At 72.5% G+C, this 56519-nt stretch carries 49 protein-coding genes and 1 tRNA gene (1 of these 50 running past the window's edge); 32 read left to right on the plus strand and 18 right to left on the minus strand.

Annotated elements, in window-relative coordinates; translation table 11 throughout:
* Positions 1-400: 400 nt before the first annotated feature.
* Entirely contained in the window at positions 401-712 is a 312-nt protein-coding gene (locus tag EST92_RS07985) for a hypothetical protein (RefSeq protein WP_129280234.1), read from the plus strand.
* A 63-nt stretch (positions 713-775) separates the two neighbouring features.
* Here the strand turns inward: EST92_RS07985 and EST92_RS07990 are convergent, their stop codons facing one another.
* Positions 776-1393 (minus strand): TetR/AcrR family transcriptional regulator, encoded by a 618-nt coding sequence (locus tag EST92_RS07990; RefSeq protein ID WP_129280235.1) that lies wholly within the window; start codon positions 1391-1393, stop codon positions 776-778.
* 42 nt (positions 1394-1435) lie between these two features.
* The gene (locus EST92_RS07995; protein ID WP_129280236.1) at positions 1436-1627 is read right to left on the minus strand and encodes a hypothetical protein; all 192 of its coding nucleotides are present in this window, start codon (positions 1625-1627) and stop codon (positions 1436-1438) included.
* A gap of 194 nt (positions 1628-1821) precedes the next feature.
* Between EST92_RS07995 and EST92_RS08000 the strand changes: the two genes are divergently transcribed.
* On the plus strand, positions 1822-2235 hold the full coding sequence (locus EST92_RS08000; protein ID WP_129280237.1) for an SsgA family sporulation/cell division regulator: 414 nt from the start codon (positions 1822-1824) through the stop codon (positions 2233-2235).
* Between the two features lie 199 nt (positions 2236-2434).
* Here EST92_RS08000 and EST92_RS08005 read toward each other — a convergent pair whose 3' ends face one another.
* Entirely contained in the window at positions 2435-3259 is an 825-nt protein-coding gene (locus tag EST92_RS08005) for a TetR/AcrR family transcriptional regulator (RefSeq protein ID WP_129280238.1), read from the minus strand.
* A 143-nt stretch (positions 3260-3402) separates the two neighbouring features.
* Here EST92_RS08005 and EST92_RS08010 point away from each other — a divergent pair, with 143 nt between their 5' ends.
* From EST92_RS08010 to EST92_RS08020, 3 genes are all read left to right on the plus strand, one after another.
* Positions 3403-3921, plus strand: coding sequence for a PH domain-containing protein (locus tag EST92_RS08010; protein ID WP_129280281.1), 519 nt, complete (start codon positions 3403-3405; stop codon positions 3919-3921).
* Positions 3918-5615, plus strand: a complete 1698-nt coding sequence (locus EST92_RS08015) for a PH domain-containing protein (RefSeq protein WP_129280239.1) — start codon at positions 3918-3920, stop codon at positions 5613-5615. The genes EST92_RS08010 and EST92_RS08015 overlap by 4 nt, the downstream gene beginning before the upstream one ends.
* Positions 5616-5913: 298 nt before the next feature.
* On the plus strand, positions 5914-6327 hold the full coding sequence (locus tag EST92_RS08020; protein WP_129280240.1) for an SsgA family sporulation/cell division regulator: 414 nt from the start codon (positions 5914-5916) through the stop codon (positions 6325-6327).
* Between the two features lie 387 nt (positions 6328-6714).
* On the opposite strand, the gene EST92_RS08025 is transcribed toward EST92_RS08020, so the two are convergent.
* Positions 6715-7488 carry a polysaccharide deacetylase family protein gene (locus EST92_RS08025; RefSeq protein ID WP_129280241.1) on the minus strand — a complete coding sequence of 258 codons (774 nt, stop codon included), beginning with the start codon at positions 7486-7488 and terminating at the stop codon, positions 6715-6717.
* A gap of 148 nt (positions 7489-7636) precedes the next feature.
* Here EST92_RS08025 and EST92_RS08030 point away from each other — a divergent pair, with 148 nt between their 5' ends.
* The 4 genes from EST92_RS08030 to EST92_RS08045 all read left to right on the plus strand — a co-directional run bounded on the left by EST92_RS08030 (position 7637) and on the right by EST92_RS08045 (position 11166).
* Positions 7637-8344 carry a response regulator transcription factor gene (locus tag EST92_RS08030; RefSeq protein ID WP_129280242.1) on the plus strand — a complete coding sequence of 236 codons (708 nt, stop codon included), beginning with the start codon at positions 7637-7639 and terminating at the stop codon, positions 8342-8344.
* On the plus strand, positions 8341-9918 hold the full coding sequence (locus EST92_RS08035; RefSeq protein WP_129280243.1) for a HAMP domain-containing sensor histidine kinase: 1578 nt from the start codon (positions 8341-8343) through the stop codon (positions 9916-9918). The genes EST92_RS08030 and EST92_RS08035 overlap by 4 nt, the downstream gene beginning before the upstream one ends.
* Positions 9915-10607, plus strand: coding sequence for a hypothetical protein (locus EST92_RS08040; protein WP_129280244.1), 693 nt, complete (start codon positions 9915-9917; stop codon positions 10605-10607). The genes EST92_RS08035 and EST92_RS08040 overlap by 4 nt, the downstream gene beginning before the upstream one ends.
* Positions 10608-10764: 157 nt before the next feature.
* Positions 10765-11166 carry a DUF1992 domain-containing protein gene (locus EST92_RS08045; RefSeq protein ID WP_129280245.1) on the plus strand — a complete coding sequence of 134 codons (402 nt, stop codon included), beginning with the start codon at positions 10765-10767 and terminating at the stop codon, positions 11164-11166.
* 97 nt (positions 11167-11263) lie between these two features.
* Here EST92_RS08045 and EST92_RS08050 read toward each other — a convergent pair whose 3' ends face one another.
* Positions 11264-11518 carry a hypothetical protein gene (locus EST92_RS08050; protein ID WP_129280246.1) on the minus strand — a complete coding sequence of 85 codons (255 nt, stop codon included), beginning with the start codon at positions 11516-11518 and terminating at the stop codon, positions 11264-11266.
* 240 nt (positions 11519-11758) lie between these two features.
* Between EST92_RS08050 and EST92_RS08055 the strand changes: the two genes are divergently transcribed.
* Genes EST92_RS08055 through meaB form a run of 3 tightly spaced genes read left to right on the plus strand, consistent with a single transcriptional unit; the run spans position 11759 to position 16888 of the window.
* Positions 11759-13642 carry a methylmalonyl-CoA mutase subunit beta gene (locus EST92_RS08055; protein ID WP_129280247.1) on the plus strand — a complete coding sequence of 628 codons (1884 nt, stop codon included), beginning with the start codon at positions 11759-11761 and terminating at the stop codon, positions 13640-13642.
* Positions 13642-15873 carry a methylmalonyl-CoA mutase gene (scpA, locus tag EST92_RS08060; protein ID WP_129280248.1) on the plus strand — a complete coding sequence of 744 codons (2232 nt, stop codon included), beginning with the start codon at positions 13642-13644 and terminating at the stop codon, positions 15871-15873. The genes EST92_RS08055 and scpA overlap by 1 nt, the downstream gene beginning before the upstream one ends.
* Positions 15874-15883: 10 nt before the next feature.
* Positions 15884-16888, plus strand: a complete 1005-nt coding sequence (meaB, locus tag EST92_RS08065) for a methylmalonyl Co-A mutase-associated GTPase MeaB (RefSeq protein ID WP_129280249.1) — start codon at positions 15884-15886, stop codon at positions 16886-16888.
* 77 nt (positions 16889-16965) lie between these two features.
* On the opposite strand, the gene EST92_RS08070 is transcribed toward meaB, so the two are convergent.
* A complete protein-coding gene (locus EST92_RS08070; RefSeq protein ID WP_129280250.1) occupies positions 16966-17472 on the minus strand; it encodes an ATP-binding protein in 507 nt (168 codons plus the stop codon).
* A gap of 196 nt (positions 17473-17668) precedes the next feature.
* On the opposite strand from EST92_RS08070, the gene EST92_RS08075 reads away from it, so the two are divergent.
* Positions 17669-17911 (plus strand): DUF397 domain-containing protein, encoded by a 243-nt coding sequence (locus tag EST92_RS08075; RefSeq protein ID WP_129280251.1) that lies wholly within the window; start codon positions 17669-17671, stop codon positions 17909-17911.
* Positions 17912-18037: 126 nt separating this feature from the next.
* On the plus strand, positions 18038-18943 hold the full coding sequence (locus EST92_RS08080; protein WP_129280252.1) for a helix-turn-helix transcriptional regulator: 906 nt from the start codon (positions 18038-18040) through the stop codon (positions 18941-18943).
* Between the two features lie 69 nt (positions 18944-19012).
* Here the strand turns inward: EST92_RS08080 and EST92_RS08085 are convergent, their stop codons facing one another.
* Positions 19013-19828, minus strand: coding sequence for an SAM-dependent methyltransferase (locus EST92_RS08085; protein ID WP_129280253.1), 816 nt, complete (start codon positions 19826-19828; stop codon positions 19013-19015).
* 164 nt (positions 19829-19992) lie between these two features.
* The gene (locus tag EST92_RS08090; protein ID WP_129280254.1) at positions 19993-21198 is read right to left on the minus strand and encodes an RNA-guided endonuclease TnpB family protein; all 1206 of its coding nucleotides are present in this window, start codon (positions 21196-21198) and stop codon (positions 19993-19995) included.
* A 384-nt stretch (positions 21199-21582) separates the two neighbouring features.
* On the opposite strand from EST92_RS08090, the gene EST92_RS08095 reads away from it, so the two are divergent.
* Positions 21583-22230, plus strand: coding sequence for a TetR/AcrR family transcriptional regulator (locus tag EST92_RS08095; RefSeq protein WP_129280255.1), 648 nt, complete (start codon positions 21583-21585; stop codon positions 22228-22230).
* A 91-nt stretch (positions 22231-22321) separates the two neighbouring features.
* Positions 22322-23194, plus strand: a complete 873-nt coding sequence (locus tag EST92_RS08100; protein ID WP_129280256.1) for a class I SAM-dependent methyltransferase — start codon at positions 22322-22324, stop codon at positions 23192-23194.
* A gap of 24 nt (positions 23195-23218) precedes the next feature.
* On the opposite strand, the gene EST92_RS08105 is transcribed toward EST92_RS08100, so the two are convergent.
* Positions 23219-24541 (minus strand): helix-turn-helix domain-containing protein, encoded by a 1323-nt coding sequence (locus EST92_RS08105; RefSeq protein WP_254068620.1) that lies wholly within the window; start codon positions 24539-24541, stop codon positions 23219-23221.
* Between the two features lie 192 nt (positions 24542-24733).
* On the opposite strand from EST92_RS08105, the gene EST92_RS08110 reads away from it, so the two are divergent.
* Positions 24734-26263: a hypothetical protein gene (locus EST92_RS08110; protein ID WP_129280257.1), complete on the plus strand. Its 1530-nt coding sequence runs from the start codon at positions 24734-24736 to the stop codon at positions 26261-26263.
* A gap of 93 nt (positions 26264-26356) precedes the next feature.
* On the opposite strand, the gene EST92_RS08115 is transcribed toward EST92_RS08110, so the two are convergent.
* Entirely contained in the window at positions 26357-26938 is a 582-nt protein-coding gene (locus tag EST92_RS08115; protein ID WP_343283780.1) for a DUF6314 family protein, read from the minus strand.
* Positions 26939-27169: 231 nt separating this feature from the next.
* On the opposite strand from EST92_RS08115, the gene EST92_RS08125 reads away from it, so the two are divergent.
* The 3 genes from EST92_RS08125 to EST92_RS08135 are packed head-to-tail and all read left to right on the plus strand — an operon-like array spanning position 27170 to position 31787.
* Complete coding sequence (locus EST92_RS08125) at positions 27170-28639, plus strand: aldehyde dehydrogenase family protein (protein ID WP_129280258.1); 1470 nt, start codon at positions 27170-27172, stop codon at positions 28637-28639.
* Positions 28636-30210: an amino acid permease gene (locus tag EST92_RS08130; protein ID WP_129280259.1), complete on the plus strand. Its 1575-nt coding sequence runs from the start codon at positions 28636-28638 to the stop codon at positions 30208-30210. The genes EST92_RS08125 and EST92_RS08130 overlap by 4 nt, the downstream gene beginning before the upstream one ends.
* 14 nt (positions 30211-30224) lie before the next feature.
* Positions 30225-31787, plus strand: coding sequence for a GMC oxidoreductase (locus tag EST92_RS08135; protein WP_129280260.1), 1563 nt, complete (start codon positions 30225-30227; stop codon positions 31785-31787).
* A gap of 317 nt (positions 31788-32104) precedes the next feature.
* Here the strand turns inward: EST92_RS08135 and EST92_RS08140 are convergent.
* The 3 genes from EST92_RS08140 to EST92_RS08150 all read right to left on the minus strand — a co-directional run bounded on the left by EST92_RS08140 (position 32105) and on the right by EST92_RS08150 (position 34739).
* Positions 32105-32189 (minus strand) — tRNA-Leu (locus tag EST92_RS08140).
* 304 nt (positions 32190-32493) lie between these two features.
* Positions 32494-34089 carry an aldehyde dehydrogenase family protein gene (locus tag EST92_RS08145; RefSeq protein ID WP_129280261.1) on the minus strand — a complete coding sequence of 532 codons (1596 nt, stop codon included), beginning with the start codon at positions 34087-34089 and terminating at the stop codon, positions 32494-32496.
* A 272-nt stretch (positions 34090-34361) separates the two neighbouring features.
* On the minus strand, positions 34362-34739 hold the full coding sequence (locus EST92_RS08150; RefSeq protein ID WP_129280262.1) for a chorismate mutase: 378 nt from the start codon (positions 34737-34739) through the stop codon (positions 34362-34364).
* 614 nt (positions 34740-35353) lie between these two features.
* On the opposite strand from EST92_RS08150, the gene EST92_RS08155 reads away from it, so the two are divergent.
* Together EST92_RS08155 and fdhD are read left to right on the plus strand one after the other, a co-directional pair.
* On the plus strand, positions 35354-36709 hold the full coding sequence (locus EST92_RS08155) for an FAD-dependent monooxygenase (protein WP_129280263.1): 1356 nt from the start codon (positions 35354-35356) through the stop codon (positions 36707-36709).
* A gap of 187 nt (positions 36710-36896) precedes the next feature.
* The gene (gene fdhD, locus EST92_RS08160; RefSeq protein WP_129280264.1) at positions 36897-37763 is read left to right on the plus strand and encodes a formate dehydrogenase accessory sulfurtransferase FdhD; all 867 of its coding nucleotides are present in this window, start codon (positions 36897-36899) and stop codon (positions 37761-37763) included.
* Between the two features lie 27 nt (positions 37764-37790).
* Here fdhD and EST92_RS08165 read toward each other — a convergent pair whose 3' ends face one another.
* Positions 37791-38237, minus strand: coding sequence for a MarR family winged helix-turn-helix transcriptional regulator (locus EST92_RS08165; RefSeq protein WP_129280265.1), 447 nt, complete (start codon positions 38235-38237; stop codon positions 37791-37793).
* A gap of 145 nt (positions 38238-38382) precedes the next feature.
* Between EST92_RS08165 and EST92_RS08170 the strand changes: the two genes are divergently transcribed.
* Positions 38383-39324, plus strand: coding sequence for a zinc-binding dehydrogenase (locus EST92_RS08170; protein WP_129280266.1), 942 nt, complete (start codon positions 38383-38385; stop codon positions 39322-39324).
* A 242-nt stretch (positions 39325-39566) separates the two neighbouring features.
* Positions 39567-41540 carry a sialidase family protein gene (locus EST92_RS08175; RefSeq protein ID WP_174243959.1) on the plus strand — a complete coding sequence of 658 codons (1974 nt, stop codon included), beginning with the start codon at positions 39567-39569 and terminating at the stop codon, positions 41538-41540.
* Positions 41541-41578: 38 nt separating this feature from the next.
* Here the strand turns inward: EST92_RS08175 and EST92_RS08180 are convergent, their stop codons facing one another.
* On the minus strand, positions 41579-42667 hold the full coding sequence (locus EST92_RS08180; protein ID WP_129280267.1) for a bile acid:sodium symporter family protein: 1089 nt from the start codon (positions 42665-42667) through the stop codon (positions 41579-41581).
* A 170-nt stretch (positions 42668-42837) separates the two neighbouring features.
* On the opposite strand from EST92_RS08180, the gene EST92_RS08185 reads away from it, so the two are divergent.
* From EST92_RS08185 to EST92_RS08200, 4 genes are all read left to right on the plus strand, one after another.
* Positions 42838-43701 (plus strand): LysR substrate-binding domain-containing protein, encoded by an 864-nt coding sequence (locus EST92_RS08185; RefSeq protein WP_129280268.1) that lies wholly within the window; start codon positions 42838-42840, stop codon positions 43699-43701.
* A gap of 311 nt (positions 43702-44012) precedes the next feature.
* The gene (locus EST92_RS08190) at positions 44013-45839 is read left to right on the plus strand and encodes an AMP-dependent synthetase/ligase (protein ID WP_129280269.1); all 1827 of its coding nucleotides are present in this window, start codon (positions 44013-44015) and stop codon (positions 45837-45839) included.
* Positions 45840-45989: 150 nt separating this feature from the next.
* Positions 45990-46823, plus strand: coding sequence for an aldo/keto reductase (locus EST92_RS08195; RefSeq protein WP_129280270.1), 834 nt, complete (start codon positions 45990-45992; stop codon positions 46821-46823).
* 204 nt (positions 46824-47027) lie between these two features.
* Positions 47028-47819, plus strand: coding sequence for a VOC family protein (locus EST92_RS08200; RefSeq protein ID WP_129280271.1), 792 nt, complete (start codon positions 47028-47030; stop codon positions 47817-47819).
* A gap of 78 nt (positions 47820-47897) precedes the next feature.
* Here EST92_RS08200 and EST92_RS08205 read toward each other — a convergent pair whose 3' ends face one another.
* The 3 genes from EST92_RS08205 to EST92_RS08215 all read right to left on the minus strand — a co-directional run bounded on the left by EST92_RS08205 (position 47898) and on the right by EST92_RS08215 (position 52886).
* On the minus strand, positions 47898-49598 hold the full coding sequence (locus tag EST92_RS08205) for a hypothetical protein (RefSeq protein WP_129280272.1): 1701 nt from the start codon (positions 49596-49598) through the stop codon (positions 47898-47900).
* A gap of 110 nt (positions 49599-49708) precedes the next feature.
* Positions 49709-51802, minus strand: a complete 2094-nt coding sequence (locus tag EST92_RS08210) for a hypothetical protein (protein ID WP_254068628.1) — start codon at positions 51800-51802, stop codon at positions 49709-49711.
* A gap of 169 nt (positions 51803-51971) precedes the next feature.
* Positions 51972-52886, minus strand: coding sequence for a class I SAM-dependent methyltransferase (locus tag EST92_RS08215; protein WP_174243960.1), 915 nt, complete (start codon positions 52884-52886; stop codon positions 51972-51974).
* Between the two features lie 100 nt (positions 52887-52986).
* Between EST92_RS08215 and EST92_RS08220 the strand changes: the two genes are divergently transcribed.
* The 4 genes from EST92_RS08220 to EST92_RS08235 all read left to right on the plus strand — a co-directional run.
* The gene (locus EST92_RS08220) at positions 52987-53886 is read left to right on the plus strand and encodes a hypothetical protein (RefSeq protein ID WP_254068630.1); all 900 of its coding nucleotides are present in this window, start codon (positions 52987-52989) and stop codon (positions 53884-53886) included.
* On the plus strand, positions 53883-54230 hold the full coding sequence (locus EST92_RS08225; protein WP_254068631.1) for a DUF1266 domain-containing protein: 348 nt from the start codon (positions 53883-53885) through the stop codon (positions 54228-54230). The genes EST92_RS08220 and EST92_RS08225 overlap by 4 nt, the downstream gene beginning before the upstream one ends.
* Positions 54231-54307: 77 nt before the next feature.
* On the plus strand, positions 54308-55687 hold the full coding sequence (locus tag EST92_RS08230; protein ID WP_129280274.1) for a deoxyribodipyrimidine photo-lyase: 1380 nt from the start codon (positions 54308-54310) through the stop codon (positions 55685-55687).
* 86 nt (positions 55688-55773) lie between these two features.
* Positions 55774-56519, plus strand: partial view of a YihY/virulence factor BrkB family protein gene (locus EST92_RS08235; protein ID WP_129245108.1) — the 5' portion only. Its footprint extends 199 nt past the window's final position; the window shows 746 of its 945 coding nt (coding positions 1-746); the start codon lies at positions 55774-55776; its stop codon lies off the right edge, out of view.

Raw genomic sequence — 56519 nt, forward strand, 5'->3', positions numbered from 1 at the left:
GGGGCGGGAGGGGAAGGGAAGGAGCAGACAAGGCATACCGGAGAATGTGACCAACCTGGCCCGTCGCGCATTGAACTATCTCCCCCACGGTGAGCGGCAGACCCGGTTGCGCATCGGAGGTCGGCGCCGGCTGCGCGGCGACAACAGGACCCTGACCTGCTCCGTAACAGTCCATGAGCCGCCGGGCGAGACCCCCGGACGTCCCTCGGGCGCCGGGTTGCGGAGCCGTACTCCAACGACCCGGCACGGTTCCGAAAGGGTCGCGCTCATGTCGCGCTTGTGTCCCTGTGTGGCCCCCGGGGCTGATTTTCCCTGAGTGAGTGTGGACAATGGGGAATGAACGTGCGAAGCGTCTACGGGCTTCGCGGGGGAATACCGAGTTGTCCAGCGGGGGGACCACATGAGGAAATTCTTGGCCATAGTGGTGGCAATAGTGGCGTGCAGCGCCTCCGTCACGCTGACCACCGCTTCAAGTGCGGCAGCCGCCGACCGGGCGCCGCAGTGCGTCAAGGTCCGGAAGTACTTCAACAAGGGCGGCCATCGCTATGTCCGCCTGACGAATCTGTGCACCAAGCGGACCTCGTGCTTCACCATCGTCGTCCCGCATCACCGCGACCCTCACGGCAGCCTCCCCAAGGGAGCGACGAAGGACGTCCGCTACGGCACGACCCAGGAGCCACGAGCGCTGTACGTGAAGAACACCCCCTGCTGACCGACCGCCGGTAGCGGTTGGACCTCGGCGGGCGCGGAGAGCGCCGCCGCCTGCCGGGGTGAGTCACCCTCGTACGGCGATGCCGTCCAGCACCATCGAGAGGTACTGCCGGGCGATCTCCTCGGGGCTGTGCTGTCCGCCCGGCCGGTACCAGCTCGCCGCGACCCAGACGGTGTCGCGGACGAAGCGGTAAGTGAGCCGGATGTCGAGGTCGGCACGGAAGACTCCGCCGGCCACGCCTCGCTCCAGGGTGCCGAGCCAGGCCTTTTCGAACTTCCGCTGGGAGTCGGTGAGATAGCCGAAGCGGGGCTGGGCGGCGAGGTGCCTGGATTCCTTCTGGTAGATGGCGACGGCGGCACGGTGCCGGTCGATTTCCCGGAAGGACTCGGTGACCAGGGCTTCGATGGTCTCCCGAGGGCCGAGCCCGGCGGCGAGTACGGCGTCATAGCCGTCCCACAACTCGGTCAGGAAGCTGGACAGGATTTCGTCCAGCATCGATTCCTTTGAATCGAAGTGGTAATAGAGACTGCCGGCGAGCATCCCGGCCTCGTCCGCGATACGGCGGACGGTGGTGGCGTTGTAGCCGTGCGCGGCGAAGACCTCCGCCGCGGTGTTGAGCAGTTCGCGGCGACGCTCCGGGGACGCGTTCGCGCTCGTCGTCTTCTTCTTGGCGGCTGACACCAGGCCATTGTCGCTTCCTTGACGTCACTGTCTCGTCCCTCGTCACCCTTCTTCCTCTCCGTTCTCCTCGCGCTCTTCGTTCTTCCTGTGCTCCTCGCGCTCTTCGTTCTTTTCGTGCTCCTCGTGCTCTTCGTTCTTTTCGTGCTCCTCGTTCTTCTCGGCCGCGCAGGATGCGGCGGTGGCCTGCCCGCTCGGCGCGGAAGCCTGGATCGTCGCCCCGACAGCCACCGCCACCGGCACGTGATGTGACGTCAGGCCGAGCCCCCGGCGGCCGATTGGGCGTCCGGACGCCCAGCAAAGAGGGCAAATACGTACATTCGAAGGCCCGTGACGCATGTCACGCAGGAATCGAATGCACTACCGCGATATCCCGTGCGTCCTAGTGACCAAAGCCGCAAGTGTCCGCAACGAATGCAAGGGAGCCGGCGATGTCCAGCGTCATCGACCAAGCCGTTCAGGCCCGTCTCATCGCGACTGCTCCCCGGTCGCAGGTGATTCCGGCAAACCTGCGATACGACCGTGCCGACCCGTTCGCGGTGCGCTTGGTCTTTCCGCCCTCGGCGTCGCTGGACGGGGCCGAAGTGGCCTGGACGTTCGGGCGGGACCTGCTGGAGGAGGGCCTGTGCGCGCCGGCCGGGGCGGGCGATGTGCAGATCTGGCCGTACGACTCCGATGCGGTGGTCGTGGAGTTCCATGCCGTCGGCGGCATGGCCGTGGTGCAGTTCGAGGCGCAGGAACTGCGGACCTTTCTGACCCGGTCGTACGTGATCGTCGCAAAGGGTGACGAGGCAGGCCATCTGGACGTCGAGGCCGATCTCGCTGCGCTGCTGCGCGAAGCGTAGGCCGCCACGCGGCCGGAGGCGAAAGCCGCCACCGCGGCCGGAAGCGTCGACCACCACCGCGTCCGGCCGGCGACGCAGAACGTCCCGGCGCGGCCGCCGGACACCGCCGCCACCGCAGCACCGCAGCACCGCAGCACCGCAGCAGCACATCGCCGCAGCGCAACGTCACCACCTCGCCGACCGGCCCGGTCAGGCCCGGTCACGCCCGGCCCGCCGCCTTCGCCGCATCCTCCCCCGGGCGCGACGGCGGCGCCGGTCTCTCGTCGGAAGTGGCCGCCGCGTCCGACCCAGCCCCGGGCCCGGCCTCGGTCCCGGACTCGACCTCAGCCCCCGACCTGGCTCCGGACCTGGCCCCAGCCCCCGACCTGGCCGAAGCCCCAGCCTCAGCCTCGGCCCCCGACGACGCCGCCGCGTCCTCACCCCCCTCGGTCCCGAAGAGATGCGCCAGATGCAGGTCCAGCAGCCGCAGCGCGGTGCGGGGGCCGTACACATCGAGCAGGACATAGGTGGACAGCCCGTCGACCAGGCTGATCAGCAGCATCGCCTCGTCCTCGGTGGCGCGTTCCGGGGGGAGTTCACCGCGCTCCGCGGCCCGCCGCAGTTGGTGGGCGAACAAGGCGCGGAGCTGGGGGATGCCGTCCTTGGCCTCGGCGCGCAGGGGCTCGTCATACACGGCACGGGCGAAGTAGGCGGCGCCGACCAGCACCCCGACCCGGCTCTTCTCGTCCAGCGGCAGCATGCCCGACAAGCAGGCGCGCAGCACCTCGCGGGGCGTCGGCTCCTCGGGCAGCGCCTCGATGCGTGCGCGGATCCGCTCCCCCGCGAGCCGGTTGATGTGCTGGAGGGCGAAGAGCAGCATCTCGTCCTTGGAACGGAAGTAGTGCTGCAGCCGGCCGAGCGAGATGCCGGCCTCCGCGGCGACGTCGCGCAGGCTCGTGCCGTCCAGTCCGCGGGTGCTCGCGAGCCGCCACAGCGCCTCGGAGATCTCCTGGCGCCTGGCTTCGTGGTCCACCTTCTTGGGCACGGCTGACCTCCCTCGTCCGGCATTTCGCTGCGCGCCCCGTGAGCAGGGCGTCAGCTCGGGGAGCCCGGTCCTTTTTACAAGTCGCTTGTACCGTTATAACGTACCGCCACTCAATACGCTTGACTTGGAAACCGGTGACCTTCATGCCCGAGCACGCCACCGCGCTGCTGCGTCCACCCCGCCACCGCGTCGATCCCCGGGCCCGCCGCTGGTGGACGCTGCAGGCACTGCTCACCCTCAGCGGCCCGATGCTGCTCCTCGCGCTCACCATGACGGTGTTGTCCCTCCTGCTCTTCCCCGGCGCGCTGCCGTGGCTGGGGCCGTTGCTGCTGGTCGTGCTCGTGGTGCCGGCCGTGAGCTATCTCGTCGTCATGCCGCGGTGGCGGTACGCCGTGCACGCATGGGAGCTGGGCGAGCGGGCGGTCTACGCGGCGGGCGGCTGGTTCTGGCAGAAGCGGCGGATCGCGCCGCTGAGCCGGGTACAGACGGTGGACACCGTGCGCGGCCCCCTTCAGCGGCGGTACGACCTGGCAACGGTGACCGTCACCACCGCCTCGACCGCGGGTGACATCAAGATCTCGGGGCTGTCCGACGCGGACGCCGAGGAGCTGTCCCGGCGGATCGGCGAGGCCGCGCAGGACGTGCCGGGTGATGCGGCATGAGCGCCCCGCTGGACCCCGAGGCACCCGGAACGCAGGCCGGCCAAGCACCCGGAAAGCAGGGCGGCGCCGGCCATGCACCCCAAGGCGCCGGCGCGCCCGCCGGCGGGGCGGCGGAGTGGCGGCGGCTGGATCCGCGCACTCTTCTGGTGCACTGCGGCTGGCTGGTCGCCCCGCTGGGTTCGCTGGCACTGACGGCGCTGGCCACCGGAGGCCGGATCACCGCCAAGGCCTGGTTCACCCTCGCCGCGCTCGCCGCGTCGTTCGCCGTGGTGACCACGATCGGCCTGATCCGCTGGGCCCGTACGGAGTTCCGGATCGCCGCATCCGGGAGCGGTGGCGACGGGTGGGAGGGCGGAGCCGCCGGCAGCGGCGGCGGGAGCGCCGCTCTCACCTTCGATGTCCGCAGCGGGCTGTTGACCCGGCGGCTGCGCAGTGTGCCGCTGCACCGGATCCGTACCGTCGATCTGACGGCCTCGCCGCTGCACCGGCTGTTGGGGGTCACCGTGCTGCGGGCCGGCACGGCGGGCTCGGGGGACGGCAGCAAGGAACTGTCGCTGGAGGCGCTCGCGGTCCCCGAAGCAGAACGGCTGCGCGCGGAGCTGCTGGCGTACGCGGATGCCGAGGCGGCCACGAACGACCCGGTGGTGGCGCGCATCAACTGGCGCTGGCTGCGGTACGCGCCGCTCACCTTCTGGGTCATCGGCGGGGTGTTCGTGGTGGCCGGATCGGCCTACCGGGTGCTGGACGGCATCGGCATCGAGCCCTGGAAGCTCGGCTTCGTCCAGCAGGCGTTCACCGAACTCGGCGCCGGCGCCCTCTGGCTGACGGTCCCGGCGGTGCTGCTGGCCGTCCTCGCCCTCGGTTCGGTCGGCGCCGTGGTGCTGTACGTCGAGAACTGGTGGAACTACTGCCTGGAGTGGACCGACGCCCGCACGCTGCGGGTGCGCCGCGGGCTGTTCACCACGCGCGCCGTCACCCTCGAACGGGCCCGGCTGCGCGGGGTGCTGCTACGCGAACCGCTGCTGCTGCGGGCCGGTGGCGGCGCGATGGTGCGGGCGGTGGCCGGCGGTCTGGGCAACCGGGAGGAGAACCGCAAGCGCAGCGGTCTGCTGCCGCCGGCGCCCCGCACGGAGGCGCTCCGGGTGGCGGGCGGCACCCTGCGGGCGCCGTTCCCCGGCAGCGGTGCACCGGTCGCGCTGGCGCCGCACCCCCGCGTTGCCCTGCGTCGGCGCCGGGTGCGTGGTCTGCTGTTCGCGGTGCTGCCCGGCACCGCCGTCCTCGCCGGTGCCGGTGCGGCGTTCACGCCCGTCCTGCTGCACTGCGCCTGGATCTACGCGGTGCTCACCACGGCCCTGGTGTGGTGGCTGGCCCGGGACGCGTACCGCAACCTGGGGCACGGCGTGGACGGCCCGTATCTGGTCACCCGCTCGGGCACCTTCAGCCGTGACACCCTCGCCCTCCAGCGCGAGGCCATCGCCGCCTGGACGTTCACGACCTCGCCCTTCACCCGCCGGGCCGGCCTCGTCGCCCTCACCGCGGCGGTCGCGGCCGGCGAGGACGGGTATCGCATCCCGGACCTCGCGGCCGCCGAGGCCGCCGGTTTCGCCGCGGCGGCGGCCCCGGGGATCCTGGAGGAGTTCTTGGTGCACCCCGGGGAGCCGGGGTACCACCTTCCGGGACAGCGATCGTCCTGAGGAGGGTCCGGTGGGCGCCCCTCAGGACGGGGCGTCCGGTGGGCCAGGGCTGGACGGGCCCGGGTCCTGGCCGCCCTGGCCCACCGGGACAGTTCATCCACACAGGCGGCGGCCCGCTCACCGGACGGCGCCCCGGCGCCCCGGCGCCCCGCCCCCAGCCCCCGAAACCGGACCGCGGTCAATTGGCCACCCGTATGAGATACCTCACACACCTGTCGCGTGCACTACGGGAGCGGGCACACCGTCCTACTGGATGAGCCTTTGCCCGTGAATCCGACAGCCGTGAGGGAGCAGCGCGATGCACCGCGTCATCGACCAAGCCGTCCAGGTCCGCCTCATCGCCACCGCTCTCTCCACCCACGCCGCGCCCGCAGTGTTGCACTACCACGCCGCGGACCCGCTGGCGGTGCGGATGTTGTTCCCGCCGGAGATCTCGCTGGAGGGCACCGGGGTGGACTGGGCGTTCGCCCGTGAGCTGCTGGACGAGGGGCTGCGGAGGCCTGCGGGCCGGGGCGATGTGCGGGTACGGCCGTCCGGTCCGGACCGGACGGTGATGGAGTTCCATTCGGACGAGGGCATCGCCATGGTCCAGTTGCAGACCGCGGACGTCCGACGGTTTCTGGCCCGCTCCTACCGGGCCGTGCCCGCGGGCAGCGAGCCGGCGTTCCTCGGCATGGAGCGCGACCTCGCGGAGCTGTTCGGCGCGGCGTGAGGCAGCGGCGCCACGGGACGTGAGAGGCGGTGCCCCGGAAGGAGCCGGGTGGGCCGCGAGGGCCAGGAGGCGGGCTCACGGGAGCGTACGACCTGCGGTCACGTGAGTTCCGCCCAGGGACCGTCCAACGCCCGGGTCCAACGGCCCTGCCCAAAGGCCTTGTCGAGCGCCCCTGCCCAACGGCCGTGTCCAACGGCCGTGTCCAACGCCCCCATGCATCGGCCGCATCCGTCGACTCCGCCCAGTCCCTCCACCGCAACCGGCGGCCCCCTCGGCACCAAAGACGGACCGGAGCCGGCACCCTGAGGTGTCCGGCCCCGATCCGTCGTCGGTGCTGCCGCGCCTGCCTGTCTGCCCGCCTGCCTGACTCTGCCGTCTGTCTGCCTCTCAGCGCTTGGGAAAGCCGAAGCCGTAGCCCTGGCTCTGCATCCACGGCAGCAGCCGGTTCAGGGAGTCGACGGTCCGGGAGCGGTTGCCGCCGCCGTCGTGGAACAGGACCGTCGGGCCCGTCCGGTTGGGGAGTTCACCGCGCACGGTCGACTCGATCCTCTCGACCGTGCCGCCCTCGAAGTCCTTGCTGTCGACGTTCCAGCCCAGCGGGCGCATGCCGTGGTCCGCGGCCAGCTTGCGGCTGTAGGGGGTGAAGGCACCGCCGGGGGCGCGGTAGTACTCGACCTGCGTACCGCCCGCCGCCTTTTCGATCATCTTCTGGGCGTCGAGTATCTGCTGCGACTGGTAGCTCTCCGGCTTCTTGTCCATACCGGTGTTGTGACTGACGGTGTGGTCGCAGAGCTTGTGCCCCGCGGCCACCACCTTCTTGACCAGGTCCGGGTGCGCCTCGGCCTGCGGGCCGATCATGCAGAAGACCGCTTTGACGTTGTACCGCTTCAGCACGTCGAGCACCTTCGGGGTCCACACCGGGTCCGGGCCGTCGTCGATGGTGATGTTCAGGCTGCGGCCGGGGCGGTCCGAGGCGTGCGCTATGGAGGAGTCGACCGGGGCCGCCGCCCGCTTCGCCTTCTGCTGGCCGACGCCCTCCGCCTCCGCCTTGGAGGGGCCTCCGACATTGGAGAAGGCAAGTGCCCCCGCGACCACGACTGATACCACCGCCGCCGCGGTCACTCCGATGATGCCGGTCTCAACTCCGAAGCGCCTCGCCATGTCCGATCCCGTTCTCTCACTCACCGTGCGCGTGTCCGTAGCGGCGGCGGATGCTGTGCACGCCGCCTCGCACTACGTCAGATGCGCCGGGGGCCGGGGAGGCTGCTCCTGTTACGGATCCATCATGAAACTTATTGATACTGGACTCATGCCACGTGTACTTCTCATCGAGGACGACTCCGCCGTACGGGACGGGGTGTCCCTCGCGCTACGGCGGCGGGGCCACGAAGTGGCGGCCGCGGCCAGCGGCGAGGAAGGCCTCGACGTGCTGCCGGTCTTCCGTCCGGACATCGTGCTGCTGGACCTGATGCTCCCCGGCAAGGACGGCTTCCAGGTCTGCCGGCTGATCCGGGCCGAGCGGCAGCTGCCGATCATCATGCTCACCGCGCGGGGCGACGATCTGGACGTGGTGCTCGGACTGGAGGCAGGGGCCGACGACTACATCGTCAAGCCGGCCCGCGGTGAGGTCCTCGAAGCACGCATCCGTGCGGTGCTGCGCCGTACCGCACTTCCCGCCGACGACGCGCCGGCCGCCGCCGATCCGGGCCCCGCCCCGGTCGAGACCTATGGCGAGCTGGCCATAGACCGGGCCGGTCTGGTCGTGGGCAAGGCCGGCAAGGATCTGCCGCTGGCCCCCTCGGAGATGAAGCTGCTGCTGTTCCTGTCCGCCACCCCGGGCCAGGTCTTCAGTCGCCAGCAGTTGCTGGAGCAGGTGTGGGAGCACAGCTACCACGGCGACGCGCGGCTGGTGGACGCCTGTGTCATGCGGCTGCGGACGAAAATAGAGGACACCCCGCGCAGCCCGCGTTACGTCCAGACCGTGCGCGGCTTCGGTTACCGCTTCGGTCCGCTGTGAAGCGCACGGGCAGCCGGGTACCGACCGGCACGCTGCTGCGGGGTCTGCGGGCCCGCCTCGTCGTCGGCTTTCTGGTGGTGGCCGTCCTCAGTGCGCTGACCACCGCGCTGCTGACCTACCAGGAGGCCCGTAACGCCATCCTCCAGCGCTCCCAGGACACAGCCGTCAACGATCTGCGGGCGCAGGTCAATTCGCTCGCCCCCGAGCTGCCGGTCCCGCCGTCCGCGGCCGACCTGGACTACTTCCGGCTCCAGCTGGAGCGCTCGGGCACGTCACGGGACTGGGACATCTCGGTGCACTACCGCGGCGTGCGCGACACCGAAGCCAGTCTGCAGGGCGGCTTCACGGTACCGACCGGTCTCAAGGAGTCCGTGGAGAAGCGGCATGTGCCGGCCTTCCAGCGGGTGAGCCGCCGCGGGGCTCCCCGGCTGCTGATCGGGATGCCGGTACGGCAGTCCGACGGCCGGGCGTCCGCGCTGTCCGTCTACGCCCAACTGCCGCTGAGCGCTGAGGAGTCCAACGTCGAGGCGCTGGTGAGCGCCGCGCAGCGGGGCGTGGTGCCGGTGCTGGTACTGACCGTGGTCCTGGCGCTGCTCGCCGCGCGCGGGGTGCTGCGGCCGGTCCGCGGCCTGCGGCAGGCCGCCGGGCGGATCGCCGAGGGCAAGCTGGACACCCGCCTGGAGGTCAAGGGCGCCGACGAACTCGCCGAGCTGTCCCGGACGTTCAACGACATGGCGGCCCGGCTGGAGGAGAGCATGGCCGAGCTGCGCCGTCTGGAGTCCAACTCCCGGCGGTTCGCGGCCGATGTCTCGCACGAGCTGCGGACACCGCTGGCGGCGATGACCGCCGTGACCGATGTCCTCGACGAGGACGCCGAGTCCCTCGACCCCGACACCGCCTCCGCGGTCCGGCTGATCAGCCAGGAGACCGGGAAGCTGGCACGGATGGTGGAGGACCTGATGGAGGTGTCACGGTTCGACGCGGGGGCCGCGGCACTCCATCTGGACGAGGTGGACGTGGCCGAGGCGATCCGCAAGACGCTGCAGGCCAGGGCCTGGCAGCAGCGGGTGACCGCGGAGCTGCCGGCGGACGTACGGGCCCGGCTCGATCCTCGGCGGCTCGATGTGGTGGTCGCCAATCTGGTCGGCAACGCCCTGCGGCACGGCGGTGAGCCGGTCCGGGTGCTGCTGCACGCCCCGCAGCCGGGCGCAGACCGGCTGCGGATCGAGATATCCGACAGCGGCCCCGGCATCGACCCCGAGGTGCTGCCGCATGTCTTCGACCGCTTCTACAAGGCGGACTCCGCCCGCGCCCGCTCGGAGGGCAGCGGCCTGGGGCTGGCCATCGCCCAGGAGAACATCCGGCTGCACGGCGGCACCCTGCACGCCGCCAACTCCCCCGAGGGTGGTGCGGTGTTCACCGTAGAGCTGCCGCTGCGCCAGGAGGAGGCGGGCGGGACGGCCGACGAGGAAGGGTCCGGTCCGCCGGACGAGGAATGGGCGGCCGCGGAGCCGGCCGTGGACGACGACCGGGACGGCGCACGTCCCGCGGCCGGGAAGGTGCACCACGTATGAACACCCCGTCCGTCCGGAACGTCCTGCGTGCGCTGCGTGCCCGGTGGTACCTGCCGGGGGTCGCGCTCGCCGGTGTCCTGGGCAGTGCGCTGGCCGGCTGCGGTATCGCGCCCACCGATGTCATCGACGCCGGCGAGCCCGCCTCCGGCGTGAAGTCGCCGGGCCAGCCCGAGGCCGATGTCCTGCTGTTCTTCTACGGCCCCAACGGGCTGCGCTCCGCGACCCGGCCGGCGAAGTCACCGGCCGATCCGCAGCAGGCCATCGATCTGCTGCGGATGGGGCCGAATCACGCCGAGCGGATGCGCGGTCTGTCCAGCATGCTGAAGTTCCCCGGGCGGCTGACCGCCGACGCCCACGACGGCAGCGTGGTGATCAACCTGCCGATGGACGTCAAGCTGCTGGACTCCGCCTCGCTCAACCAGCTGGTGTGCACCGCGGCCAATGCCCGGGTGCCCGGGAACAAGCCGCCCGACCGGGTGCCGGTGACCCTCGCCAGCACGTCCGTCCACGTCGGCCCCCTGGTCTGCGGCGGCAACAACGCCTCCCCGGTCGTCGAGCCGAGCCCGTCCGGCACCCAGGACACGGGCCCGTCCGGCACTCAAGAGCCGAGCCCGTCCGGCACCCAGCAGTCCGGCCCCGACGCGAGCGGCACCGGCCCGGCGGGCGGGACCTCGGGCCCGGCGGGCTGAACCGCCGCGCACCGCCCGCCGGACCCGTCCGGCACGCAAGAGCCGTGCCCGCCCGTACGGCGGTGGCACCGCGTTACGGTGAAGACAGGCATCCGCCTTCCCCGCACGCCGGACGGAGCGGACCGGCCGGCGCCGGAATCCTCGGGAGACGCAGACCATGACCGAGCGCAAACCCCCTGGTGTCAGCTTCGAGACCTGGGTCGACCGGCAGATCCGCGAGGCGGCAGAGCGCGGCGCCTTCGACGGGCTCACGGGGGCCGGCAAGCCCCTGCCCCACCTCGACCGGCCGTACGACGAGATGTGGTGGATCAAGGAGAAGATGAGCCGCGAGCACCTCTCCTGTCTGCCGCCGAGCCTGGTGCTGCGCAAGGAGGCCGAGGACGCCCGGAAGGCCGCGGCCGCGGCGCCCAGCGAGGCGGCACTGCGCCGCATCCTGTCCGAGATCAACGAGCGGATCCGCGCGGCGCTCCGGGCGCCCCTCGACGGCCCGCCGCTGAACCTCGTCCCGTTCGACATCGACGAGGCCGCCCTCATCTGGCGCCGGGAACACGGGAGGTGAGGCCCCGGCAGCCGAGGGCTCCGGCGGCCGGCGCACGCCGAGCCGGGCCGTCGTCACGACGCATCCGGGCCGACGTCACGGCGCGACCGGGCCGACGTCACGGCGCGTCCGGGCCGTCGTCACGGCGCGTCCGGCCCGCCGGTCCAGGGTCGTCCAGCCGACTGCTGTCATTTCCGTAACGGGCGAAATCTGCGGTATGCCGGACATCGGGGGGCCAGGAGGCGAGCCGGCGTCCGGTGCAGTGCGGGCGGGGGCCCAGGGCGGCGTCCCGCGCCGGCAGCCACGCGAGCCCGGCGGTGAGCAGTAGCGCTCCGGCGACGGTTGCGGTGCGGATCGGCGGCGCCTGGAACATCGCGCTCCTCGGGAGGAGCCCCTGCTCCTCAGGGGGTGCCGCGCCCACGGTAGTGAACCGGGCGCATGCGCCGGGGCAGGCGCGTCCGGTACCGGAAAGCACGACGGGGCACGATACGGGCGACCCGTCCCACCTGCCCGTTCTCGCGCAAAAACAGGGTGAACGACTAATGGTCAACGAGGGCAACGTCACAGCCGGAGACCCTGCTCCAGCTAACGGTCGTTCGCCTAGCCTGCTGCCATGACCGCCGAGTCCCCCGAACTCCCCCTGGCCGCCGCCTTCCCGGATGCCGACCGAGAGCAGTGGCAGCGCCTCGTCGAAGGTGTGCTGCGCAAATCGGGCGTCACCGAGGCGTCCGGCGCCGCCGCCGAGGATGCGCTCGCCACCGACCTCCAGGACGGCATCCGCATCCGCCCGCTCTACACCGCCGAGGACGGTGCGGCCGCCCCGGGCCACCCGGGCTTCCCGCCGTTCGTACGGGCCGGCCGGCCCGAGGGCAGCACCGTGGCCGGGTGGGACGTACGCCAGCGCCATGTCCACACCGATCCGCGGCAGGCCAATGCGTCGGTCCTGGCCGACCTGGAGAACGGTGTCACCTCGGTCTGGCTGACCGTCGGGGACGGCGGGGTGCCGGTGTCCGGCCTGGAGCAGGCGCTGCAGGGCGTCTATCTGGACCTGGCCGCGGTGGTGCTGGACGCGGGTGCCGATTTCGCGGCGGCCGCCGAGGAGTTGCTGCGGCTGTACACCGCGTCCGGCGCACCGCTCGGCGAGGCTGCCGGCTGCCTGGGCGCCGACCCGCTCGGACTGCTGGCCCGCACCGGTGACGACGCCAAGCTGCGCCTCCAGCTGGAGTCCGCCGCCCGGCTGGCCGGGCGCTGCGCAGCTGAGGCTCCGGGCCTGCGGGCGCTGGCCGTCGACGCGCTGCCGTACCACGAGGCGGGTGGCTCGGCCGCCGAGGAACTGGGCACCTCACTGGCCACCGGCGTCGGCTATCTGCGGCAGTTGACGGGAGCCGGGCTCGGCATCGACGACGCCTGCCGGCAGCTGGAGTTCCGCTATGCCGCCACCGCGGACCAGTTCCTGACCATCGCCAAGCTGCGCGCGGCCCGCCGGCTGTGGGCGCGGGTCGCCGAGGTGTGCGGGGCCTCGCCCGCCGCGGCCGCGCAGCGCCAGCACGCCGTCACCTCCACGGTGATGATGACCCGTCGTGACCCCTGGGTGAACATGCTGCGCACCACGGTCGCCGGGCTGTCCGCCGGGGTGGGCGGCGCGGAGGCGGTGACGGTGCTGCCGTTCGACGCCGCGCTGGGCCTGCCCGACGCGTTCGCCCGGCGGATCGCCCGGAACACCCAGTCCGTGCTGCTGGAGGAGTCGCACCTGTCGAAGGTCATCGACCCGGCGGGCGGCTCCTGGTACGTGGAGAGCCTCACCGACGAGCTGGCCCGCGCCGCCTGGGCGTGGTTCCAGGAGATCGAGGGCGCGGGCGGCCAGGCGGCGGCGCTGCGCTCCGGGATGATCGCCGGCAGGCTGGCCGAGACCTGGCAGCGCCGCACAGACGACCTCGCCCGCCGGCGTGAACCGATCACCGGCGTCAGCGAGTTCCCCCATCTCGCCGAGCCCCCGGTGCACCGCGAGCCGGCGCCCGCGCCGATCGGCGGCGGGCTGCCGCGGGTGCGCCGGGACGACGCGTACGAGCGGCTGCGGTCGCGTTCCGACGCCCACCTCGCGGCGAGCGGCGCCCGCCCGAAGGTCTTTCTGGCCGCGCTGGGCCCGGTGGCGGCACACACCGCGCGGCTGTCCTTCGCAGCCAATCTGTTCCAGGCGGGCGGCATCGAGACGGTACAGGAAGACGGGCCGGTGGATGCGGAGTCGGTGGCCGAGGCGTTCGCCCGCAGCGGCGCGCGGACCGCCTGTCTGTGTGCGAGCGACGCGGTGTACGGCGAGCAGGCGACGGCCGTGGCGGCCGCGCTGAAGTCGGCGGGTGCGGTGCGCGTGCATCTGGCCGGCAAGCCGGGCGAGCGCCGCGAAGAATTCACCGCGGCCGGTGTGGACTCCTTCGTCTTCGCCGGCTGCGACGCGGTCGAGGTGCTGTCCTCGGCCCTTGATGTCATGGAGGTGGCGTGATGACAGAGACGACGCAACAGGCCGGCGCCATCCCCGACTTCAGCACGGTCGAGCTGGGCGAACCGGACGCGGCGCACGGCGCGGGCGACGGCGCGCGGTGGACCGAGGCCGTCGAGCAGGCCACCGGCAAGGGCGTGGCGGACCTGACGTGGGAGACGCCGGAGGGCATCGACGTCAAGCCGCTCTACACGGAGGCGGACCTCGACGGACTGGACTTCCTGGGGACGTATCCGGGGATCACGCCGTATCTGCGCGGCCCGTACCCGACGATGTACGTCAACCAGCCCTGGACCATCCGGCAGTACGCCGGCTTCTCCACCGCCGAGGAGTCCAACGCCTTCTACCGCCGCAACCTCGCGGCCGGCCAGAAGGGCCTGTCGGTCGCCTTCGACCTGCCGACGCACCGCGGTTACGACAGCGATCACCCGCGGGTCACCGGTGACGTCGGGATGGCGGGCGTCGCGATCGACTCGATCTACGACATGCGGCAGCTCTTCGAGGGCATCCCGCTGGACAAGATGACCGTGTCGATGACGATGAACGGCGCGGTGCTGCCCGTGCTGGCGCTGTACATCGTGGCGGCCGAGGAACAGGGCGTACCGCCCGAGAAGCTGGCCGGGACCATTCAGAACGACATCCTCAAGGAGTTCATGGTCCGCAACACCTACATCTATCCGCCGCAGCCCTCGATGCGGATCATCTCCGACATCTTCGCGTACACCTCGCAGAAGATGCCGCGCTACAACTCCATCTCGATCTCCGGCTATCACATCCAGGAGGCGGGTGCGACGGCCGACCTGGAGCTGGCGTACACGCTGGCCGACGGTGTCGAGTACCTGCGCGCGGGCCTGGCGGCCGGGATGGACGTGGACTCCTTCGCCCCGCGCCTCTCCTTCTTCTGGGCGATCGGCATGAACTTCTTCATGGAGATCGCCAAGCTCCGCGCGGCCCGGCTGCTGTGGGCGCGCCTGGTACAGCGCTTCGACCCGAAGAACCCCAAGTCCCTCTCCCTGCGCACCCATTCGCAGACCTCGGGCTGGTCGCTGACCGCGCAGGACGTGTTCAACAACGTCACCCGCACCTGCGTGGAGGCGATGGCCGCCACCCAGGGCCACACCCAGTCCCTGCACACCAATGCCCTGGACGAGGCGCTGGCACTGCCCACCGACTTCTCCGCCCGGATCGCCCGCAACACCCAGCTGTTCCTTCAGCAGGAGTCGGGCACCTGCCGGGTCATCGACCCGTGGGGCGGCAGCGCCTACGTCGAGAAGCTCACCCACGATCTGGCCCGGCGCGCCTGGCAGCACATCGAGGAGGTCGAGGAAGCCGGCGGGATGGCCAAGGCCATCGACGCGGGCATCCCGAAGCTGCGGGTGGAAGAGGCCGCGGCCCGGACCCAGGCGCGGATCGACTCCGGGCGGCAGGCGCTGATCGGCGTCAACAAGTACCGGGTGGAGACCGACGAGGAGATCGAGGTCCTCAAGGTCGACAACTCCTCGGTGCGGGCCCAGCAGATCGAGAAGCTCAAGCGGCTGCGTGCCGAGCGCGACGAGCAGGCCTGCCAGAAGGCGCTGCGGGCGCTCACCGCGGCGGCGAAGTCCGGTCCCGGCGAGGGGCTGGAGGGCAATCTCCTGGCGCTGGCGGTGGACGCGGCCCGCGCCATGGCGACCGTCGGTGAGATCTCGGACGCACTGGAGTCGGTCTACGGGCGGCACTCCGGCCAGATCCGTACGATCTCCGGTGTGTACCGAGACGAAGCGGGCCCCTCCTCCGGTGTCGAGCGCACCCGGTCGCTGGTGGCCGAATTCGAGCGCGCCGAGGGCCGCCGGCCGCGCATCCTGGTGGCCAAGATGGGCCAGGACGGCCATGACCGCGGCCAGAAGGTGATCGCCACGGCCTTTGCCGACCTGGGCTTCGACGTCGATGTCGGTCCCCTCTTCCAGACCCCGGCCGAGGTGGCCCGCCAGGCCGTGGAGGCGGACGTCCATATCGTCGGCGTCTCCTCCCTGGCGGCCGGCCATCTCACGCTGGTGCCCGCGCTGCGCGAGGCACTGGCCGCGGAGGACCGGGAGGACATCACCATCGTGGTGGGCGGCGTGATCCCGCCGCAGGACGTGCAGCCGCTGCGCGACATGGGCGCCGCCGCGGTCTTCCTGCCCGGCACGGTGATTCCGGAGGCCGCCCACGATCTGGTGCGGGACCTGGCAGCGGTCCTCGGCCACGAGCTGTGAGCGGGGGGACATGCCGGCGAGGATCGATGTCGAACGGTACGCCGAGGGGGTCCGCGCGGGGTCCAGGGCCTGGATCGCCCGCGCCGTCACCCTGGTCGAGTCCACCCGCCCCGACCACCGGGCGGCCGCCCAGCGGCTGCTGATCGAGCTGCTGCCGTACTCCGGTGCGGCCCGCAGAGTGGGCATCAGCGGAGTGCCGGGCGTCGGCAAGTCGACCTTCATCGACGCCCTCGGCACCCTGCTGACGGGGATGGGCCACCGGGTGGCGGTGCTGGCCGTGGACCCGTCCTCCAGCCGTACCGGCGGCTCCATCCTGGGCGACAAGACCCGGATGGAGCGGCTGGCGACCGACCCGGCGGCGTTCGTCCGGCCCTCCCCCACGTCCGGCACACTGGGCGGAGTGGCCCGGGCCACCCGCGAGTCCATCGTGGTGATGGAGGCGGCGGGCTACGACGTCGTCCTGGTGGAGACGGTCGGCGTCGGCCAGTCCGAGACCACCGTCGCGAACATGGTCGACACCTTCCTGCTGCTGACCCTGGCGCGCACCGGCGACCAGCTCCAGGGCATCAAGAAGGGCGTACTGGAGCTGGCCGATCTGGTCTCCGTCAACAAGGCCGACGGGCCGCACGAGCGGGACGCCCGGTCCGCGGCCCGTGAACTGGCCGGTGCGCTACGGCTGTTGCAGCCCGCGGAAGCCGCCTGGACACCGCCCGTCCTGACCTGCAGCGCCCGCGAGGGCACCGGCCTGAAGGCGCTCTGGGAGCGGGTCGAGCAGCATCGCGTCCTGCTGGATTCGACCGGGGCGCTGGCCGAACGGCGCCGCACCCAGCAGGTCGACTGGACGTGGTCGATGGTCCGGGAGCGGATGATCGACCGGCTCCAGGAGCACCCGGAGGTGCGCCGGCTGGGCCCCGAGGTCGAACGCGCGGTGCGCGACGGCGAGCTCACCGCGACGCTGGCGGCCGAGCGGCTACTGACGGCGTTCGGCCTCGGGGACGCTCCGCCGCCGACTTGAGCGACCGCCCGCACCACACCCGCGCGGCCCCGCCTCGATCACGGGGCGGGGCCGCGTCGTAGCGGTGGGAGGCTGCCTCAGCCGCGCTCCGACACCGTCGCCCAGACCGTCTTCCCGGACCGGTCCGGTGGCGTCCAGCCCCAGGCGTCGCTGAGCTGGTCGACGATCTGCAGACCGCGCCCTGACTCGGCAAGGGTGTCGTGGGGCCGGACGACGGGCGCACCGGCGCCCGCGTCCGAGACCGCACACAACACCGTGGCACCCTGCCGAGTCAGGGCGAGCCAGGCCTGGCACAAAGGTGCCAAGGCCTCACGGCGCCCGGACTCCCCCGCGGCCCGGGCGCCGTAGCGCAGCGCATTGCTGACGAGTTCGGACACGACCAGCGCCGCGTCCTCGGCGACGCCGGCACACAGTTCCCAGCCTTCGAGCGTCACCCGGGTGAACCGGCGGGCCTCCGCCACGGTGCGGGCGGAGCCGCCCAGGGCGCACGCGGCGAAGTCGTCCGGGGCGGGCATCCACCAGGCGTCGTCACACGCTTCGTCCCGGAGGGCGTGGTGCACGGTCTCTGCCGGATGAGTGGTCATCAACATCTCCGCGAGGGGGATTTCGGGACTGGGCCGGACTTCCTCCGAGGGCTAATATCCTCGTCAGCCGTCCATCGATGCAAGTGCATCTGCAATTACATCGGTAAGTACGGCCGCACAGGGACGCGTTCACGCCAAGGTGAGCGCAGGCCCGGAATCGGTAGGAGGAGCGTCCTCCAGCAAGGGAGCATCTGTGATGGAGCCGGTGACCAACGGCATACGGGCGACCAGCATCGAGGGGGCCGTCTGGCGCAAGAGCCGGCGCAGCAACCCCAGCGGCAACTGCGTTGAAGTGGCGGTTCTTTCCGACGGCGGCATCGCGGTGCGCAACTCCCGCTTCGCCTCGGGCCCGGCGCTGATCTACACCCGCGACGAGATGACGGCCTTCGTCCAGGGCGCCAAGGACGGCGACTTCGACGATCTCATCGGCCGCGACTGACGCATATGTCGGCCGAATACCCGCCCCCGCTGTACGAGGGCTGGGGGCGATGGGACACTGGGCGTTCGCCCGACCACCCAGGGGAGTCAGCATGAGCGAGCGCCGCGAGCGAAGCGAGGTTTCGGCATGACTGCCGCGCAGCCGAGCGGCGATCCGTCTCTGCGCCGCTACCTCGAACACCCGCGGGGCGGCCCGACCGTCCTGCGCATCGTGCTGGGCACACAGCTTCGTCGGCTGCGTGAAGGGGCCGGCATCACCCGCGAGGCCGCCGGGGACGCCATCCGCGGCTCGCACGCAAAGATCAGCCGCCTGGAACTGGGGCGGGTGAGCTGCAAGGAGCGGGATGTCGCCGATCTGCTGACGCTCTACGACGTCACCGACGAATCGATCCGCTCGGACTTCCTCAAACTGGCCCGCCGGACCAGCACTCCCGGCTGGTGGCATCAGTACGGCGATGTGCTGCCGGGCTGGTTCGAGACGCACATCGGCCTCGAAGAGGCCGCCTCGGTGATCCGCACCTACGAAGTCCAGTTCGTGCCGGGCCTGTTGCAGACCGCGGACTACGCCCGTGCGGTGACCCGGCTCGGCCATCCGCGAGCCTCGGCCGAGGAGATCGAGCGACGGGTGCAGCTGCGCGTCCAGCGTCAGGAGCTGCTGACCGTCCCGGATGCGCCGCGCGTGTGGGCCGTGATCGACGAGGCCTCGCTGCGCCGCCCGCTCGGCGGGCCCGAGGTGATGGCGGGCCAGCTCAGACATCTGCTGAAGATGGCCGAGCTGCCGAACGTCACGGTGCAGATCGCGCCGTTCAGCCTCGGTGGCCTGGCGGCGGCCGGTGGTCCGATCACGATCCTGCGGTTCCAGGAGCCGGATCTGCCGGACATCGTCTATCTGGAGCAGCTGACCAGCGCGCTCTATCTGGACAAGCGCGATGACGTCGACCACTACCTCGCGGTGATGGACCGGCTCAGCGCCCAGTCCGAGTCGCCGCGGGAATCCCTGGCGATGCTGGAACGGCTCCTCAAGGAGAGCTGACGCGCTGAACCCGACCGGCAAAGGGGCGGGGCCTCCACGGGGCCCGCCCCTGTTCGCCGTGCGGCCCCGCTACGGCTTGCGCGCGACGCCGCCGAACTCGATCCATTCCTGGGTGAGTTGCTTGGGGCCGATGTCCGCGTCCGGCATCCAGGTGGAGACCTCCACCAGCCCCGGTTCCAGGACCTCCAGCCCCTCCAGGAACCCGGCCAGCTCATGCGCCTGACGCACCCGGCCCCACTGGCCGTGGGTGCTGACCCGCATGAACTCGGTGACGAAGTCGCGGGTGGCGGCGTCCTCGCTGACCAGCTGGCACACCACCAGGAAGCTGCCCGGCACCAGCCGGTCGGCGACCCTCTTGATGAGAGCGGCCGGGTCGTCGGCGTCCGGTATGCAGTGGAGCACCGAGACGAACAGCGCGGCGACCGGCCGGTCGAAGTCGATCAGTCGCGTCACCTCGGGGCTGCCCATGATGCCGTCGGTGTCCCGCATGTCCGCCTGAATGACGGCGGTGTTGGCGTTCTCCTCCAGCAGCGCGCGGCCGTGCGCCAGCACGATCGGGTCGTTGTCGACGTACACCACGCGGGACTGCGGGTCGACCTGCTGGGCGACCTGATGGACGTTGTCCTGCGTGGGCAGGCCGGATCCGTGGTCGATGAACTGCCGGATACCGTGCTCGCGGGCCAGCCAACGGACCACCCGCTGGAGGAAGCGCCGGTTGTTGATCGCCAGCACCTGCGTGCTCGGAACGACCTTGCTCAGCTCTTCGCAGGCCTCGCGGTCGACGGCGTAGTTGTCCTTGCCGCCGAGGTAGTAGTCGTACATCCGGGCCACGCTCGGGATGCTGACGTCGACGACGCTGGACTGCGGTCGTGCTTCTTGGCTCATTCCACGCTTTCCCGTCGCTTCGGCAGCATTCAGCCAGGGGGCGGTCACGATCGTTCCGTGTGCGTACGACCACGCCGCGCAGCCCCCAACATACCCATCGGACAGGGCTGTTGCAGACAATTGACTCCTCCCCCCTTCGCGAGCTCAGGAAGGGGATTCCTGACTCAGGCCGCCTCCCGGGCCGGCGGCCCGGGAGGACTTACACCCTCAACATCAACCGGGTTGAGACCAGCCCGGACCAGCATCACGCGCGCGGAGTTCTTGTCCCGTGGTCGCACGGTTCGGCACGCGGTGCAGGTGTACGTTCGTTCCGAGAGGGGCAGCGCGTGCTTGGTTCTCGCTCCGCAGTCTGCGCACTCCATCGTGGTGTGCGCGGGGTGCACCAGATGTACCCCGCGCCCGTGCTTGCGGCCCATCTCGACCAGGGCCCGCTTCGTGGCGCCGATCGCCGCGTCCGCGGCCTTACGCGCCATGGTGGTCTTGGCAAGGAACCTGGGCCGGAAATCCTCCACCGCGATCTGGTCGTGGTCGCGAACGACCTTCTTGGCCCACTTGCGGCCGGTGTCCTCGCGCTGACGGGCAACCTTCCTGTGGGCCTTTGCGCGCAGCTTCTTCGCTTCGCGGTAGCCCTTCGAGGCAACCTGTCCCTTCGCCGGCCTGCGCCGGGCCATCATCCGGTCGTACCGGCTCAGCTTCGCCCGGGCCTTCCTTCCGTGCTCGGCATGCGCAAGGTCATGAGCGTCGGAGGTGGTGGTCGCCGTCTCCTTCACGCCCCAGTCGATCCCGATCACACGGCCTGTTTCGGGCAGCGGCTCGGCCTGAACGAGCACCACGAAGCTCGCCTGCCATGCTCCGGTGCTGTCCTGATACACCCGCACTGACGACGGCTCAGCCGGGAGTTCCCGCGACCACACAGGCCTCAGTACGATTCCGCCAGCAAGATGCAGACGCCCGTCCTTGAGCCGGAAACCGCGGCGGGTGTAGTTCAGGCTCGGCCGCGCCTGGCGCTTCTTCTTCCACCGAGGCATCCCGGCCCGCTGACGCACCGGGAGCCGGGCCTTGATGTCCTTGAGGGCTTTCGCGCGGGACTTGGCAACGTCGCGGATGAGCTGCTGCTGAGGAACCGAAGCGCCCTCGGCCAGCCATGGCATGCGAGCGCGAGCCTCGGTCAGCATCTTGTCCAGGCGGGCCGGTCCGCACTTCTCGCCATCGCGATGAGCCTTCTTCGACCGGGCCACACACTCATTCCAAAGCCAGCGGCACCGGTCCGACTCAGCGTGCAGTGCGCCCCGGGCCGTACGTGACAGACGACAGCGAAAGGTGTACCGGGCATGCCCGGCCCCCTCCGCGGTCTGAGCTGGTGTCGCCATGACCCTGAACCTACCGGGGACCACTGACAGTTGAGAGTTCTCGATCCCGGGTCAGCGGCCTGCCGGGGGCCGGGTGCGGGCCGCCGCCTCGCCACTCATCGGCGGCGGCCCGCTCTCACTTCCCCCGGCGACACCCAGCGCCGGGCTCCGCCCCGTGTGACACGGCCCGGCCGAGGAGCAATCCCGGCTCGTGCCACATGCGGCTCCGCCTCGGCCGCCACCCGATCAACAGCCTTTGCGGAGCGGGGCGTTACGGAGACTCGCCTACCACCCTCGGCACGCTTTACACCTGCCGACGATCACGGCGGAGACCCTCCCCCGCGCCCCACAGACGTACTTTTACGTAAACTTACTCGCCAGTAAGGTGGGGGTAGGCTGACGCAAATGAGCGACATACGCAGGCAACGCGTCCCCCGGCCGGTCCGGGAGCAGCAGATCATCGACGCGGCGATCCGGATCTTCGCCCGGCGCGGCTATCACGCCGCGTCAGTGGACGAGATCGCCGAACTCGCCGGAATTTCCAAGCCGATGGTCTATCTCTACCTGGATTCCAAGGAGGGGCTGTTCCTCGCCTGTCTGCGACGCGAGGCCGAACGCCTGCTGACCGCGTTCCGGGCCGCCGCGGGCCCCGCGCACTCCCCCGAGCTGCGACTGCGGGCCGGACTGCTGGCGTTCTTCACCTTCGTCACCGAACACCGCGACAGCTGGGTGGTGCTGCACCGCCAGTCCTCGGAGCCGAGCCCGGCGATCACCGCGGAGCTGGCCCGGTCGCGGCGGGAGCTGCTGGCCGAGGTCACCGGGCTGGTACGGGCCGACATCGCGGGGAGCGACGGACCCGCCTGTCCCGAGGACGACGCCGAGTTCGTGGCGTACACCCTGGTCGGAGCGGCGGACTCGCTCACCGACTGGATGGCGCTGCACCCCGGCGAACCCCCGGAGCGGATCACCCTGCGGCTGATGAACATGGTGTGGGTGGGGATGCGCAATGTGCTCGACGGGGAGGTGTGGACGACGCCGTCCGGGACGCCGTAGGAGCCCTGCGACCGTGCCGCGCCCGCCTGGTGGGCGTGCTTCTCCGGCCCGCGGGGAGTGGACTTCCCCGCCCCGCGGGTAGGAGAGACGGATGACCACAGAGAAGAGCGAGCCGGCGCCGCTCCCGGGGGCCCTGCCCACCGCCGAGGAGATGGTCCTGGCCAACCAGGCGAACTGGGACGCGCGCACCCCGGTCCATGTGGCCAGCGAGTTCTACGGGCTGGACGGTTCACGGAGCGCCGAGGACTGGTTCGCGCCGTTCGAGTGGACGGATCTGGGGGATCTCGCGGGGCGGGAGGTGCTGCATCTGCAGTGCCATCTGGGCACCGAGACCGCGGCGTTCGCCGAGCGGGGCGCGGCGCACACGGTGGGGCTGGACTTCTCCGCCGCGGCCGTGGCCCAGGCGCGGCGGCTCGCCGCGGAGGCCGGCCGGGCCGTGGAGTTCGTCCGGTCCGATGTGCACCGGGCCGTGGAGGCGCTCGGCGGGCGGCGGTTCGACGTGGTCTACACCGGCAAGGGGGCGCTGTGCTATCTGCCGGACCTGACGGCCTGGGCGCAGGTCGTCAGCTCACTGCTCCGGCCCGGCGGGACGTTCTATCTGGTCGAGTTCCATCCCCTGCTGGACGCCCTGGGGCCGACGCCGAGCCCGGAGCGTCAGCAACTCAGGCTGCATCACGACTACTTGGGCGGCCGCGGCCCGCTCAGGAGCGACACCCCCTGCACCTACACCGACGGTCCGCCGGTGCAGGGCGCCACGACGAGCTATGAGTGGCGGCACGGCCTCGGGGAGGTCATCTCCGCGGTGATCGGTGCGGGGATGACCGTCCAGCTGGTCCGGGAGACCGAGCTGCTGCCCTGGAAGCGGTTCGACGCCATGGTGCCGGCCGAGAACGGCTGGTGGCGGCTGCCCCCCTCGGAGCCGATCATTCCGTTGCTGTACGCGCTGCGGGCGGTGAAGGCCTGAGCCCCGGCGGCACGGGCGTCCGCCTCAGCCCGCCGGGCCGTGCAGGCGCCGGTGCGCCAGCGCCCACCAGATCTCCGCCAGATCGGCCGGGTCCCGCAGGCTGGTTCCGGTGATCTCCTCGAAGCGCCGGAGCCGGTTGCGCAGGGTGTTGGGGTGGACGTACAGGGTCCGCGCGGCGGCGTCCAGACGCAGTCCCTGCCGCAGATAGGCGGCGGCCGCCTCCTCCAGCTGGGCGCCGTCCTCGCCGCGTTCGGCCAGCGGCGCCAGGCGCTGCCGCACCAGCCCCTCCCCCACGGCGGGGAGCGCCACGACCGTGGCCCGCAGCCCCAGTTCCTCACGGGTGAACGCACCGACGAGCCCGAATCCGACGGCGGCCCGCAGTGCCTGGGTGGCCCGGGTGAATTCCGCGGCGATTCCGGAGGGGGTGACCGGGGCGCCCAGGCCCAGGACCAGGCTGCGGCACAGCCCGGCCGGGCGCCCGGCCAGCAACCCGGCCACCTCGCCGTCCACGGTCGTGACCAGGGGCCGGCCCGCCGTGTCCAGCGCGAGCCAGGGGCGCAGCGCGGCCACGATCCGGTGGAAGGCACGGTCGCCCGGCCCGGGGTGTCCCGGGGGGTGCTCTGCGGGGGCGGCCTCCGGACCGCCGGACGGGACGGCCTCGGGCAGGACGGCCTCGGACGCGGCGGCCTCGGGCAGGCACGCGCGGAAGGGGAGACGGAGCGCGCTGCGGTCGTACGAGTCGTCCGTCAGCTCCCCGTCGCCGGGCCCGACGGCGCCCGCCCCGTCTCCGGACAGGGAGTCGTCCCACCGTGCCTGACCGAGCAGCAGGGCACGGACCAGCGCCGCGCGTCGGCGGTCCGTCCGTGCGTCCTGCTGGATCCCGACGCGACAGCTGCGGACGATGCGCAGCGTGTTGGCGTCGACCCAGGCGCGCAGGGTCTCGGCGATCGGCAGCAGGTCCTCGGCGGTGCCGCGCCGGGCCGCCATCTCCTCGCCGAACCGCCGCCATACGACGTCCGTGCCGATCCGGTAGGCCGAGATGATGTCCTCGACCGGCAGCGCGCGGGCCAGCGCCGTGATCTCGTCGAGATGGGTCTCCGGGATGCCGTAGCCGCCGCCTGTGCCGGGCGCGGCTCCCTGCGGGCTCCGCCGTTCCTCGGACCAGCGCTGCACCAGCGACAGGCTGTTGCGCAGGGACGCCATCACCCGTGGCCGGAGCTGGCCCTGTGACACCGCGGCGTAGGAGGGGAGTTGGGCCCGGAGTCCGTCGACGACCTCGTCGGTGAGTGCGTCGATGGCGGTGTGCAGCGCGGCGACGGCCTCCGCCACCTTTGTGGATGTCTCCACGCGTCCCCTCCCGACTCGGTGTCTTTCCCCATGGCGAAAGCGATCATTCGTCGCCATGCTACGAGGAAGCCGCCCGAACCCCTACAGATGTTCGATGTTGGATGACTTTTCCCCCGTCATCCGGATCGTTCCGGCGTTCGGCACGCGGCTCCGTAGTGGCTCCTTGTCACCCCCCGCACCCCAAGGAATTCCATGGCTGTTTCCTGGCGCCGGATCGCGGTGCCCGCCGCCGCGGTCGGCGTACTCGTCCCCGCCGCCCTCGGCACCCATGCGCTCCTGTCGCACTCCGACGACTCCGGCTCGTCCCCGGCCGCGATACGCGCCGCCGGGTCCCCGGGCCCGGCCTCCGCGCCGGACGGCACCGCGGGAGTGTCCGGCCCCGAGGGCGGCGCCGTGGCCGCCGGGCCGTCCAACGCACCCACCGGTCCCCACCGTTCGGTCGCGGTGCGGCTCTCGTCGTACGACGCGCACGGCAAACGGGCGGTGCTCAAGCCGTCCGCCGGCAAGACCGTGCGCACCGGTGATGTCATCGCCGCCGCACCGAACCGGCACGCCCCGTCGGGCGCGCTGTTCAAGGTGGGCAAGGTCACCGGCTCCCGTGACGGTGAGGTCCGGGTGACCACCGCCCCCGCGACGCTCTCCGAGCTGCTCGGCAATCAGAAGGTGGACCAGCGCACGGCGTTGCGGGCCAATGAGCTGACCGTCAAGCCGCTGTCGTCCGGCGTCGCCGTGCAGAAGCCGGGCACCGGCGAGGGCGGGGGCGCCTCGTCCACGCCGTCCGGCGAGCCGGGTACGCCCGCCGGCGGCAGCCCGGACGCCTCGCCCAGTACCTCCGCCAGCCCCTCGGCCGGCGCCTCGTCGCACGCGCCGGGGACGCGCGCACCGCTCGCCCACCCCGCCGCGGGCACGGCCGGCGCCGCCTCCGGCGACACGCTGCCGCCCGGCGCGGCGAAGGCACTGACCACCCTGCGGCTGGGCGTCAACGTGCCGCTGCCCAAGGACGTGCAGGCCACCGACAGGTCCCCGGCCCGGCTGTCCGGTGAGGTGAAGTTCCGGCCCGAGCTGATCTTCCAGTACGAGAAGCGCGGCGGGCTGAACCTGCTGCCGCAGCGAGCGGCCGTCGGCCTCGGCGGGTCCTACGCCTATGGCTGGCAGGTGCACGGCAAGGTCCGCGGGACCGCCGACACCGGGCAGGTCGCGGTGCCGCTGGCGGCGGTCACCGGCCGGCACGTCTTCTGGGTGGGCCCGGTTCCGGTCGTGGTGAGCACCGAGGTCACCTTCACCTACCGCTTCACCGCGGGCGGCCGCATCGTCCTCGACGCCGACCAGCGCACCTCCGGGGCGTTCGCCGTGGGCGCGAAGTACGACCGGACGAACGGCTGGCAGCCGCTGCACACGGCGGACCAGCGGACGAAGGGCTCCACTCCCCGGGTCGAGGGCGCGGCCACGGCGACGGCCCGCATCGGGGCGCGCGCCCAGGTGTTCCTCTACGACACCGCCGGCGTCGGCGGCGAGCTCTCCGTCCACCTCACCGGACGGGCCGCGGCGGCCCACGGTGGCGGGGCCCCGGCGTGGTCGCTCAGCGCGGGCTACGACCTGAAGACCGAGCTGATGCTGCAACTGAAGATCTTCGGCATCCAGCTCGTCGATCTGCGGACCACCCCGTTCGCCCTGCACGACGAGCGGAAGCTCTTCGGGCACGGCAAGCTGCCCGCCGCCTGACCCTGCCGCTGCCGGGCGAAGACCGCGCCCCCGGGGGAACTCCTGCCCCCGGGGGCGCCTTTCGGTGTCCATGGGCCGCCGGCCCCGCCGCGCTCACCCCTGGCGCCGGTGGACCGAGCACAGCAGCTGGTCCTTCGCCGGACCGCCGACCCGCCACCGCAGCTGCCATGCGTCCGCGGTGACGGCGGTGAAGCACCCCTCGTAGCGGTCCTCGGCACAGGGGTGGACGGCGGTCCACCGGCCGGTTCTGAGGTCGAGGTCGTGGAAGGGCCGGCCGTCGGCGAACTCGACCGCGGCGGTGCCGTCCGGGCGGGGCCGCAGCCGCAGCGTGCGGCTCGCCGGGGACACCGTGCCGCCCCAGGTCAGCTGCCCTTCCTCATGGTGCAGCAGGGCGTCCCCCACCCCGTCGGGCCGGAATTCCGCGGTGCCGCGGAAGTGCCCCTCGGCGCCGGTGAGCAGGTCGTGGACGGTGCGCTCGACGTCCCAGCGGCCGGCCAGATAGGCGGCGGCGTCGGGCACCGGGTACGGGCGCGGACACGCCAGGTCCGGGCCCGGCTCCACCACCGGGTCCCGCTCCGCCCCCGGATCCGGCTCCGCCACCGGGCCCGCCGCCGGCCCGGGGTACGGCCCCGGCTCCGCCGCCCGCCGTCGCCCCCGGTCACGCTCGCTGCCCATCCCCCCATTCTCCCGTCCGTCCGCCCCGTCACTCCGTCGGCCCCACCCTGGTTCGCCTCCCTCTCCCCCGGCCGCTCGTACCGTGCGGCGGCGCAGCGCCCGCCTTACTCTCGGTGCAGTGATCGTCACCGAGGTCCGCTCGGCGGGCCAGCCGGCTGCCTGACGCTGCCGGCCGGGGCGCCGCGCCCGCCGCTGGTGCCTCGTACGAGCCCGGAGACCGGAGGCAGCACCATGCCGGATCTGTTCATCGGCGGTCAGTGGACCGCGGCGGCCGACGGGCAGCTGCGCGAGATCCGCTGCCCCGCGGACGGCACGCTGGTCGCGACGGTCGACGAGGGCGGGCCGAAGGACGCGGCCGCGGCGGTCGCCGCCGCCCGTACCGCCTTCGACGACGGGTCCTGGCCGCGGACCGCGGCGGCCGAGCGCGCCGCTGTGGTGCTGCGGATCGCCGAGCTGCTGGAGCGCGACAAGAGCGCGCTGGCCCGGGCCGAGTCGCTGGACACCGGCAAGCGGCTGGTCGAGAGCGCCTACGACATGGACGACATCGCCCAGTGCTTCCGCTACTTCGGCAACCTCGGCGCCGCCGGCGGCAACGACCGGGTGGTGGACGCCGGCGCCCCGGAGGTCGACAGCACGGTGCGGCACGAGCCGGTCGGGGTCTGTGCGCTGATCACCCCGTGGAACTACCCGCTGCTGCAGACCGCCTGGAAGGTCGCCCCCTGCCTGGTCACGGGCAACACCTTCGTCCTGAAGCCCAGTGAGCTGACCCCGCACACCGCGCTCCATCTCATGCGGCTGCTGGCCGAGGCGGGCGTGCCGGACGGCGCCGCCAACCTGGTGCTGGGCACCGGAGCGGCCGTGGGCGCGGTGCTGACCGAGGACCCGCGGGTGGACATGGTGTCCTTCACCGGCGGTCTGGTCACCGGCCGGCGCATCATGGCCGCGGCGGCGCCCACCGTGAAGAAGATCGCGCTGGAGCTGGGCGGCAAGAACCCCAACATCGTGTTCGCCGACGCCGATTTCGACACCGCCGTCGACTATGCCCTGATGGCGGTCTTCCTGCACTCCGGGCAGGTCTGCTCGGCCGGCGCCCGGCTGCTCGTCCAGGAGGAGCTGCACGATGCGTTCGTCGACGAGCTGGTCTCCCGCGCCCAGCGGATCCGGCTCGGCGGACCGTTCGACGAGTACGCCCGCACCGGCCCGCTGATCTCGGCCGCACACCGCGCGAAGGTCGAGGCGTATGTGGCGGCCGGGCTCGACGAGGGGGCCGTCCTCCTCTGCGGCGGCTCGGCACCCGACGATCCCTCGCTGTCCAACGGCTTCTACTACCTGCCGACCGTGCTGGACGAGTGCACCCCCGACATGTCCGTCGTCCGCGACGAAAGCTTCGGCCCGGTGTTGACCGTCGAGCGGTTCCGGGACGAGGACGAGGCGGTCTCGCTCGCGAATGACACGGTGTACGGGCTGGCCGGCGCGGTGTGGACGCAGGACGGCGAACGGGCGCACCGGGTCGCCGCCCGGTTGCGCGCGGGAACGGTGTGGATCAACGGCTTCCATCCGTATGTGCCGCAGGCGGAGTGGGGCGGGATGAAGCAGTCGGGCGTCGGGCGGGAACTGGGGCCCGCGGGGCTGGCCGAGTACCAGGAGGCCAAGCACGTCTGGCGCAATACCGCACCGCGTCCGCAGAGGTGGTTCGAGTGACCGGTCCCGCTGCGTCCGGGGCCGATCCCGCGGCCGGCCACCCGCACGAGGACGAGGCGATCGCCGAGCTCGGCTACAAGCCGGAACTCAAGCGCACGCTGGGCAACTTCCACACCTTCGCGGCCGGCATCAGCTACATCTCGATCCTCACCGGCACCTTCCAGCTGTTCTACTTCGGTGTCGCGCACGGCGGTCCGGCGTACTGGTGGTCCTGGCCGATGGTCTTCCTCGGGCAGTTGATGGTGGCGCTGTGCTTCTGCGAGCTGGCCGCCCGCTATCCGGTGGCCGGGTCGATCTACAACTGGGCCAAGAAGCTCGGCGGCCCGCACATCGGCTGGCTCGGCGGCTGGATGATGCTGACCGCCTCCATGGTCTCGCTGTCCGCGGTGGCGCTGGCGTACCAGGTGACGCTGCCGCAGATCTCGTCGTGGTTCCAGTTCATCGGCGACGGCACCGGCAAATCCGCCGCCGAGAACGCCGTACTCCTCGGCACCGTGCTGATCGCCTTCACCACCCTGGTCAACGCCTTCGGCGTGAAGCTGATGGCACGGATCAACTCCGCGGGCGTGGCGATCGAGCTGATCGCCGCCATCGTCCTGGTCCTGCTCCTGGCCGCACACATCACCCGCGGCCCCTCGGCGGTGACCGACACCTTCGGCCTGGGCCAGGGCCAGAGTCTGGGCTACTTCGGCGCGTTCCTCACCGCGTCGCTGGCCTCGGCATACGTGATGTACGGCTTCGACACGGCCTCCTCGCTCGGCGAGGAGTCCAAGGACCCCGGCCGCAACGCCCCCCGCGCGATCCTGCGGGCACTGGTCGCGTCCTTCCTCATCGGCGGCCTGATCCTGCTGTTCGCCCTGCTGGCCGTGCCCGATCTGCACGCCCAGCAGCTGTCCGTGGACGGTCTGCAGTACGTGGTGCTCTCCACGCTCGGGTCGACCGTGGGACAGATCGTGCTCTGGTGTGTGGTCATCGCGATCACCGTGTGCGAACTGGCGGTGCACACCGCCGGCATCCGGCTGGCGTTCGCGATGGCCCGGGACAACAACCTCCCGGCCGCCTCGCTGCTCGCCAAGGTCAGCCCGCGCTTCCAGACCCCGGTGCTGCCGGCCGTCATCATCGGGCTGGTGGGGATCGGCATCCTGCTCATCAACGTCAACCAGCCGCAGATCTTCTCGGTGATCACCAGCATCGCGATCATCATGATCTATCTGGCGTATCTGTCGGTCACCCTGCCGATGCTGGTCCAACGGCTGCGCGGCAACTGGACGCCGGTCAAGGGGAGGTTCTCCCTCGGCAAGTTCGGCCTTCCGGTGAACGTCCTCGCGGTGCTCTGGGGCTTCGCGATGTCCGTCAACCTCGCCTGGCCGCGCGCCACGGTCTACAACGCGACCGGCCCCCAGCACTGGTATCTGCGCTGGGGCGCCTTCTTGTTCATCGGAGTCGTCGGCCTCGGCGGATTCGCCTACTACTGGTTCGTCCAGCGCAAGAAGACCGGCGTCCTGGCCATGCACGCCGCCGTCACCTCCGACAGCGACACCCCGGGCGACAGCGGCGCCCCCACCCCCTGACCTGGAGCGGCACGATGGCCCAAGAGACCCCTGTGGACGAGTTCGACTACGTGGTGGTCGGCGGCGGCACGGCCGGTGCCGTCGTCGCCGCCCGGCTCAGCGAGGACCCGGCGGTCAGCGTCTGCCTCCTGGAGGCCGGCCCCAGCGACGTCGGTGACGACAACGTCCTGCGGCTGGACCGCTGGATGGGCCTGCTGGAGTCCGGCTACGACTGGGACTACCCGGTCGAGCCGCAGGAGAACGGCAACAGCTTCCTGCGGCACGCCCGCGCCAAGGTGCTCGGCGGCTGCTCCTCGCACAACTCGTGCATCGCCTTCTGGGCCCCGGCCGAGGACCTCGACGAGTGGGCCGCGATGGGCTGTACGGGCTGGAGCGCGGCCGACTGCTTCCCGCTCTATCAGCGGCTGGAGAACAACGACGCCCCCGGCGACCACCACGGCCGCAGCGGCCCGGTCACCCTGCGCACCATCGCGCCCAACGATCCGTGCGGGGAGGCCCTCCTGAAGGCCTGCGCGGCAGCCGGCATCCCGACGACACCGTTCAACACCGGCGAGACCGTCATCCGCGGCGCCAACTGGTTCCAGATCAACTGCCTCCCCGACGGCACCCGTTCGTCGGCCTCGGTGTCCTATCTCCACCCCGTCATGGGCACCCGCAAGAACCTCGACGTACGCACCGGGCTCCAGGCCAGGCGCCTGAACTTCGACTCCGCCCGGCACTGCACCGGTGTGGACTACCTCGCCCCCGACCTGATCCACACCCGCACCGTCCACGCCCGCCGCGAGACCGTCGTCTCCTGCGGCGCCATCGATTCCCCGAAGCTGCTCATGCTCTCCGGCATCGGCCCGGCCACCCATCTGCGCGCCACCGGCATCGACCCGCTCGTCGACTCCCCCGGCGTCGGCTCCGCCCTCCAGGACCACCCGGAGGGCGTGATCATGTGGGACGCCAAGCAGCCCATGGTCACCTCGTCCACCCAGTGGTGGGAGATCGGCATCTTCGCCGACACCGAACCCGGCCTCGACCGCCCGGACCTGATGTTCCATTACGGCTCGGTGCCCTTCGACCTGAACACCTTCCGCCGCGGCTACCCGACCTCGGAGAACGCCTTCTGTCTGACCCCGAACGTGACCCGCGCCCGCTCCCTGGGCACCGTCCGTCTGCGCACCCGCGACTTCCGCGACAAGCCCAAGGTCGACCCGCGCTACTTCACCGATGAACACGATGTGCGCGTGATGACCCACGGGCTCCGCCTGGCCCGCGAGATCATTTCCCAGTCCCCCATGGCCGAGTGGGCCGGCACCGAACTCGCCCCCGGGCCCTCCGCCCACTCCGACGCCGAGCTCCTCGACTACGTCCGCACCACCCACAACACCGTCTACCACCCGGCCTGCACCGTGCGCATGGGCGCGGCGGACGACCAGGCGACCCCGCTCGACCCCCAGCTGCGCGTGAAGGGCGTCACCGGTCTGCGGGTCGCGGACGCTTCGGTGATGCCGTTCCTGCCCGCCGTGAACCCGTGCATCACCACGATGATGATCGGGGAGAAGTGTGCGGACCTGATGCGCGGCGGCTGATCCGGGCACACCGAAGACCTACGAGGTGGGCTCCCTTCGGCGGCATTGTCCGCATCAGGTACTTGGAGGTCGCCGTCCGGTCTCACGACCTTTCAGCCTCTCAGCCCGACCGGCCTTCGTCATCGTCCTCGGCGAGAGCCAGAGCTCCCTTCCCCGAGGCCCGGCCAATCGAACTCCCTCGCTCGCCCCGTAGGCCGGATTCCAGGATACTCCCAAACAAAGGGGATGGAAGGGGTTAATTGGACATCAATTGCGCCCCGGTCGCAGCGCGCTCCAGAAATGCAGAAAACCCCTGGTCAACAGGGGTTTTCACTGGGTGTCCGAGGGGGGACTTGAACCCCCACGCCCGATAAAGGGCACTAGCACCTCAAGCTAGCGCGTCTGCCATTCCGCCACCCGGACTAGGTGTGATCTTCACGGGGCGTTCCCCGCGGCGACATGGACAACAATACCAAGGTTTCGGAGTGCCTTTCACCTGCGTATCCGTCCGCCCCATAACCTCGATTTATGGGCAATGATGGACAAAATCGGCATTCCAATGGTCCATGCAGGCCAAGGGCGTTTCTGGAGTGCACCACCGCGGCCGCCCCGATCCGGCCCCCGATCTCCGCCCCCGGCCCCGGCCCGCCGGGCGACGGCCCCGGGCGGTCGGCGAAGTCCGTGCCCGGGGCCGGAGCAGGGAGCCGGGGCCGGGACCGGGACCGGGCTACGGCATCAGGTGGTAGTCCGGGAAGTTGCCCGGCAGGCGTTCGGCGGCCGGGCCCTCGGTCACCGCCCGCACCAGGAGTTCGCCGCCGACGAACGCGCCGCTCCAGGAGTTGCCGAAGCCGCCGAAGAGCTCGTCGCGGTCGCCGCGGGAGCGGGGCTTGCCATGGCCGACCTTGAAGGCGCGGATCTGCGGGGCCAGGCGGTCGTAGGTGCCCTTGTCGTCACAGGACAGGCTGGCGACGAGGGCGCCGTTGCTGGCGTTCATGGCGGCGAGCAACTCGGCCTCGGTGTCGACGAGCACGATGGTGTCGACCGGGCCGAACGGCTCGGCGTGGTGGAGCGGGGAGGAGGAGGGCGGCGCCAGCAGCGTGGTGGGCGGGAAGTAGGCCGAGGTGTCCTGCGAGGCCAGGAAACGGCCGTCGGCGAGGCTGCCCCGGTGCAGCGGGACGGCGCCCCGGGTGATCGCCTCGGAGGTGAGGTCGGCGAGCTCCTTGGCCTTGCCGGCGTTGATCAGCGGGCCGAAGTCGAGTTCGGGGAGCGGGTCCGCGGGGTCGGCGACGGCCAGGGGGTGCCCGAAGCGGACACTGCGCACGGCCGGGAGATAGGCCGTGAGGAAGTCGGCGAAGGCCTCGCGCTGGACGACGAAGCGGGGGTAGGCGGTGCAGCGCTGCTTGGCGTAGTCGAAGGTCTTGCGCAGCAGCGGTGTCAGGGCCGGCCAGTCGCTGAAGTTCCAGATCCCCCAGGTGTTGAGGCCCTCCTGTTCGAGGATGTGGCGCTTTCCGAGGTCGGCGACGGCAGTGGCGACCCGGCCGCCGGTGTCCCGGCCGCCGACGAAGGAGACACAGCCGATCTCGGGTGAGCGGACCAGGGCGGGCGAGAGCTCCTTGCCGCTGCCGCTGACGAGGGTGGCCGGCACCCCCTCACGGGCGGCCAGGGCGCAGGCGAGGGTGAGCGTGACCAGGCCACCGTCGGTGGGGGTCTTGGCCATCACCGCATTGCCGGCCAGCGCCTGCACCAGCATCGCGTGGATCAGCACCGACATCGGATAGTTCCAGCTGGCGATGTTGCTGACCGGGCCGGGCAGCGGGGCGCGGTCGGTGAGCATCCGCTCGATCTCACAGACGTACCAGCGGACGCCGTCGATGGCGCGGTCGACGTCGGCCTGCGCGAGTTTCCAGGGCTTGCCGATCTCCCAGACCAGCAGCAGGGCGAGCAGTTCACGGTGCTCGGTGAGGGCGTCGAGGGTGGCGGAGATCCTGGCCTTGCGCTCGGTCAACGGGACCTGGCGCCAGGCCCGGTGCTGGTCGAGGGAGGCGCGTACGGCGTGCAGCGCGGCGTCCGCTTCCAGGCGGGGCGGGCCGGCGATGGGGGTGCCGTCGACGGGGCTGGTGGCGGGCAGCGGAGTGCCGTCCGGGTGCCAGGCGCCGGCCCACAGATTGAGCGCCCGGTCGTCCCGGAACGCTTCGGGGGCCGCGGCCAGGCTGCGCTGCCAGGCGTCCTGCCAGGACGTACCGGGTTTGAGGGTGAGCCTCGGGGTGGGCGTGGTGCGCGCGTTCCACTGCGGGTTCGCGGTGGATTCGGGGGTGGGTGCCATCGGTGTCTCCGCTCTCGGTGCACGGCCGGAGGGGCAGGGTGGTGGCGCTCGGGCGGTCCCCGGGGAACCGCGTTACTGGACGGTAGTGGGCAAGGGGGCACCACGGGACGGTCCGGCGTCAGGTATGGCGAGTGTCACTCGACCCGGGCGACGGGGCCACCTGGGTGAGGCGACCGGTGGGCCGGCCATGCGGGCCGCCGCCGCATACGGAAATGCGACGAGGGTGGGCGGCCCACATGGCCGCCCACCCTCGTTCGCCGTGTGCCCGGGATTCAGCCCGCGGCCGGTTCGGCCGGTTCCGCCGCCCCCTCCTGGGTACGGTCGGCGATCGCCCGGTGGTGGCGGACCACCTCGCCGATGATGAAGTTGAGGAACTTCTCGGCGAAGGCCGGGTCCAGCTTGGCGTCCTCGGCCAGTCGGCGCAGCCGTTCGATCTGGGCGGCCTCGCGGGCCGGGTCGGCGGGCGGCAGGTGGTGCCGGGCCTTCAGCTCGCCGACCTGCTGGGTGCACTTGAAGCGCTCGGCGAGCAGATGCACCAGGGCGGCGTCGAGGTTGTCGATGCTGCCGCGCAGGTAGCGCAGCCGCTCACGGGCCACCTCGTCCGCGACGGAGCTCGCGTCGCCGGCCGCCCGTGCTGTCCCTTCGCTCATGTGCGTTCTCGCCATTCGTGGTCGGTCGGTTGCCCGGTGCCCTGGGGTGCTTCGGGTACGTCATGGGTCGTCGGGTATGTCATGGGTGATCGACACGCACATTACCCGGACGGTGGCCGTTGACCGGGGCTGATCTCACGGAGCGGACCGGTCGGAATCCGCATCGGACGACGCGCGCGGGAAGCGGTCCTGAGCAGGGGCGCGAAGGCCGGGCGGGCGTCGGAGCGGCGGGGAGCGGAGCAGGGGCGGGGTGCTTCGGCGGTGTCGTGCGGTCCGGCGCGGCCGGCCGGCGTCCTTCCGACGAGCCGGCATCCTTCCGTCGAGCCGACGGCCTTCCGACGACGCGTCGTACGCCCGATGGCGGGACCCCCCACAGATCCCGCCACCGGGCCGCTCGACGCGGGACCGTGGTGTGCGCCGGCCCCGGCTCAGGCATATACCCAGGCCCACGCCCGGCCATCCCTCCTTCTCCACATGGACGGATTTCTCTTCTCCTTCCCTGATTACCGGGCACGGAAGGGGAACTCCTGCCACAATGCGCCCGATCGGACCGGGCGGCCGACCGACCCTCGGCTGCGGGACAGCGCAGGGGGCACCGTATGGGCACGCACCGCATGACGATCGAAGGGGCCGATGTCGCCGTCGTGGGCGGCAGCATCGCCGGGTGCGCCACGGCCCTGGCCGCACACCGCGCCGGCGCGGGCCGGATCACCCTCCATGAACGCACCGCGGGTCTTCTCGCGGACCGTGGTGTCGGCCTCGCGGTGCACAACGCCCGGTACGCCGAGCTCGCGGCCGCCGGATACCTGGACACCGCGATGCCGTGGGCGCAGCTGACCACCCGCCGCTGGTACGTCCGGGACGGCGCCGCTCCGCTCGGCCGCCAGATCGGCGTCCAGCCCTTCCCGTTCCGCTCGTACTGCTGGGGACCGCTCTGGCGGGAGTTACGGCAACGGCTGCCCCAGGACACGGTGTTCCGGACGGGGACCCCAGTGGGCGCGGTCGACGGTGACGCGGAGGGCGCGGTGCTGCATTTCGGCGGCGGGAACGGAGCCGGAGAGGGCGGCGGGGCGGCCGGGGGGCCGCGGGACCGCGCCCGCACCGGGGGCCGTACGGAGCGCTTCGATCTGGTCATCGGCGCGGACGGCTACCGCTCGGTGGTCCGCGACGCCGCGTTCCCCGGCGTACGGCCCGACTACGCGGGCTATCTGGCCTGGCGGGGCACCGTCCCGGCGGACCGGCTGGCGGCGCTGGCCCTTCCCGGCCTGCCGTCCGAGCCGTGGGCGCAGGAGGACTGTGTCTACGGCGTCTTCCCCGGCGGCCACGTCATCATCTACCGCATCCCCGACGGCCACGGCGGGCGGCGCGCCAACTGGGTGCTGTACACCGCACCGCCCGGCGGTACCGCCCTGGGGTCACCCGCCCCCGAGGGCCTGCCGCCGGGCGCCCTTTCCGACGCGCTGTACGCCCATCTCCGCCACGTCACGGGCGAGTTGCTGCCGCCGTACTGGGGCGGGCTGGTCGAGCTGACGCCTCGTCAAGAGCTGTTCCTCCAGCCCATGTACGACTACACGGCGCCGCGCTACACCGCCGGCCGGCTGGTGCTCGCGGGCGATGCGGCCACCATCGCCCGTCCGCACACCGGCGCCGGCGCGGTCAAGGCACTCCAGGACGCCGTCGCGCTGGAGGCCGCGCTGCGGGCACTGCCGGAGCGGCCGGACGCGCTGGAGGCGTACGGCACCGAGCGCGGCGGGACCGGCCGGAGCATGGTCGAGCTGGGGCAGCGGCTGGGGCGGGCCCTCGTCCAGGACACCCCGGACTGGCGGACGCTGGACCAGGCCGGACTGGACGCGGCCTGGGCGGCGGCCGACGGCTCGGGCGCGTTCGGCGGGCGCGAGCTGGGCGGCCGCGAGCTGAGGGAAGCGGCGCCCGCCGGGCAGGAAGCGGCGCCCGCCGGGCCGGAGCGCTGAGGCCCCTGTGGGAGCCCGCCCGGCCCGTGCGGAGCCCGCCCCGGCCCGTGCAGGAGAATGAGAAGGTCGAGGGCGCCGGGGCACACCACGCCGGCGGTGACCCACGACAGCCTCTGCCTCCGGGCCGCTTCGGCCCTCGCACGTACACCACCGGATCCAGGGCCGGTGAGGACGGGACTGATCAGACATGGGACGGGTCACCGAGCGACGCCGCGTCATCCGCATCCGCGACGGTGTCGTGAGCACCCGCCCGGACACCCTCGTCGCCGAGGAGCCGATGGAGATCCGGCTCGGCGGCAAGCCGCTGGCGATCACGATGCGCACTCCGGGTGACGACTTCGCGCTCGCCGCCGGCTTCCTCGTCAGCGAAGGCGTCCTGGCGAGCGCCGACGAGCTGGCGCACATCGTGTACTGCGCGGGGGCGAGCGGTGGCGACGCCGGGAGCGGGGGCGGCGCGAACACCTACAACGTCGTGGACGTGCGGCTCGCGGCCGGGGTCCCGGTCCCGGACATCACCCTGGAGCGCAACGTCTATACGACGTCGTCGTGCGGGCTGTGCGGCAAGGCCAGCCTGGACGCGGTGCGCACCCGCACCCGCTGGCCCCTGGACACCGGCCCCGACACCCCGGTCCGGCTCGCACCGGCGACCCTCGCCGCACTGCCCGACCGGCTGCGGACCGCGCAGCGCGTGTTCGAGCGGACCGGGGCCCTGCATGCCGCGGGGCTGTTCACGGCGGACGGCGAACTGCTCGACATCCGGGAGGACGTCGGGCGGCACAACGCCGTCGACAAGGTCATCGGGCGGGCGCTCCAGGAGGGGCGGCTGCCGCTGTCCTCCAGCGTGCTGATGGTCTCCGGGCGGGCGTCGTTCGAGCTGGCGCAGAAGGCCGTGATGGCGGGCATCCCCGTGCTGGCCGCGGTCTCGGCGCCGTCCTCGCTCGCCGTCGACCTGGCCGCCGAGACCGGGCTGACCCTGATCGGGTTCCTGCGCGGCTCCTCGATGAATGTGTACGCGGGCGAGCACCGACTGGCGCTGCCCGGAGCGGCCGGCTGAGGCGGGAGCCCGGCACCGGGCCCCCGGTCACTCCTCGGGCAGCGCGATCCGGGTGAGCAGGGCGATCAGCTGCTCGCGCTCGGCCGGGGTCAGGGGCGCGGTCAGCTCCGCGTTGGCCCGCTCACCGAGCCGCTGGGTGCGACGCAGCCGCCGCCGGCCGTCGGCGGAGATCTCGACGGCGTTCTTGCGCCGGTCCCCCGGGTCGGGGGTCCGGGTCACCAGCCCGTCCCGCTGGAGGTCGTTGACGAGCGCGACCATGTCCTTGGGGTCGATGCCCAGCGTCCGGCCGAGCTCCGCCTGGGAGACCGGGCCGAGTTCGGCGACGGCCGACAGCACGGCGTGATGCATCATCCGCATGCCTTCGGCGGCCAGGGCATCGGCGACGAGGCGATGCCCCCGGGCGGCGGCGCGGCCCAGCAGCCAGCTGGGGAGCGCGCGGATGCGACGGGGGGCGTAGGGGGTGTTGTCGGCCATGGCCCCAGCCTACCCGGAAACCGTGGGGGCGCCCTATGAAAAAACATGGGAGCAACCCATGACTTTGTGGTTATTGTTGGATGACCCAATGACATCCGGGGAGCGTACGCGCCGACCGGAGACATCCTCCTGGAGGTGTGCCCCCATGCGCCGAGTCCGATTCCATGCCTACGGCGGTCCCGAGGTCCTGCGCGTCGAGGACGCCGAGGCGCCGGTTCCCGGCCCCGGCGAACTCCTCGTCCGCACCGAGGCGATCGGCGTCACGCTGCCGTGCGTACGGCGGGTGCGCGGCGACGGCAACGGCGGCGGTGATCCGCTGCCCGCCATGCCCGGAGGCGAGATCGCCGGTGTGGTCGTCGCGTGCGGGGCGGACGTCACCGGCTTCGCCGTCGGGGACCGCGTCACCTCGCTCACCCTCACCGGCTCCTACGCCGAACTCGCCCTCGCGCCCGCCTTTCTGGCCAGCCGGATACCGGACGGCGCGGCCGCCGTGGAAGCGGTGGCACTGGTGCGCGGCGGGCATGTCGCGCTCGCCGCGCTCAGCACCGCCGCGCCGCGCGGCGCCGAGTCCGTCCTCATCACCGGCGCGGCCGGGGGCACGGGGCATCTCGCCGTCCAACTCGCGAAGCTCCAGGGCGTACCCCGGGTGGTGGCTGCCGTCAGCTCGGCCGCCAAGGCGGAATTCCTGCGCGGGCTGGGGGCCGATGAGGTGGTGACGTACGACCAGGAGTCCTGGGGCGAGCCGGTCGACGTCGTGCTGGACGGGGTCGGCGGTGAGCTGCTGCCACGTGCCCTGGCCGCGTCGGCCCCCGGCGGGCGGCTGATCTTCTTCAACTCCGGTGGCGGTACGGTCCCGGCGTACGAGCTGCTGGCCGGCGACCGGACCATCACCGGGCTGACCATGCGCCGCTTCGCCGCCGTCCACCGCACGCGCTACGCGCGGCACCATGCACAGCTGTGGGAGCTGGCCGGATCCGGCCGGCTGCGGGCCGCCGTCCATGCCGAACTGCCGCTGGCCGAGGCCGCGAAGGCGCACGAGATCATCGAGGCCAGGACCAATCTCGGCAAGGTGGTGCTGCGGCCGTGAGGGGCGGTGGGCGCCGCGGCACCGGGCGCCCGGCGCGTTCGGCACTCCCCTCCCCCGTGCCCCGTCCGGCGCACCCGGCGCAGCACTTGCGGGCCGGGCGGGTGAATTCCGGCTGCGGCACGGAGAACCGACGCAGGCTCCTTGTCGCGGTCCGCACGCGGCAGTAGCTTCCGTCGCGATGCACATAGGACGTGGGATGTCCTGATGACCCGACGCCGATGCCTCGAAGGGCAGGCCGGACCATGACGTCAGTTCTCCGCGCACACCCCGGTCACCGCAGCAGAGCCCGGCGCCGCCGTGCCGCGGCCCTGCTCGGCGCGCTGACCGCCACCGCCCTCGCCCTGCTGCCGACCGCTCCCGCCCAGGCCGCGCGCGCCGGTGCCCGGGGCGCCGCCGGTGCCGCGACGTCCTTACCGGCCGGCGGATTCGACCAGCAGGTCCTGTTCAAGGCCTCCCAGGAACAGGGCTACTTCTGCTTCCGGATACCGGCCGTCGTGGAGTCCGCCCGGGGGACCCTCCTCGCGTTCGCCGAGGGCCGGCGGCACGACTGCGGGGACGCGGGCGATATCGACCTGGTCCTCAAGCGTTCCACCGACGGCGGCCGCACCTGGGGCCCGCTCCAGGTCGTCAACCACGGAGGCGGCGACACCCACGGCAACCCGGCGCCCGTCGTGGACCGCCGCACCGGCCGTATCGTCCTGGCCGAGACCTACAACAAGGGCCGCACCGACGGCCTCAGCTGCGACGTGCCCTGTGACCGCACCCCGCACCTCCAGTACAGCGACGACGACGGCGCGACCTGGTCCCCGCCCCGGGACCTGACCCCGGCCATCCGGCCCCCGCAGTGGAATTCCTGGTACGCCACCGGTCCCGTGCACGGCATCCAGCTCACCCACGGACGGCACCGCGGCCGGCTGGTGTTCGGCATCAACTCCGAGAGCTACGCGGGCAACCGGGTCACCGCCAACCACGCCGCGCTGGTCCACAGCGACGACGGCGGCGCCACCTGGAAGGTCGGCGCGCTGGACACCTGGCCGATCGCCGCCGACGGCACCTTCCGGCAAAAGCCGTCCGAAATGACCCTCCTGGAACGCTCCGACGGCTCGGTCTACGTCAACGGCCGGGAACAGGACGGCACCGATCTGGGCCATCGCACCGCGGCCGTCAGCCGCGACGGCGGCACTTCCTTCAGCGCACCGTTCCGCGCGCTGCCCGACCTCTACACGCCGATGGTGCAGGGCTCCGCACTGCGGCTGCCGCACTCACCCGCCGCGGGCGGCCGCAGCCGCACCCTCTTCGCGGCGCCCGCCGACCCCGACCGGCGCCGCACCATGACCGTCCGCTCCTCCTGGGACGAGGGCCGTACCTGGGAGAGCGCCGACCGGGGCGCCCGGGTCACCACCGACTGGTCCGGCTACTCGGACCTGGTCGCCGTATCGCCCGAGGTCACCGGCCTGATGTACGAGGGCGGCGCGGTCGACGCCCGGGACGAGATCCGCTTCGCCCGCTTCACCGAGGCCTGGCTCGGCCCACGCCGCGGCCCGGACCCCACGACCCGCGACACCGCCCGCGGCGCACGGCCCGCGCACGTCCTCGGCGGGCCCCTCGGCACCGACGGCCGGTTCGGCCGGGCACTGTCCTTCGACGGCACGGACGACGCCGTCCGCCTCCCCTTCCGCCCCTCCCTCCCCCTGGGCACCCAGGACTTCACCTGCAGCCTGTGGTTCCGCTACGACACCACGACCGGCGAACAGCCGCTGCTGTGGATGGGCGGTGTCGGCACCAGGACCCCGCAGGTCGCGGTGGAGGGCGACCCCGCCCACGGCCGGCTCGTCGGCCGCCTGACCGCCGTCGACGGCGCCGCACCGGCCGCCACCGCCCAGGCCGTCACCCACGACGCCTACAACGACGGCAGCTGGCACCACCTGGCGCTGCGCCGCACCGGCGGCCGGCTGCTGCTCACCGTCGACGGCGGCGAGACCACCGTCGTGCCCGATGTTCCGGGGTCGGTCAGCCGGGGCTCGGTCTTCGGTGTGCACCTGGGCCAGAAGCCCGACGCCCGCGTCCAGTTCACCGGCGCGCTGGACGAGGTCCGCGTCTACCGGCGGGCCCTGAGCGACGCCGAACTGACCACCGTCCGCACCGACAACGCCCCTGCGCCCGGCCCGCTGGTCCTCGGGCTGCCGCTGGACCGGGTGCGCGGGACGGACCGCTAGGGGCTCAGCCCGGAAGGTTGTGTGCGCGGCCCGGAGGTTTACGTGCGCGGTCCGTACGGCTGCTGTCCGGGCGCCACCGCGGCCGTCGCCTCCACCGCGCCCCCCGGGCCGGCCGGCGTCGCGGCGGGCGCTCCGTTCCGCCGCGGCTCCGGTACGGTGCGGGCCGCCATCCGCTTCGCCAGGACCGCGCACACCATCAACTGCATCTGGTGGAACAGCATCAGCGGCAGCACCACAAGCCCGGCCTGGGCGCCGAAGAGCACACTCGCCATCGGCAGGCCGGCCGCCAGGCTCTTCTTCGAGCCGGCGAAGGTGATCGCGATCCGGTCCGCACGCCGGAAGCCGAGCTTCCCGGCGCCGTACGAGGAGGCCGCCAGCATCACCGCGAGCAGCACCGCCTCCACCCCCAGCAGGCACAGCAGCCGCAGTGCGGAGACCTGGTGCCAGATGCCCTGGACGACGCCGGCGCTGAAGGCGGCGTAGACGACGAGCAGGATCGAGCCGCGGTCCACCAGGCCCAGCACCGTCCGGTGGCGGGTGAGGAACCCGCCGATCCACCGCCGCAGCAACTGCCCGGCGAGGAACGGCAGCAGCAGCTGGCAGACGATCTTCCACAGGGAACCGGCCGAGAAGCCACCGCCGTTGCCGTGCAGGACGAGCCCCGCCAGCAGCGGTGTGAGGACGATGCCCAGGATGCTGGAGAACGAGCCGGCGCAGATCGCCGCCGCGACATTGCCGCGGGCCAGGGCGGTGAAGGCGATCGAGGACTGGACCGTGGACGGCACCAGGCACAGGAACAGCAGCCCGGTGTACAGGGTGGGCGACAGCACCTCGGGGACCAGGGCGCGGGCAGCCAGGCCGAGGCCGGGGAAGAGCACGAAGGTGCAGGCCAGCACGGTGAGATGGAGTCGCCAGTGGCGCACTCCGTCCAGGGCCTCGGCGGTGGAGAGCCGGGCGCCGTAGAGGAAGAAGAGCAGGGCGACGGCTCCGGTCGAGGCCCCCTCGGCGACGGTGGCGGCCGGTCCGCGGGCGGGCAGCAGCGCGGCCAGCCCGACGGTTCCCACCAGCGCCAGGATGAATCCGTCCACGGGCAGCCAGGAGGGCAGCTTGGGCACAGGGCGGTGCATGATCTCTCTTCGGTCGTTCGGCGGCTCACGGGCGGGACGGCCTGCTGCGACCCACCCGGCCCTCCAGGGTGCCGCGACCTGCACTGATCGGGAACCCCTCTTACCATGGTCACTGTTATTGCGTTCCGCGATGAACGACGCCGGGGGCCGGCGGCCGGGACGGAGGGCCCGTGTTCGAACCCGTACAGCTGCGCACCTTTCTCGCCGTGGCACAGACGCTGAGCTTCACCCAGGCCGCACACCGCCTCGGGCTGCGGCAGTCGACCGTGAGCCAGCACGTCCGGAAGCTGGAGGCGACCGCCGGGCGCCGGCTGTTCGCCCGGGACACCCACGGGGTGGAGCTGACCGAGGACGGCGAGGCGATGCTCGGCTTCGCCCGGACGATCCTGGAGGCGAACGAGCGGGCCACGAGCTTCTTCGCGGGGACCCGGCTGCGCGGCCGGCTCCGCTTCGGCGCCTCGGAGGACTTCGTGCTGACCCGGCTGCCGGAGGTCCTCGAAGGCTTCCGGCGGGACCACCCCGAGGTCGATCTGGAGCTGACCGTCGAGCTGTCGGGGACCCTCCACGAGCTGCTGGCGGCCGGGCGGCTCGACCTCGTCCTCGCCAAGCGGCGCCCGGAGGCGTCACAGGGCGAGCTGGTGTGGCGCGACCGCCTGGTGTGGGTCGGCGCCGAGCGGCTGCGCCTGGATCCGCGGCGCCCGGTCCCCCTGGTCGTCTACCCGCCGCCGGCGCTGACCCGGGGCCGGGCCCTGGAGGCACTGGAGCGCGCGGGCCGGGAGTGGCGGATCGCCTGCACCAGCGGAAGCCTGAACGGACTGATCGCCGCAACCCGGGCAAGTCTGGGCGTGATGGCACATACGAAGAGCATGATCCCGCCAGGTTTGGTGCAGATCTCGCCACGTGCCGGTCTGCCGGAACTGGGCGGGGTGGATTTCGCTCTTCTCCATGGACAGCGTGACCGCGCGGCGCGGGGCCCGGCCGAGGCGCTCGCGGACGCGGTCCTCGCGGGCGGCGTCCGGCTACAGCTCCCCTGACCGGCCGGCGACCGGTCCGCCGCTCCGGCCCACGATCCGGCGCCGCCCCGGAAGAGCCGCCGCCCCCTCGGCCGTCACGCGCAGAGACGGCGATGTCACGTGCAGAGATTCCGTGCAGATATGGTCCCGGCGTCGTGATCGTCCGACGTTGAACCAGCGTGATCATGTCCACGCTTCTCCGAAGTAGCCCCTTTTGGCCCGTTGGCCAGTTCCCGTGCGGCCACGTTCGCGACGTGGTACGGCCCTGCCGGATGAGGTCACCGTGGGGTACGGTCGCGGCCTTGTGAGGAGCACCACGAGGAGCTGGGTCATTGCGCGAGTTCACCGTCCCGCCACTGGCGACCGCGCCCCGGGTCGGCGGGCTGGCCGACGTCGTCTACGAGCATGCCGAATCCGATCCCGAGCGCGTCGCGCTGGCGCGTAAGGACGACGCGGGGAACTGGCAGAACGTCACCTCCGGAGAGTTCCGGGACGAGGTTCTCGCACTGGCCAAGGGGCTGCTCGCGCAGGGCGTCCGGTTCGGCGACCGCGTCGGCATCATGTCCCGTACGCGCTATGAGTGGACCCTGTTCGACTTCGCGCTGTGGTCGATCGGTGTCCAGTCCGTACCGCTGTATCCGACGTCCTCGGCCGAGCAGGTCTTCTGGATGCTGCACAACGCGGGCGTCTCGGCCTGCCTGGTCGAGCACGAGGACCATGCGATGACCATCGGCTCGGTCATCGACCGGCTGCCCCAGCTGCGCAAGCTGTGGCAGCTGGACGCCGATCCGGTGGCCGAACTGACCGCGGCCGGCAGACACATCGACGACGACGTGGTCCACCGCCACCGGATGGCCGTCACCCCGGACGCCACCGCGACGATCATCTACACGTCCGGCACCACCGGCCGCCCCAAGGGCTGCGTGATCACCCACGCCAATTTCATGGCCGAGTCCGACAACATCGTCATGCGCTACGAGACGGTCTTCCACTCCAAGGCGGGCGACGAGGCAGCGACCCTGCTGTTCCTGCCGCTGGCGCACGTCTTCGGCCGGATGGTGCAGGTCGCCGCGATCCGCGGCCGGGTCAAGCTGGGCCACCAGCCGGAACTCGCGGCCCGCGCGCTCCTCCCCGACCTGCAGACCTTCCAGCCCACCTTCATCCTGGCCGTGCCGTACATCTTCGAGAAGGTCTTCGCCGCGGCCCGGCGCAAGGCCGAGGCCGACGGCAAGCTCGGGCCGTTCGACAAGGCGGTCGACATCGCGGGCCGGTACGCCGAGGCACAGGAGAACAAGGCCTTCGGCACCGGCTCCGGCCCCAGCGCCGCGCTGCGGATGCAGCACCAGATCTTCGACAAGCTGGTGTACAGCAAGGTCCGTACGGCGATGGGCGGCCGGATGCGGTACGCGATGTCCGGCGGCTCGGCGATGGAGCGCCGGCTCGGGCTGTTCTTCGCCGGTGCCGGTGTGCGGATCTTCGAGGGTTACGGCCTGACGGAGAGCACCGCGGCCGCCACCGCCAACCCGCCCGAGCGGACCCGCTTCGGCTCCGTCGGCACGCCCATCCCCGGTACCACCGTCCACATCGCCGAGGACGGCGAGATCTGGCTCTACGGCGGCCAGGTCTTCCACGGCTACCACAACGACCCGAAGGCGACCGATGCCGTGCTGCACGACGGCTGGTTCTCCACCGGTGACCTCGGTGCGCTGGACGAGGACGGCTATCTGACGATCACCGGCCGGAAGAAGGAGGTGCTGGTCACCTCCGGTGGCAAGACGGTCTCGCCGGTGGGCCTGGAGGAGCGGGTGCGCGCGCATCCGCTGGTGGCCCAGTGCATCGTGGTCGGCAACGACCGGCCGTTCATCGCCGCGCTGGTGACCCTGGACCCGGAGGCGGTCACCCACTGGCTGGCCATGCGCGACAAGCCGGAGATGCCGCCGACCGACCTGGTGCGCGACCCGGACCTGGAGACCGAGATCCGGCGTGCCGTCGTCGCCGCCAACACCCTGGTCTCGCAGGCCGAGTCGATCCGTACGTTCCGGATACTGGCCAACCAGTTCAGCGAGGAGCACGGGCTGCTGACCCCGTCGCTGAAGCTCAAGCGCAAGGCGATCGAGACCGCGTACTCGGTCGAGGTGGACGCCCTCTACCAGGCGTGACGGGCCGGGCGGCGCGCCGCGGCCCGACCGGCCGGCGGCCGCCGGCCCCGCCACGCCGTGCGCACCTCGTGGACCTGTGCGGGAATGCGTGACCGCGGATGATCGTTGTCATCCGTGCACGCAACAGTCGACGTAAGGACCGATTCCCCCGTGAGCAAGGTTCCCTCCATCACGCTCAACAACGGCATCGAGATGCCGCAGCTCGGCTTCGGCGTCTGGCAGATCGAGGACGACCAGGCGTCCACCGCCGTCGGCCAGGCCCTGGAGGCCGGCTACCGCAGCATCGACACCGCGGCGATCTACGGCAACGAAGCCGGCACGGGCAAGGCACTCGCGGCGTCCGGCATCGCCCGTGACGAGCTGTTCGTCACGACCAAGCTCTGGAACAGCGATCAGGGTTACGACGCGACGCTGCGGGCCTTCGACACCTCCCTCGGCAAGCTCGGCCTGGAGTACGTGGACCTCTATCTGATCCACTGGCCGCTCCCGTCCAGGGACACGTACGTCGACACGTACAAGGCTTTGGAGAAGATCTACGCGGACGGCCGCGCCAAGGCGATCGGCGTCTCCAACTTCCTGCCCGGGCATCTGGAGCGGCTGCTCGGCGAGGTCTCCGTCGTCCCGGCCGTCAACCAGATCGAGCTGCACCCGCAGTTCCCGCAGGCCGAGTCCCGCGCCGTGCACGCCCGGCACAACATCGTCACCGAGGCGTGGTCGCCGCTCGGCCAGGGCAAGGGCCTCCTGGAGCACCCGACGCTCACCGAGCTCGCCGCCAAGCACGGCAGGACCCCCGCCCAGGTGGTGCTGCGCTGGCACCTCCAGCTCGGCAATGTCGCGATCCCGAAGTCCGTCACGCCCTCCCGCATCGCCGAGAACATCGACGTCTTCGGCTTCGAGCTGGACGACGCGGACCTCGCCGCCCTCGCGGGGCTGGACTCCGGCAACCGCCTCGGCCCGGACCCGGCCACCTTCGACGTGGGCTGACCTGGCGCGATACCGGCGTCGCCCGGTCCGTCCGGGCGGCGCCGCGGCGGACCCGAGTGGCGGACGCGGCGGACGCCAGGAAGTGTGGAGGGTGAGTGCGGGGCGGCTCCCGCGGCGCGCCGACCGGGGCCGGTACCCCTCCGCTTCGCCTGCTCCTCCCCGGTGCCGTACGGCGGGGGAGGTGCCCCCGTCGAGGAGGCCACGATGCCTGAAGTCACCGCTCCCTACCAGCCCGGGACGCCTTGCTGGGTCGATCTCGCGGCCCCTGACCAGCAAGCCGCCATCGACTTCTACTCCCAGGTCTTCGGGTGGGCCGGAGAGATCGGGCCGGCGGAGACCGGTGGTTATGCCGTGTGCCGGCTGAACGACAAGCCGGTGGCCGGCATCATGGCCGCGGTCCCGATGGGCGGCCAGCCCGCGCCGCCGACCGTGTGGACCACCTATCTGGCGGCCACCGATGCCGATGCGACCGCCCAGGCGGTGACCAAGGCCGGCGGCACGGTCCTGATGCCCGTCATGGACGTGATGACGCTCGGCCGGATGGCCATCGTGGCCGACCCCACCGGAGCGGTGTGCGGCCTCTGGCAGCCCGTGGACTTCCCCGGCGCCGGCATCGTCAACGAACCCGGCGCGCTGATCTGGAACGAGCTCAACACCACCGACCCCTCCGCGGCCGGCGCCTTCTACCAGGTGGCCCTCGGCATCGAGAACGCGCCCATGGAGGGTGCCGAGCACTACTACGCGCTGACGGTGGACGGCCGTCCGGTGGGCGGGATGCAGCCGATGTCCGAGCAGATGCCGGCCGACACCCCCTCGCACTGGCTGCCGTACTTCTCGGTGACCGACACCGATGCCACGGTCAAGAAGGTGACCGCGGCCGGCGGCGCGGCGCTGCAGCAGCCCTTCGACATGATCGCCGGCCGGATGGCCGTGGTGACCGACCCGCAGGGCGCGACCTTCGCCGTGATCAACCCGAAGCCGATGAATCAGGGTTGAGCGGGACGGCCGTCCGCAGGCGGCCGCGCGCACCCCGCGGGCGCGCGGCCGTGGCCGGCCCCGCCGTCGCCCGCCCGCTCAGGGCGGCCAGGTGAAGGCCACGGTCAGCGTGCGCGGGCCGGTGCGGACGACCAGCCCGCCGGAGAGTTCGGCGGCGGTGCGCCGGGCGTTCAGCCACACCTGTACGGCGGCGCCGAGCAGCAGCGGGTCGAGGCGCGGCCCGGGGTCGCCGTAGGCGCGTGCGGCGTGCGCTTCGAGCAGGGTGCCGCAGCGCCGCAGCAACAGCAGACAGCGGTCCTGGGCCAGCGCCGCGACGGCGACATCGAGGCTCGCCCGGGGGCTGTGGACGCGGTCGCGCAGCCAGTCGGCGGGCGCGAGTTCGGCGTCGATGACCGTACGGGCCAGGACCTCCGCCGACGACCGCCACAGCCGGTGGGTCTCCTGCTCCGTCACCGCCAGGAACCCACGGGACTCCTCGTGGTCATGGGCGAGGACCGGCCAGCGCCGCACGGCCACCGAGCCGTCGGGCAGCACCTCGCCGGTCACGTCGTACGCCGTCGGGCCCACGTGCCGCTCGGGGCGCGGCTCCGGGACGGGGTCCGGCCCCGGAGGGGCCGCGGGCAGGGTGATGTTCCGGTGCGCGAGGAACGGATACATCACCTCCTGGAGGCGCCGGCCGGCCTCGCCCCGGGCCGCCAACTGCCCGTCCACGGGCGCCTGCAGCCGCTGCGGGGAGTGCTGCTCGGCGGCGGCCAGCAGCTGTGCGAGGAGATCGCCGTCGGGGTCGAGGCGGGGGGCGGCGCGGCTGAGGGCGGCCGTGGGTGAGTCCGGGTCCAGTTCGTCGAGCCCGGTGGCGGCGAGCAGCAGGACGCGGTGCAGCGCGGCGGAGTAGAAGGTGGTGCTGCCGTGGTCGCCCACCACCCAGTCGCTGGCGATGAGCGCGGCGCGCCAGCCCTCTTCCGGCGGCAGCACGAGCAGCCCGGCATCCATCGCCCGGGCCAGCCGCTGGTGGACCCGGTGCCGGCTGTGCCGGGCCCAGACGTTGGGGTGCAGGACGAGGGCGACCGCGAACTCGTCCGCCGGCAGCCCGGTGACCAGCTTCGCGGGCAGGTCCGGATAGCGGCCGAGCAGCGAATGCTCGCTCCAGGTGCTGTTGACCACGACCAGCCGGCGGCCGTGTCCGACGCCCAGCCGCGCACGGTAGAGGTCGCGCCGGGGCCGGCTCTGCTCGATCCGGTCCCAGCAGTAGTCGCCGATCAGATGGGCGACCGGGACGGCCTGGGGGCAGGTCCGGGCGAGCCGGGCGATCTGCTCCTCGTGCGAGACCCCGATCACGGCGGGCAGCACCCGCCCGCCACGCATCAGCTCCCGCCGGGACAGCCCCGCGGGCGCACCGGGATCGCCGGTGGACTCGGTGACCAGCCGGTTGTATCCGGCGCCGTGCGGCATCACCATCAGCGGGGCGTCCAGCTGCCGCATGGACGGGTGCACGGCGCAGGCCACGGCCAGATCGAAGCGCTGCCGGGTCGCCTCCCGCCAGCTGAGCACGCGGGCACCCAGGCCGTCGAAGTAGCCCGCGAGCCCGTCGGCGAAGACCGAGCCCGGGTTGACGGTGTAGGACACCGCGATGCCGTCCTCGGGGCGCAGCAGGCGCATCACGTCCATCAGCCGGGTGGCCGAGGTGAGGGTGCGCGCCACGCCGAGTACCTGGGCGTCCTCCGGCACGGTGTTCCAGCGCGACCGCCGGCGGCTGGTACGGCGGCGGGGCAGCAGGGACACGGGGGATCCACTCTCGGGGCGGCGGGACGGTGCGGCGGCGGGGCCGGGGCGATCGTAGCGCCCGTACCTCGCTCATCGGGGAAGGGAGCTGAGGGCCCGGCAGGTCGGCGTCAGTCCACCGGTTCGCCGATTCCGGCGCGTTGGCGCAGCTCCCGCATCTTGCTGCGGGCGGCGCGCTGTACCTCGGGGTTCTGCATCAGGTCACCGAGCTCCACCGTGAGTTCCAGCGCCTCCTTCAGCTTGACCACCTGGCCGAGCCGCTCGGCCAGCAGCGCGGCATCGGTGACCGCTTCCAGCGCCTGCTCCAGGCGCCCGCTCGCCCGGTGGGCGCGGCCGCACACGATGCCGATGCGCACCCGCATGGCGTCATCGCCCTCGGCCCGGGCCGTCGCCATCGCACCGTCCAGCAGGTCCAGGGCTTCCTGCGGGCGGCCGGCGGCGAGGACCGCCTGGCCGAGGTTGTAGCTCTGCACCACGATGCCGTGCGGGTCCCCCTCGTTGGCGTGCAGGGCGCGGGTGAACAGGGCGATGGCCTCGTCGGGGCGCCGGCGGGCGAGGCACAGCAGCCCCTGGGTCTCCCGGATGATGCCGGGCAGCCGGGCGTCCGCCACCGCGCCCAGGAGCTCGTCGGCGCGGCTCAGCTCGGCGTCGGCGAGGTCGTACTCGCCCAACGAGTAGTGGGCCCGCGCCAGTTGGTTGCGCATGCGGACCTCGGCGTCGATCCGGCCCTCCCAGCGGGCCGCCTCGATGCCCAGCCGGTGCGACTCGATCCAGTCCGCGTAGTGCTTGCGGCCGTGGTAGAGCGCCCAGAGCGATTCGCACAGCCGCCAGACCGCGTCGTGCCACCCCTCCTCGGCGGCCGTTCGCAACACGGCCAGCAGATTGGCCCGCTCGGCGTCGAGCCAGTCCAGCGCCTCGGCGCCGGTGCCGAAGAGCCCGTGGCACCCGTCGGGCAGGGCCGGCGGGGCTTCCTGGAGGCGGAAGCGCGCTCCCAGGACGAGCCGGTCGGCGCGCGCCGCGGCAATGAGGTAGAAGTCCGTCACCCGCCGCCGCGTCTCCCGTACGTCCTGCTCGGGGCCGGTCCGCGTACGGGCGTGCGCCGCCACCACGTCGTGCAGCCGGAACCGGCCCGGGGCGCCCGCTCCGACGGCCATGTGGGCGGTGCGCAGATCGCGCAGCCCGTCCTCGAACCGGGTCACGCCCGCAGCCCCGGCGACGTCCGCGGTGAAGGTGGTGCCGGGGAAGGCGCCCAGGAAGCGGTAGAGGGCCAGGGTGTGGGCGCAGAAGGTCGCGGTGACCGCGTCGAAGACGGCTGCGACCGACCGGCCGGCCTCCCCGGGCCGCAGCTGTTCCTCGGCCAGCGCGTCGACCACGGCCTCCAGGCTCATGTGCGGCCGCTCGATGAGCCATTCGCCGGCGGCGCGCAGCGCCAGCGGCAGACCGCCGCAGGCCGCGACGAGCCGGGCCGCCGCCCCGGGGTCCGCCCCGGATGCCGGGGCCGGCTCCGCGGCCGACTGCTGCCAGCGCCGCACCAGTTGGACCCCGGCGTCGGTGTCGAGCGGGGCCACCGTCAACGGCACCGCGCCGTCCAGCTCCAAGGAGGCCAGTCGCTTGCGGCTCAGGACGACGGCGAGGCCGTGGCCGGGCAGCATCGGCCGCACCTCCGCGGCGTGCTGGGCGTTGTCGAGGACCACGAGGAGTCTGCGGCCGGCGGTCGCCGAGCGGAACAGCGCGGACCGGTCCGCGGTGCCGGCGGGGATGAGGCTCTCGTGGACGCCCAGGGCGCGCAGCAGGGTGCCGATGACGCCGCCGACGTCGATGCCGCCGTCGCGGCGCACCTCGGCGAGGTCGGCGTAGAGCTGTCCGTCGGGGAAGCGTGCGGCCAGCTCCCGCCAGACCCACTGCGAGACCAGCTCCGTCTTGCCCACGCCGCCCAGGCCGGTGATCACGATGGTGGCGGGCGGGCTGTCCGGGCCGTACGAGGCGAGCGCCGCGCCCAGGGCGGCGAATTCCGCGGTGCGGTTGACGAAGCCCGGGCGGGGCGGCGGGACCTGACGTGGCGTGATCGACGCGGGTGCCGGCGCCGCGGCGAGGGTGAGGGAGTCGATCCGGCCGGCCTGCACGACCGGGCCGCCGGCGACCGTGTCACCCGAGATGACGTTGCGGACGGCCTCGTCGGCGCCGTCGCTCCTGTCGCTGTCCACCCGATCTCCCTCCATGCCGTCACCGCGCCTCAGGTGCGCGGGAGGTGCCCCCGTCGCGGCCCGCCGCCCAGCGTATTGCCTGGGCGGCGGGCGCCGGCCGGGTCCGCGCGGATCCGGCCGGTGCATACGGCCGCGGTGCGAGGGACGAGTCGGCCACCGGCTCCGGCAGCTACTGCGCGCGGGCCGTGTGAACGGTCTGCACGGACAGCAGGAAGGCGTCGGGGCGGTGGCTGATCCCGGCGGCGTCCTCGGGGTCGGTGAGGCGGGCGAGGGTGGTGCGGTCCTCCTCGTCGAAGCGCTCGGCGCACTTCTCGGCGGCGCGGCTCAGGGTGGCCAGGACGAAGGCGAGGGCGTCGGCGGACAGCGGGGCCGGCAGGTCGAGCAGGAAGCTGCGGGTGGAGGGGGTGCGCAGACCGGCGTCCGCGAGGAACGCGGGCCAGTCCTCGGTCTCGTGAACGAAGCCGGGCAATGCTTCCCGCATGGTGCTGAACCACTCGTCGGCGGCGGCGTCGATCCGGGACTGCAGCCCCGGGCGGCCGATGCCGAGGTCCCGCGGAAGGTAGCGCGGAGGCAGGCCGCCCTCGCAGACGGCGAGCAGTCCACCGGGCCGCAGATGACCGGCCAGGGTGGCGACCGCTTGGCGCTGGTCCCCGATGTGGTGCAGGACCTTGCTCGACCAGATGATGTCACCGCCGCCCAGGGCGTCGAGCCCTTCCGGGAAGTCGGCGAGATGGGTGCGGACCCGTTCCCCGAGGCCGAGGCCGGCCGCCCGGGCGCGGGCCCGCTCCAGGAGCTCCGCGCTGGCGTCCACCGCGACCACCTCGGCGGCGGGGAAGGCGCGGGCCAGCAGACAGCTGACGACACCCGGCCCGCTGCCGATGTCGAGCACCCGGCGCACCCCGTCGGGTCCGGCGCCGGTCCCCTCGGTGAGCAACTCGCCCAGCCAGGCGGCGGCCTGTTCGTAGAGCGGCGTGTAGACCTCCGCCTCCCGTTCGAGGTGCGAGGCGAGCAGGGCCCAGTCGATGGCGGTGTTGTCGTGGGATGCGGAGTGATGCCCGGTAACGGGGTGTTCGTGAGGACTCATGCCGGCGAGCCTGGGGCACCGCCGGCGCCGGTGCAATCTTCCTTGCCGGTTCAGCAACCCCCGGTTCGGGCGGCCGACAGGGTGTTCGTAAAGTCTGGCTGTGGCTACTCCGGGATGGATGCCGCCGACGGACACCGAGCGGCGGCTGTACGAGGCGACGGCGCGGGGCGACCGGGACGGTCAGGTCGCGGCGATCGCCGGCGAGGATCTGTATCTGGCGGTGCCTCAGCAGGGGCAGGACCCGCTGCCCGTCTATGACGACCCGGCAGTGGGCGGCAGGTGCATTCCCGTCCTGACCCGCGGCATGCTCCCGCCGTGGCAGCCCCAGCAGTTCTTCGACCGGGTGTCGGTGGAGGAGCTGGCGCAGGACTGGCCGAACGACAAGTGGCGGCTGGCTCTCAACCCCGGGACGCCGTACGCCGCGTATCTGGACGCCTCGCACGCCCACCGCATGAGCTGGCTCCAGCACCGCACCCGGGCCGGGGTGCGGCCCGGCGGGCTGCTCGTCACCCACTTCGGCGGGCCGCTGCACGGCCCGCTCGCTCAGGGCCTGGCGTGCGGCGCGCCGCTCGCGGTGCACCACAGCGTGCCCTGGAACGAACTCGGCACGGTCTTCCTCGACCACGCGGCGGACGCCGAGACGCTGCGCGCCCAGTGGTCGGTGACCGACCCCGCCGGCTGGCAGCAGCGTCTCGACCAGCTGCTCGGCGGGCAGTTCGTCCCCGCGCAGACGGAGGCGGCACTGCGCGCCCGGGCCCGCGGCCGGGACGCCGGGGAGCCCGCGGACGCCGGAGCCGGGACCGCGGGCTCCCCGGCGTCCCGGCCGCGGGCCCGGGCGCGCAGCGTCTCGACCAGCTGCTCGGCGGGCAGTTCGTCCCCGCGCAGACGGAGGCGGCACTGCGCGCCCGGGCCCGCGGCCGGGACGCCGGGGAGCCCGCGGACGCCGGAGCCGGGACCGCGGGCGAGGGTGCCGACACGCCCGCCGTCCCGGAGCTGGTGACCCGTTACGAGGAGCGGTTCCGCGCGGACGGTCTGCTGCCGGCGGACGGTCAGGTGGCCTCCCTCGTCGCGCTGGACCACGCACACGCCGTCGGCCTCGTCCGCTGGGGCCTGAGCGCCCGGCTGTGCGCGCCCCCACAGGCCGAGCACGCCGTGGTGCAGGCCGGCGCGCGGGCCCGGGAGGCGTACGGCAGCTGGGAGGAGTTCGCCGCGGGCCATGCGCTGGGCCGGATGCTGGCGTTCGACAACGGCGCGTTCGGGCCGGAGTACGCCCAGGCCGTGCACCTCCACCGGGTGCTGATCCAGGACCCGTCCTCGCCGTGGCGTGGCCTGACCTTCGCCTGACGGCCTTCCGCCCGTGGTGGCGGGCATGTGGGGTACGGGTTCGGTGTAGACCTATGTCTTCGGTGTAGACGTATGTCATGGATGTAGCGGTTTGCCTGTTCAGCTCCGACCTCCGGCTGCACGACCAGCCGGTGCTGCGGGCCGCGCTGCGCTCCGCGACCCGGGTGGTACCGCTGTTCGTCGTGGACTCAGGCGTGGCAGACGCCGGGTTCACGGTGCCCAACCGGGCGGCGTTCCTGGCCGCCGCGCTGGCCGATCTCGACGCGGCGCTGCGGGAACGCGGCGGTCGGCTGGTCATCCGTACGGGGGATGTGGTCACCGAGACCTGCCGGGTGGCGACGGAGACCGGCGCCGGGCAGGTGCATCTCGCGGCCGGGGTGAGCGGCTATGCGCTGCGCCGGGAGCGGCGGTTGCGCGCGGAGCTGGCGGCCTCCGGGCGGACGCTGATGGTGCACGACGCGGTGATCACGGCGCTGCCGCCGGCCGCGGTGCTGCCCTCCGGGACGGGCCGGGACCACTTCGCGGTCTTCACGCCGTACTTCCGGCGCTGGCGGGCCGAAGGGGTGCGGCCGGTGCTGTCCGCGCCGCGGTCCGTACCGGTCCCGGAGGGGGTGCGTTCCCAGGAGCTGCCGTCGGCGGAGGTCCTGTGCCCGGGTGGGAAGCCGTCGCCCGGGCTGCCGGTGGGCGGCGAGCGGGCGGGGCGCCGCCGGTTCGCGGCCTGGCAGCGCTCGGGCATGGCCGACTACCAGGACCGGCAGGACGATCTGCCGGCCGACGCCACCTCACGGCTGTCGCCGTATCTGCACTTCGGCTGTCTGTCGCCGGCGGAGCTGGTGCACAAGGCGGCCGGCCGCCCGGACGCCGGCGCCGCGGCGTTCGTCCGGCAGCTGGCCTGGCGGGACTTCCACCATCAGGTGCTGGCGGCCCGCCCCGACGCGGCGCACGCCGACTACCGCACCAGACACGACCATTGGCGCCATGACGAGGACGAGGTGCGCGCCTGGAAGGAGGGCCGCACCGGCTTCCCGGTGGTCGACGCGGGGATGCGGCAGCTGCTGCACGAGGGGTGGCTGCACAACCGGGCCCGGATGCTGGTGGCGAGCTTCCTGACCAAGACGCTGTATGTGGACTGGCGGGTGGGCGCGCGGCACTTCCTGGACCTGCTGGTGGACGGCGACCTGGCGAACAACCAGCTCAACTGGCAGTGGATGGCGGGCACCGGCACCGACACCCGGCCCCACCGGGTACTCAATCCGCTCGTCCAGGCCAGGCGGTTCGATCCGCAGGGCGACTACGTGCGGCGCTGGGTGCCGGAGCTGTCCGGCCTGGCGGGCCCGGCCGTCCACCGGCCGTGGCGGCTGACCGGGGCGGAGCGCGCCGCGTACGACTACCCGGACCCGGTGGTGGATCTGGCGGACGGCCTGGCCCGGTTCCGGCGGGCCCGCGGGCTGGAGTAGGCGGGGCGGGGTGCGGCCGGTGTGGCAGGGGTGACCCGCCGGCGGGAGATGATGCAGGACGGACCGACGGAGAGGACGGATACGACATGGGCGGGAGCGGTATGCGCCGCGGTATGGACCGGACGCTGCTGGACCGTGCGCTCGGTGCGGCGGGACCCAGGCAGCCGGCCGCGCTGCCGACCTGGGCCCAGTGCCGGACCGCGCTGCGCCGTACGCCGCTGTCGGTGTGGCACGACGACGTGACGGACTGGGCGGCGAGCCTGACGTACTACTCGGTGCTGGCGCTGCTGCCGTCGCTGATCGTGACGGTGTCGCTGATCGGGCTCGCCGATCCGCCGGCCACCGAGCAGCTCATCAACCAGATCAGCTCGATCGCCCCGGCCCAGTCGGGCCCGACCGTGCACCGTGCGCTGGTGAGCATGGCGCATCAGCGCACCGCCGCGTGGGTGGTGGTCGGCGGCGCCATGGTCAGTGCCCTGTGGTCGTCGTGCAGCTATCTGGCGGTGTTCCGCCGGGCGCTGCACGCGATGCACCGCACCCAGGACGACCGGCCGCCGTGGCGCAAGGCGCCGCGCATCCTCATGACGGCGCTGCTGCTGATGGCGCTGCTGATCAGCAGCGCGGTGGCCCTGCTGGTGAGCGGCCCGATCGCGACCACGCTGGGCCGCACGGTCGGGCTCGGCGAGGCGGGCGAGGCGACCTGGAACCTGCTGAAGTGGCCGTTGCTGCTGCTCCTGGCCACGGTGCTGGCGATGGTGCTGTTCCGTTCCGGGCCGCCCAGCTCCCGCGGGGTGCGGCGCGCGGCGCCGGGCGGGGTGGTCGCCGTGCTGCT

Origin of the sequence: Streptomyces sp. TM32 (genome assembly GCF_004122755.1) — a bacterium.
Lineage (GTDB): Bacteria > Actinomycetota > Actinomycetes > Streptomycetales > Streptomycetaceae > Streptomyces > Streptomyces sioyaensis.

Bases quoted from the DNA above. Each gene is read 5' to 3' on its own strand.
- EST92_RS07985 (WP_129280234.1), top strand. From the start codon at position 401: ATGAGGAAATTCTTGGCCATAGTGGTGGCAATAGTGGCGTGCAGCGCC.
- EST92_RS08000 (WP_129280237.1), top strand. From the start codon at position 1,822: ATGTCCAGCGTCATCGACCAAGCCGTTCAGGCCCGTCTCATCGCGACT.
- EST92_RS08010 (WP_129280281.1), top strand. From the start codon at position 3,403: ATGCCCGAGCACGCCACCGCGCTGCTGCGTCCACCCCGCCACCGCGTC.
- EST92_RS08015 (WP_129280239.1), top strand. From the start codon at position 3,918: ATGAGCGCCCCGCTGGACCCCGAGGCACCCGGAACGCAGGCCGGCCAA.
- EST92_RS08020 (WP_129280240.1), top strand. From the start codon at position 5,914: ATGCACCGCGTCATCGACCAAGCCGTCCAGGTCCGCCTCATCGCCACC.
- EST92_RS08025 (WP_129280241.1), bottom strand. From the start codon at position 7,488: ATGGCGAGGCGCTTCGGAGTTGAGACCGGCATCATCGGAGTGACCGCG.
- EST92_RS08030 (WP_129280242.1), top strand. From the start codon at position 7,637: ATGCCACGTGTACTTCTCATCGAGGACGACTCCGCCGTACGGGACGGG.
- EST92_RS08040 (WP_129280244.1), top strand. From the start codon at position 9,915: ATGAACACCCCGTCCGTCCGGAACGTCCTGCGTGCGCTGCGTGCCCGG.
- EST92_RS08045 (WP_129280245.1), top strand. From the start codon at position 10,765: ATGACCGAGCGCAAACCCCCTGGTGTCAGCTTCGAGACCTGGGTCGAC.
- EST92_RS08050 (WP_129280246.1), bottom strand. From the start codon at position 11,518: ATGTTCCAGGCGCCGCCGATCCGCACCGCAACCGTCGCCGGAGCGCTA.
- EST92_RS08055 (WP_129280247.1), top strand. From the start codon at position 11,759: ATGACCGCCGAGTCCCCCGAACTCCCCCTGGCCGCCGCCTTCCCGGAT.
- scpA (WP_129280248.1), top strand. From the start codon at position 13,642: ATGACAGAGACGACGCAACAGGCCGGCGCCATCCCCGACTTCAGCACG.
- meaB (WP_129280249.1), top strand. From the start codon at position 15,884: ATGCCGGCGAGGATCGATGTCGAACGGTACGCCGAGGGGGTCCGCGCG.
- EST92_RS08070 (WP_129280250.1), bottom strand. From the start codon at position 17,472: ATGACCACTCATCCGGCAGAGACCGTGCACCACGCCCTCCGGGACGAA.
- EST92_RS08075 (WP_129280251.1), top strand. From the start codon at position 17,669: ATGGAGCCGGTGACCAACGGCATACGGGCGACCAGCATCGAGGGGGCC.
- EST92_RS08080 (WP_129280252.1), top strand. From the start codon at position 18,038: ATGACTGCCGCGCAGCCGAGCGGCGATCCGTCTCTGCGCCGCTACCTC.
- EST92_RS08085 (WP_129280253.1), bottom strand. From the start codon at position 19,828: ATGAGCCAAGAAGCACGACCGCAGTCCAGCGTCGTCGACGTCAGCATC.
- EST92_RS08090 (WP_129280254.1), bottom strand. From the start codon at position 21,198: ATGGCGACACCAGCTCAGACCGCGGAGGGGGCCGGGCATGCCCGGTAC.
- EST92_RS08095 (WP_129280255.1), top strand. From the start codon at position 21,583: ATGAGCGACATACGCAGGCAACGCGTCCCCCGGCCGGTCCGGGAGCAG.
- EST92_RS08100 (WP_129280256.1), top strand. From the start codon at position 22,322: ATGACCACAGAGAAGAGCGAGCCGGCGCCGCTCCCGGGGGCCCTGCCC.
- EST92_RS08110 (WP_129280257.1), top strand. From the start codon at position 24,734: ATGGCTGTTTCCTGGCGCCGGATCGCGGTGCCCGCCGCCGCGGTCGGC.
- EST92_RS08115 (WP_343283780.1), bottom strand. From the start codon at position 26,938: ATGGGCAGCGAGCGTGACCGGGGGCGACGGCGGGCGGCGGAGCCGGGG.
- EST92_RS08125 (WP_129280258.1), top strand. From the start codon at position 27,170: ATGCCGGATCTGTTCATCGGCGGTCAGTGGACCGCGGCGGCCGACGGG.
- EST92_RS08135 (WP_129280260.1), top strand. From the start codon at position 30,225: ATGGCCCAAGAGACCCCTGTGGACGAGTTCGACTACGTGGTGGTCGGC.
- EST92_RS08145 (WP_129280261.1), bottom strand. From the start codon at position 34,089: ATGGCACCCACCCCCGAATCCACCGCGAACCCGCAGTGGAACGCGCGC.
- EST92_RS08150 (WP_129280262.1), bottom strand. From the start codon at position 34,739: ATGAGCGAAGGGACAGCACGGGCGGCCGGCGACGCGAGCTCCGTCGCG.
- EST92_RS08155 (WP_129280263.1), top strand. From the start codon at position 35,354: ATGACGATCGAAGGGGCCGATGTCGCCGTCGTGGGCGGCAGCATCGCC.
- fdhD (WP_129280264.1), top strand. From the start codon at position 36,897: ATGGGACGGGTCACCGAGCGACGCCGCGTCATCCGCATCCGCGACGGT.
- EST92_RS08165 (WP_129280265.1), bottom strand. From the start codon at position 38,237: ATGGCCGACAACACCCCCTACGCCCCCCGTCGCATCCGCGCGCTCCCC.
- EST92_RS08170 (WP_129280266.1), top strand. From the start codon at position 38,383: ATGCGCCGAGTCCGATTCCATGCCTACGGCGGTCCCGAGGTCCTGCGC.
- EST92_RS08175 (WP_174243959.1), top strand. From the start codon at position 39,567: ATGACGTCAGTTCTCCGCGCACACCCCGGTCACCGCAGCAGAGCCCGG.
- EST92_RS08180 (WP_129280267.1), bottom strand. From the start codon at position 42,667: ATGCACCGCCCTGTGCCCAAGCTGCCCTCCTGGCTGCCCGTGGACGGA.
- EST92_RS08200 (WP_129280271.1), top strand. From the start codon at position 47,028: ATGCCTGAAGTCACCGCTCCCTACCAGCCCGGGACGCCTTGCTGGGTC.
- EST92_RS08215 (WP_174243960.1), bottom strand. From the start codon at position 52,886: ATGAGTCCTCACGAACACCCCGTTACCGGGCATCACTCCGCATCCCAC.
- EST92_RS08230 (WP_129280274.1), top strand. From the start codon at position 54,308: ATGGATGTAGCGGTTTGCCTGTTCAGCTCCGACCTCCGGCTGCACGAC.